This window comes from Bifidobacterium sp. RTP21102st3_E2_RTP21102_210122, from assembly GCF_040916945.1.
Lineage (GTDB): Bacteria > Actinomycetota > Actinomycetes > Actinomycetales > Bifidobacteriaceae > Bifidobacterium > Bifidobacterium longum.
In genome coordinates this window covers 1-57,671 of sequence record NZ_JBCPAN010000005.1, presented here as the reverse complement: position 1 = coordinate 57,671, position 57,671 = coordinate 1, and the positions used below count along the sequence as shown (strand labels likewise).

At 59.9% G+C, this 57,671-nt stretch carries 45 protein-coding genes and 1 tRNA gene (1 of these 46 running past the window's edge); 33 read left to right on the top strand and 13 right to left on the bottom strand.

Annotation, left to right across the window (positions count from 1 at the left end; translation table 11 throughout):
• The 11 genes from AB5287_RS07150 to AB5287_RS07100 all read left to right on the top strand — a co-directional run.
• On the top strand, positions 1 to 1,160 hold the 3' portion of the coding sequence (locus AB5287_RS07150; RefSeq protein WP_007052140.1) for a bifunctional shikimate kinase/3-dehydroquinate synthase. It extends 463 nt beyond the left edge of the window; 1,160 of the gene's 1,623 nt are visible here — the last part of the coding sequence; its start codon lies beyond the left edge, outside the window; its stop codon occupies positions 1,158 to 1,160.
• Between the two features lie 163 nt (positions 1,161 to 1,323).
• Positions 1,324 to 1,770 carry a type II 3-dehydroquinate dehydratase gene (gene aroQ / locus AB5287_RS07145; RefSeq protein WP_007052141.1) on the top strand — a complete coding sequence of 149 codons (447 nt, stop codon included), beginning with the start codon at positions 1,324 to 1,326 and terminating at the stop codon, positions 1,768 to 1,770.
• Positions 1,771 to 1,865: 95 nt separating this feature from the next.
• Entirely contained in the window at positions 1,866 to 3,422 is a 1,557-nt protein-coding gene (locus tag AB5287_RS07140) for a Sapep family Mn(2+)-dependent dipeptidase (protein WP_161972110.1), read from the top strand.
• 145 nt (positions 3,423 to 3,567) lie between these two features.
• Positions 3,568 to 5,229, top strand: a complete 1,662-nt coding sequence (locus AB5287_RS07135) for a CTP synthase (RefSeq protein WP_007052143.1) — start codon at positions 3,568 to 3,570, stop codon at positions 5,227 to 5,229.
• Between the two features lie 245 nt (positions 5,230 to 5,474).
• Positions 5,475 to 7,070, top strand: coding sequence for a L,D-transpeptidase (locus tag AB5287_RS07130; RefSeq protein ID WP_007052144.1), 1,596 nt, complete (start codon positions 5,475 to 5,477; stop codon positions 7,068 to 7,070).
• Between the two features lie 223 nt (positions 7,071 to 7,293).
• Positions 7,294 to 8,793 (top strand): Fe-S cluster assembly protein SufB, encoded by a 1,500-nt coding sequence (sufB, locus tag AB5287_RS07125; RefSeq protein ID WP_007055081.1) that lies wholly within the window; start codon positions 7,294 to 7,296, stop codon positions 8,791 to 8,793.
• A 5-nt stretch (positions 8,794 to 8,798) separates the two neighbouring features.
• Entirely contained in the window at positions 8,799 to 10,034 is a 1,236-nt protein-coding gene (gene sufD, locus AB5287_RS07120; protein ID WP_007052146.1) for a Fe-S cluster assembly protein SufD, read from the top strand.
• A gap of 25 nt (positions 10,035 to 10,059) precedes the next feature.
• Positions 10,060 to 10,839 (top strand): Fe-S cluster assembly ATPase SufC, encoded by a 780-nt coding sequence (gene sufC / locus AB5287_RS07115; protein ID WP_007053376.1) that lies wholly within the window; start codon positions 10,060 to 10,062, stop codon positions 10,837 to 10,839.
• Between the two features lie 138 nt (positions 10,840 to 10,977).
• A complete protein-coding gene (locus tag AB5287_RS07110; RefSeq protein ID WP_007052148.1) occupies positions 10,978 to 12,252 on the top strand; it encodes a cysteine desulfurase in 1,275 nt (424 codons plus the stop codon).
• Between the two features lie 11 nt (positions 12,253 to 12,263).
• Positions 12,264 to 12,818: a Fe-S cluster assembly sulfur transfer protein SufU gene (gene sufU / locus AB5287_RS07105; protein ID WP_007052149.1), complete on the top strand. Its 555-nt coding sequence runs from the start codon at positions 12,264 to 12,266 to the stop codon at positions 12,816 to 12,818.
• Between the two features lie 6 nt (positions 12,819 to 12,824).
• On the top strand, positions 12,825 to 13,418 hold the full coding sequence (locus AB5287_RS07100) for a metal-sulfur cluster assembly factor (protein WP_007052150.1): 594 nt from the start codon (positions 12,825 to 12,827) through the stop codon (positions 13,416 to 13,418).
• Between the two features lie 89 nt (positions 13,419 to 13,507).
• Here the strand turns inward: AB5287_RS07100 and glgC are convergent, their stop codons facing one another.
• The 3 genes from glgC to AB5287_RS07085 form a co-directional block, all read right to left on the bottom strand.
• Positions 13,508 to 14,752, bottom strand: coding sequence for a glucose-1-phosphate adenylyltransferase (gene glgC, locus AB5287_RS07095; protein ID WP_368220978.1), 1,245 nt, complete (start codon positions 14,750 to 14,752; stop codon positions 13,508 to 13,510).
• 200 nt (positions 14,753 to 14,952) lie between these two features.
• A complete protein-coding gene (locus tag AB5287_RS07090) occupies positions 14,953 to 15,831 on the bottom strand; it encodes an RNA methyltransferase (RefSeq protein WP_007055088.1) in 879 nt (292 codons plus the stop codon).
• 60 nt (positions 15,832 to 15,891) lie between these two features.
• Positions 15,892 to 15,979 (bottom strand) — tRNA-Leu (locus tag AB5287_RS07085).
• A gap of 95 nt (positions 15,980 to 16,074) precedes the next feature.
• Between AB5287_RS07085 and AB5287_RS07080 the strand changes: the two genes are divergently transcribed.
• From AB5287_RS07080 to era, 6 genes are all read left to right on the top strand, one after another.
• Positions 16,075 to 16,872: a 16S rRNA (uracil(1498)-N(3))-methyltransferase gene (locus tag AB5287_RS07080; protein WP_007052153.1), complete on the top strand. Its 798-nt coding sequence runs from the start codon at positions 16,075 to 16,077 to the stop codon at positions 16,870 to 16,872.
• 48 nt (positions 16,873 to 16,920) lie between these two features.
• Positions 16,921 to 17,259 (top strand): histidine triad nucleotide-binding protein, encoded by a 339-nt coding sequence (locus AB5287_RS07075; protein WP_007057286.1) that lies wholly within the window; start codon positions 16,921 to 16,923, stop codon positions 17,257 to 17,259.
• Between the two features lie 18 nt (positions 17,260 to 17,277).
• Complete coding sequence (locus AB5287_RS07070) at positions 17,278 to 18,453, top strand: PhoH family protein (RefSeq protein WP_007052155.1); 1,176 nt, start codon at positions 17,278 to 17,280, stop codon at positions 18,451 to 18,453.
• Positions 18,443 to 18,991: an rRNA maturation RNase YbeY gene (ybeY, locus tag AB5287_RS07065; protein ID WP_007052156.1), complete on the top strand. Its 549-nt coding sequence runs from the start codon at positions 18,443 to 18,445 to the stop codon at positions 18,989 to 18,991. The genes AB5287_RS07070 and ybeY overlap by 11 nt, the downstream gene beginning before the upstream one ends.
• A gap of 75 nt (positions 18,992 to 19,066) precedes the next feature.
• Positions 19,067 to 20,500, top strand: coding sequence for a hemolysin family protein (locus AB5287_RS07060; protein ID WP_368220977.1), 1,434 nt, complete (start codon positions 19,067 to 19,069; stop codon positions 20,498 to 20,500).
• 1 nt (position 20,501) lies between these two features.
• Entirely contained in the window at positions 20,502 to 21,566 is a 1,065-nt protein-coding gene (era, locus tag AB5287_RS07055; RefSeq protein ID WP_007053368.1) for a GTPase Era, read from the top strand.
• A gap of 52 nt (positions 21,567 to 21,618) precedes the next feature.
• Here the strand turns inward: era and AB5287_RS07050 are convergent, their stop codons facing one another.
• Positions 21,619 to 23,652, bottom strand: coding sequence for a long-chain fatty acid--CoA ligase (locus tag AB5287_RS07050; protein ID WP_007057284.1), 2,034 nt, complete (start codon positions 23,650 to 23,652; stop codon positions 21,619 to 21,621).
• 418 nt (positions 23,653 to 24,070) lie between these two features.
• On the opposite strand from AB5287_RS07050, the gene AB5287_RS07045 reads away from it, so the two are divergent.
• The 3 genes from AB5287_RS07045 to AB5287_RS07035 are packed head-to-tail and all read left to right on the top strand — an operon-like array spanning position 24,071 to position 26,979.
• Complete coding sequence (locus tag AB5287_RS07045) at positions 24,071 to 25,234, top strand: NAD(P) transhydrogenase subunit alpha (protein WP_007057281.1); 1,164 nt, start codon at positions 24,071 to 24,073, stop codon at positions 25,232 to 25,234.
• 15 nt (positions 25,235 to 25,249) lie between these two features.
• A complete protein-coding gene (locus tag AB5287_RS07040) occupies positions 25,250 to 25,555 on the top strand; it encodes an NAD(P) transhydrogenase subunit alpha (RefSeq protein WP_007053366.1) in 306 nt (101 codons plus the stop codon).
• The gene (locus AB5287_RS07035) at positions 25,555 to 26,979 is read left to right on the top strand and encodes an NAD(P)(+) transhydrogenase (Re/Si-specific) subunit beta (protein WP_007053365.1); all 1,425 of its coding nucleotides are present in this window, start codon (positions 25,555 to 25,557) and stop codon (positions 26,977 to 26,979) included. Before AB5287_RS07040 ends, AB5287_RS07035 begins: the two co-directional genes overlap by 1 nt.
• A 135-nt stretch (positions 26,980 to 27,114) precedes the next feature.
• Here AB5287_RS07035 and AB5287_RS07030 read toward each other — a convergent pair whose 3' ends face one another.
• On the bottom strand, positions 27,115 to 28,152 hold the full coding sequence (locus tag AB5287_RS07030) for an alpha/beta hydrolase (protein ID WP_007052162.1): 1,038 nt from the start codon (positions 28,150 to 28,152) through the stop codon (positions 27,115 to 27,117).
• Between the two features lie 427 nt (positions 28,153 to 28,579).
• Between AB5287_RS07030 and AB5287_RS07025 the strand changes: the two genes are divergently transcribed.
• The 4 genes from AB5287_RS07025 (at position 28,580) to AB5287_RS07010 (ending at position 32,686) form a co-directional block, all read left to right on the top strand.
• Positions 28,580 to 29,200 carry a 50S ribosomal protein L25/general stress protein Ctc gene (locus tag AB5287_RS07025; protein WP_007052163.1) on the top strand — a complete coding sequence of 207 codons (621 nt, stop codon included), beginning with the start codon at positions 28,580 to 28,582 and terminating at the stop codon, positions 29,198 to 29,200.
• A 223-nt stretch (positions 29,201 to 29,423) separates the two neighbouring features.
• Complete coding sequence (locus AB5287_RS07020) at positions 29,424 to 30,551, top strand: branched-chain amino acid aminotransferase (RefSeq protein WP_368220976.1); 1,128 nt, start codon at positions 29,424 to 29,426, stop codon at positions 30,549 to 30,551.
• A gap of 196 nt (positions 30,552 to 30,747) precedes the next feature.
• On the top strand, positions 30,748 to 31,647 hold the full coding sequence (locus AB5287_RS07015; protein WP_032737653.1) for a MazG nucleotide pyrophosphohydrolase domain-containing protein: 900 nt from the start codon (positions 30,748 to 30,750) through the stop codon (positions 31,645 to 31,647).
• A 247-nt stretch (positions 31,648 to 31,894) separates the two neighbouring features.
• On the top strand, positions 31,895 to 32,686 hold the full coding sequence (locus AB5287_RS07010; RefSeq protein WP_007053361.1) for a trimeric intracellular cation channel family protein: 792 nt from the start codon (positions 31,895 to 31,897) through the stop codon (positions 32,684 to 32,686).
• Positions 32,687 to 32,937: 251 nt separating this feature from the next.
• Here the strand turns inward: AB5287_RS07010 and rpsT are convergent, their stop codons facing one another.
• Positions 32,938 to 33,198 carry a 30S ribosomal protein S20 gene (gene rpsT / locus AB5287_RS07005; protein WP_007052167.1) on the bottom strand — a complete coding sequence of 87 codons (261 nt, stop codon included), beginning with the start codon at positions 33,196 to 33,198 and terminating at the stop codon, positions 32,938 to 32,940.
• 146 nt (positions 33,199 to 33,344) lie between these two features.
• Here rpsT and lepA point away from each other — a divergent pair, with 146 nt between their 5' ends.
• Together lepA and hemW are read left to right on the top strand one after the other, a co-directional pair.
• On the top strand, positions 33,345 to 35,225 hold the full coding sequence (lepA, locus tag AB5287_RS07000) for a translation elongation factor 4 (RefSeq protein WP_007055521.1): 1,881 nt from the start codon (positions 33,345 to 33,347) through the stop codon (positions 35,223 to 35,225).
• Positions 35,225 to 36,634, top strand: a complete 1,410-nt coding sequence (gene hemW / locus AB5287_RS06995) for a radical SAM family heme chaperone HemW (protein ID WP_075662186.1) — start codon at positions 35,225 to 35,227, stop codon at positions 36,632 to 36,634. Before lepA ends, hemW begins: the two co-directional genes overlap by 1 nt.
• 79 nt (positions 36,635 to 36,713) lie before the next feature.
• Here hemW and AB5287_RS06990 read toward each other — a convergent pair whose 3' ends face one another.
• Entirely contained in the window at positions 36,714 to 37,814 is a 1,101-nt protein-coding gene (locus tag AB5287_RS06990) for a LacI family DNA-binding transcriptional regulator (protein ID WP_015713551.1), read from the bottom strand.
• 186 nt (positions 37,815 to 38,000) lie between these two features.
• Here AB5287_RS06990 and AB5287_RS06985 point away from each other — a divergent pair, with 186 nt between their 5' ends.
• Positions 38,001 to 39,131, top strand: a complete 1,131-nt coding sequence (locus AB5287_RS06985) for a glycerate kinase (RefSeq protein WP_081291469.1) — start codon at positions 38,001 to 38,003, stop codon at positions 39,129 to 39,131.
• 375 nt (positions 39,132 to 39,506) lie between these two features.
• On the opposite strand, the gene AB5287_RS06980 is transcribed toward AB5287_RS06985, so the two are convergent.
• From AB5287_RS06980 to AB5287_RS06965, 4 genes are all read right to left on the bottom strand, one after another.
• Positions 39,507 to 40,871 (bottom strand): MATE family efflux transporter, encoded by a 1,365-nt coding sequence (locus AB5287_RS06980; RefSeq protein WP_007052173.1) that lies wholly within the window; start codon positions 40,869 to 40,871, stop codon positions 39,507 to 39,509.
• A 366-nt stretch (positions 40,872 to 41,237) separates the two neighbouring features.
• On the bottom strand, positions 41,238 to 41,366 hold the full coding sequence (locus tag AB5287_RS06975) for a hypothetical protein (RefSeq protein WP_007056674.1): 129 nt from the start codon (positions 41,364 to 41,366) through the stop codon (positions 41,238 to 41,240).
• A gap of 115 nt (positions 41,367 to 41,481) precedes the next feature.
• Positions 41,482 to 41,613, bottom strand: a complete 132-nt coding sequence (locus AB5287_RS06970) for a hypothetical protein (protein ID WP_015512252.1) — start codon at positions 41,611 to 41,613, stop codon at positions 41,482 to 41,484.
• A gap of 358 nt (positions 41,614 to 41,971) precedes the next feature.
• The gene (locus AB5287_RS06965) at positions 41,972 to 42,925 is read right to left on the bottom strand and encodes a hypothetical protein (protein WP_007053354.1); all 954 of its coding nucleotides are present in this window, start codon (positions 42,923 to 42,925) and stop codon (positions 41,972 to 41,974) included.
• A 588-nt stretch (positions 42,926 to 43,513) separates the two neighbouring features.
• Here AB5287_RS06965 and AB5287_RS06960 point away from each other — a divergent pair.
• Positions 43,514 to 44,560, top strand: a complete 1,047-nt coding sequence (locus AB5287_RS06960; RefSeq protein WP_007053353.1) for a LacI family DNA-binding transcriptional regulator — start codon at positions 43,514 to 43,516, stop codon at positions 44,558 to 44,560.
• A gap of 509 nt (positions 44,561 to 45,069) precedes the next feature.
• On the opposite strand, the gene AB5287_RS06955 is transcribed toward AB5287_RS06960, so the two are convergent.
• Positions 45,070 to 45,396, bottom strand: a complete 327-nt coding sequence (locus AB5287_RS06955; protein ID WP_065436836.1) for a hypothetical protein — start codon at positions 45,394 to 45,396, stop codon at positions 45,070 to 45,072.
• Between the two features lie 458 nt (positions 45,397 to 45,854).
• Between AB5287_RS06955 and AB5287_RS06950 the strand changes: the two genes are divergently transcribed.
• Positions 45,855 to 46,880, top strand: coding sequence for a dihydrodipicolinate reductase (locus AB5287_RS06950; protein WP_008783636.1), 1,026 nt, complete (start codon positions 45,855 to 45,857; stop codon positions 46,878 to 46,880).
• 52 nt (positions 46,881 to 46,932) lie between these two features.
• Here AB5287_RS06950 and AB5287_RS06945 read toward each other — a convergent pair whose 3' ends face one another.
• Entirely contained in the window at positions 46,933 to 47,217 is a 285-nt protein-coding gene (locus tag AB5287_RS06945; protein WP_007052181.1) for a substrate-binding domain-containing protein, read from the bottom strand.
• A gap of 343 nt (positions 47,218 to 47,560) precedes the next feature.
• Between AB5287_RS06945 and gltB the strand changes: the two genes are divergently transcribed.
• From gltB to AB5287_RS06925, 4 genes are all read left to right on the top strand, one after another.
• Positions 47,561 to 52,132, top strand: a complete 4,572-nt coding sequence (gltB, locus tag AB5287_RS06940) for a glutamate synthase large subunit (protein WP_368220975.1) — start codon at positions 47,561 to 47,563, stop codon at positions 52,130 to 52,132.
• Position 52,133: 1 nt separating this feature from the next.
• Complete coding sequence (locus tag AB5287_RS06935) at positions 52,134 to 53,669, top strand: glutamate synthase subunit beta (protein ID WP_131213800.1); 1,536 nt, start codon at positions 52,134 to 52,136, stop codon at positions 53,667 to 53,669.
• A 188-nt stretch (positions 53,670 to 53,857) separates the two neighbouring features.
• On the top strand, positions 53,858 to 55,498 hold the full coding sequence (locus tag AB5287_RS06930; protein ID WP_011068162.1) for an ABC transporter substrate-binding protein: 1,641 nt from the start codon (positions 53,858 to 53,860) through the stop codon (positions 55,496 to 55,498).
• Positions 55,499 to 55,657: 159 nt separating this feature from the next.
• Positions 55,658 to 57,553: a DUF5696 domain-containing protein gene (locus tag AB5287_RS06925; RefSeq protein WP_011068161.1), complete on the top strand. Its 1,896-nt coding sequence runs from the start codon at positions 55,658 to 55,660 to the stop codon at positions 57,551 to 57,553.
• Positions 57,554 to 57,671 lie beyond the last annotated feature (118 nt).

Below are 57,671 nucleotides of genomic sequence, written 5' to 3'. Positions count from 1 at the left end.
ATACCCGGGGGCTTACGCCTCAGGGCGCAGCGAAGAAAGTGATTGATATGGTATCTGAGCGAGCAGTGCATGTTACCGGAGCGGCAATTGAGCCGTATGATGTGGTCATTGGCGAAGGTGCCATGAACCATCTGGTCGACGTGCTGGGACCCAAACCCGCCAAAATCGCGCTTATCCACACTCAGCCGGTGCAGCGACACTCCGATCGTGCCCGCGCCCTGTTGCGTCAGGGCGGCTATGAGGTTTCCGACATCGTGATTCCGGATGCCGAACCCGGCAAGACCATTACCGTGGCCAACGGCATTTGGGAACGCCTTGGCAACGAAGGTTTCACCCGATCCGATGCCGTGGTGGGGCTTGGCGGCGGTGCCGCAACCGATTTGGCCGGTTTCGTGGCTGCCACGTGGATGCGCGGCGTGCGCTATGTAAACTGCCCGACCTCGCTGCTGGCCATGGTCGATGCCTCCACCGGTGGCAAAACCGGCATCAACACCCCGCAGGGCAAGAACCTCGTCGGCTCGTTCTACACGCCTGCCGGTGTGCTGGCCGACACCAAGACGCTGGCTACGCTGCCCAATGACATCTTCATCGAGGGTCTCGGCGAAGTCGCCAAATCCGGTTTCATCCGCGACCCCGAAATCCTGCATATCCTCGAAGACCACGCAGCTGAACTGCGCGCTTTCGACGGCTCTACATTCCTCGGCTCGCCGCTCGAAGACGTGGTTGCCGAGCTCATTGAGCGCACGGTAAAGGTCAAGGCCTACCACGTCTCCTCCGATTTGAAGGAGAAGGGTCTGCGTGAATTCCTCAACTACGGGCACACGATGGGCCATGCCATCGAAAAGCTCGAGCATTTCCGCTGGAGGCATGGCAATGCGGTGGCCGTCGGTATGGTGTATGCCGCCGAGCTGGCCCATCTGATCGGTTACATCGATCAGGATCTGGTTGACTATCACCGCTCGTTGCTTGCTTCGATGGGTCTGCCGACGTCGTGGAATGGCGGCTCGTTCGACGACGTGCTCGCATTGATGCATCGCGACAAGAAGGCCCGCGGCAATGAGCTGCGCTTCGTGGTCCTCGACGAGATTGGTCACGTCGTACACCTCGACAACCCGCCCGCCGAAGCCGTGGAAGAAGCATTCCGTCGTATCCAGCAGTAATTGAACGGCCGTAGGCCGTGCCGTTCGCCATCCCCTCAGAAAAAAGTACTTGGCTCCCCTCTAACGGAGGTACCCCGGAGTCGGATTTACCTTCTACCTCCCTCTGATGAGGGAGGTGCCCCGAAGGGGCGGAGGGAGAGAAGCACAAACAAAAGGAGTCCCAATGACCAAAGTCATCGTTGTCAATGGCCCTAACCTCGGACGTCTCGGCGTCCGCCAGCCCGACGTCTACGGTCGTCAGGACCTCGACACCCTGCGCAAGCTCTGCACCGAATGGGGCAAGGACCTCGGCCTCGAAGTCGAGGTGCGCCAGACCGACGACGAAGCCGAAATGGTGCACTGGATGCACCAAGCCGCCGACGAGAAAACCCCGGTGGTCATGAACCCCGCCGCCTTCACGCACTATTCGTATGCTCTCGCCGACGCCGCGCACATGGTCATTGACGAGAACCTGCCGCTTATGGAAGTCCATATTTCCAACCCGTCCGCCCGCGACGAGTTCCGCAAGCGTTCCGTAATCAGCCCTGTGGCCACCGGCACCATCACCGGCATGGGTTTCTACGGCTACAAGCTCGCGCTCGATGCTGTGGCGCACTTGCTGAGCGAATAGAACCAAGCCCTCCAGCCAATCCCGGGTAGCAGTCGACGTTGCGCCCGGGATTCCTGTTACCTGAGGAAACCATAAGCGTCCAAGTAAAGGAAGCCATGACTCTCACCGCCACGGAACGTGATCTCGTCGATGCCGCGTCACGCTGGTTTGACGCCCACCGCGCACAGTTCGTCGATGAGCTGTGTGAGCTGCTGCGCTACCCGTCGGTTTCCGACGAATCGGACCCGAATCCTCGTCCGGGCGCGCCTTATGGACCCGAAGTACGCCGTGTATTCGACCATATGCTGGCCAAGGCAGGACGAGACGGGCTGCCTACGCGCGACTACACCGGCCACGTCATGGAAGTCGTTTATCCACAGGAGAACGTGGAGACCGACCGTGACATCGCCTTCGTCGACCACCTCGACGTAGTCCCCGCCGACGACGGTTGGACGCACGATGCCTTCGATCCGCAGGTTATTGGCGATATTGTTATCGGTCGCGGCTCATTGGACAATAAAGGCGTCGCGCTGACCAGCTATTTCCTACTCCGTTTCTTCAAGGAACACGACCACCGTTTCCGCCACCGCGTACGTATACTGTTCGGCGGCTCCGAAGAGATCGCGCTCAACGACATCAAATGGTTCGTCGCCAACATCGGCGCGCCGTACCAGGCCATCGTCACCGATGGTCCCTTCCCGGTGAACAATATCCAAAAAGGGCTGCTCGATGTGGATGTCGAACTGCCGGTCGGGCCGCAATTGCGCGGTTGGCATGCCGGCACCGCCACTAACACGGTTCCCGGGGCCGCCGCAATCACCCTCACCGGCGTCGACGAATCTACCGTGCGGCAAGCATTCTGCCAGAGCGGCAACATCGCTCCAGATATCGCCGAGCGATTGCATATCAACGCAACAGCGCAAGGCGTCACGATTGAGGCCACCGGTGTCGCCGGTCATGCCTGCCAGCCGTCCGGTACCGTAAACGCTATAGCGGTGCTCACTACGGCGCTTGCCCGGTCCGGTCTGCTCGAAGGCCGTGACCTCACTGCAGCGCAGGCGCTTGCCCAATGGACAAAAGACTCATATGGCACCGGCTTGGGTATCGATTGCGAGAATGCGGAAAGCGGACCGACTACCGCCAATGGTGGTTTGATTATACCGGCGAATGAGTTCGCTGAAGCAGACAAGGTATTAGGCGCGGTATCAGGTGAGACTTCTGAAGATGCCATCGTATTGCACTTCGACATCCGTTATGCGGTAGGCCAGGCACACGAACAAATCATCGAGCGTATTCAAGCACAAGCCGAAGCGGCGGGCGGCCGCATTGTCGACATCCTTAACGATGACCCATACTACGTGCAGGCTGACGACCCGCGTGTCCAGTTGCTCACCGCAACCTACAACGACGTGCTCGGTTGCGAGGCTCGACCCGTGGCTGTCGGCGACGGCACCCACGCCCGCTTTATCCCGCGCGCACTCAACTTCGGTCCCGAATTCCATGCCGACCATGTGCCGGCGGTCGACGGCATCGACCTGGAGACCCCGCCATTCATCGCACCAGGTGCCGGCAACGCGCACGGTGCCGATGAATGGGCCTCGCTGAAAAACCTGAAAACAGCGTTTGTCCTATATGCGTTAGGCCTAGTGCGTCTCGACCAATACCTGCAATAGCTGGCGGATAAGACGTTTGACGTGATTATGACCTTGCGTATGCTTTTTGACGAGCCTACTATTCGTATTGTTCAAGTACGCCATGTCGGGGCCGACGCGTCTGGTGAACACGCCGGGTCATACACGGATGATAGAGTGAAATTCCATGGTTAGAAGAACACATGGTAATTCTCAAGAACACGTCACCAAGCATATTTTCGTCACTGGCGGCGTTGTCTCCTCTCTCGGCAAGGGCCTGACCGCATCTTCGCTCGGTCGTTTGCTGCGCAGCCGCGGTATCCATGTTCTGCAGCAAAAGCTCGATCCGTACATCAACGTCGACCCGGGCACCATGAACCCGTTCCAGCATGGTGAGGTCTACGTGACCGAAGACGGTGCCGAAACCGATCTCGACATCGGCCACTACGAGCGTTTCCTCGACGTCTTCCTGAGCCAGAAGGCCAACGTCACCACCGGTCAGATCTATCAGGAAGTGCTGCGCAAGGAGCGCGCCGGCGAATACCTCGGCCAGTGCGTGCAGGTTATCCCGCACATCACCAACGAAATCAAGTCTCGTATGCGCGCCCAGGCTTCCGATGACGTGGATGTGATCATCACCGAAATCGGTGGTACCGTCGGCGACATCGAGTCCCAGCCCTTCCTTGAGGCCGCCCGCGAAGTGCGCCGCGATCTCGGCCCGGACAACTGCATGTTCGTGCACGTTTCCCTGGTGCCGTACATTTCCGCCGCCCACGAGCTCAAGACCAAGCCCACCCAGCACTCCGTGATGATGCTGCGCCAGCTCGGCATTTCCCCGGACGCCCTTGTGCTGCGCTCCGACCGCCCGCTCAATCAGTCCATCAAGGACAAGATCTCCCTGATGTGCGATGTCGATGCCGAAGGCGTGGTCAACTGCGTGGATGCGCCGAGCATCTACGATGTGCCGAAGATCCTGTTCGAGGAGGGCCTCGACGCCTATGTGGTGCGTGAGCTCGGCCTGCCGTTCCATGACGTCGATTGGGACGAATGGGCCGACCTGCTGGAGCGTGTGCACCACCCCAAGCACGAGGTCAACATCGCCATCGTCGGCAAGTACATCGATCTGCCGGACGCCTACCTGTCTGTCACCGAGGCCATCAAGGCCGGCGGCTTTGCCAACTGGGCCAAGGTCAACGTCAAGTGGGTTGCGGCCGATCGTTGCGAAACCACCGAAGGTGCGGCCGCCGCTCTCGACAACGTCGACGGCATCGTGATCCCCGGCGGCTTCGGCATCCGCGGCATCGACGGCAAGATCGGCGCTCTGAAGTTCGCCCGTGAAACCAAGCTGCCTGCCCTCGGCCTGTGCCTGGGCCTGCAGTCCATGGTCATCGAATACTCCCGCCACGTGCTGGGCATTGAAGACGCGAACTCTTCCGAGTTCGAGCCCGATTGCGCCAACCCGGTGATCGCCACCATGGAAGAGCAGAAGGACATCGTGGCCGGCAAGGGCGACATGGGCCACACCATGCGTCTTGGCTCCTACCCGGCTGAGCTGGAGGAAGGCTCGCTGGTCGCCGAACTGTACGGCACCACGCATGTCACCGAGCGTCACCGCCACCGTTACGAAGTCAACGTGGCCTACAAGGATCGTCTGCGCGAAGGCGGCCTGCGCATCTCCGGCCAGAGCCCGGACGGCGAGCTCACCGAGTTCGTGGAACTGCCGCAGGACGTGCACCCGTTCTATGTGGCCACCCAGGCTCACCCGGAGTTCAAGTCTCGCCCGACCAAGCCGCACCCGCTGTTCGCCGGCCTGGTCAAGGCCGCGCTCGACCATCAGGCGGCGCGCTGACGCACTTTCGTGCCGTGCATAATATCGCGGCATGATGTGCTGGCTGCCGTCATCGGCGTAGTGCAAGACATACGGTAAAGACGTGGTGGCGAAATATCTAATGATGTTTCGCCACCACGTCTTTTTTGTTGTATGAGCAGCATGCAGCATGATGTATTGGAAGGCGACGGTAAAAAATTACCGTTTCTATGGTGTGTTGGTAGTATGCAGATAACGCTTAGTAGGCCATCGCAGAAAGACCGACCATGACCGAACACCTTGATGACTCGACCCAGCAGTTTGCGCCTCTGTTTGGTGCGAATAATGCCGTCAGCGGCACTGTGGCAGACAGTGTGGATGCTGCTGCATCAGATTCCATTCAGGGCGATGAGATGAGGAGGCGCCGCATCTGGCCGTGGGTGGTGATTGCTTGTCTGCTGGTTGCCTTGGGGGCTGCCTGTGGCGGCGGTGTTTGGTTCTTCCAAGATCACGTGCTGCCTGGTACAACGCTATGGGGAAATTCAGTTACCGGCAAAACCGAGCAGGAGATTGTCGACCTAATCAACGACCAGGTCGACAACACCGCGGTACGAGCGAAATACCAGGGGCAGTCGGCGACGTTCACGCTGAAAGATCTCGGCATCGAAGTTGATGGTGAAGCAATCGCATCCGATGTCATCAATGCCCAACGCGGTGACGCATGGTGGCAACAGTATGCGTTCTGGATTACGCATGATGTGGCCCCGCAAATCAATCCCGAGCTCGCTGATGGCAGTGTGGTAGATAAGGCGCTGAACATTGATGCACAAGAACCTGTTGACGCGCAAGTCGCATTGAACGATAACAACAGTGGCTTCAACGTTATTGCGGGAGAAAATGGCCAGGGAGCCAACGCCACCAGCATTGCGAAGCAAGCCATTTCCACAGTGGAGTCATTGGGCAGTGTCCAGCCACAGACCGTTCGGGTGGAACTCGACGTAACCGAACCGACGATTACCAATGCAATTGCCGATGAGGCGAAAACCACGCTGGAAACCCTAGTGAACAATGCCGTGGCCATCAAGGTGGCGGATAAAGACATCGCCACCGTGAATGCGTCCATGCTGGGTTCGGCCATGCGCATCGACGCCAACCAGCAGTCAAAGCTGAAAGACAATGAAGTACGTAATGGCTACGTGGTCTTTGATGCCGATAAGCTGCAGCAATACTATGACGAGCAAATCAAGCCGAATCTCAAATTGGAACGTGAAGACAAGAAGGTCGTCGTCAATAATGCTGGCGAGGTGCTGAGCACTGAAACAGAAGGCCATGATGGCATTGTGATTGCCGATGGCGCGGATACGGAGGTTGGTGCTCGCTTGGCTCAGGTGCTGGCCACGGGAACTGGCTCAGTGAATGTGGACGGCAAGGTAGATCCCAAACAGGAAGTCAAGGTCACTCATCGCGTGGCGATTGACCTGTCCGACCGTAAGCTCTATGCCTATGAGAATGACACGGTGGTCAAGACATTGAATGTCGTGGTCGCGGAGGGCAACGACAACGTCACCGGCGAATGCGTTGGCATGATGTGTACGCCGACAGGTGACTTCAACGTATGGCAAAAGTTGCCCAGTCAAGATATGAGCGGCACGCTGAATCTTGCCGATGGCACGGTGGAAACATGGGATGTCAAAGACGTGGGCTTCGTCAATTACTTCTCCTCCGGTTGCGCAATCCACCGTATTGCCGGCGGATATGTAGCGGATGCCGTAATGCCCTCCATTGCCAACGGATCTCATGGTTGCGTGGGTATCGGATGGGATGTGGCCGAATGGTTCTACAACTGGTGCAATATGGGCACGAGCGTGCATATCCAAGTGTGATATGCAACAGTGTGATATGTAACAAATACGGCATGCAGTGGTGCGACACATAATGCCGCATACGCGATGTTCGGTGTGCATGGGACAAGCTTGCCCGGCTCCAATATCGCTGTATCGCATTCGTGTAATCAAGCCCACAGCCAATATGCGTCAGGGCGGCTAGTGTTTGCACTTGGGTTCTGCTAGGTTTTCATAGGATTAAGTGTGATACAAGGAAGGCAGGATGGTGACCGAAAACACAGCACCAAACGCCGCCGCTGACGTGGAGATGAGCCAGTATGTGGCTGATCGTACCCGCGTCAACGAGGACAAGATCAAGAAGGATGACGAGATCATCAGCCAGTTCGGCGACTACAACTATGGTTGGCATGATTCTGATGCCGCCGGCGAAGCCGCAAAACGAGGCATTGATGAGAACGTCGTACGCGCGATCAGCGCCGACAAAGGCGAGCCGCAGTGGATGCTCGACATGCGTCTGCGTGGATTCAAGGCGTTCCTCGAAAAGCCCATGCCCGATTGGGGTGTGGATCTCTCCGGCTTCAACGCAGACGACTTCAAGTACTACGTCAAGCCAATCGACAAGCAGGCGAAAAGCTGGGACGAACTGCCTGACGACATCCGCAACACCTACGATCGTCTCGGCATCCCGGAGGCGGAGAAGAACCGCCTCGTCTCCGGCGTGGCCGCCCAGTACGAGTCGGAGGTCATCTACAACTCCATCCAGGAGGACCTGAAGAAGCAGGGCGTCATCTTCGTCGACACGGACACCGCTGTGCGCGAATACCCTGAACTCGTCAAGAAGTACTTCGGCACCGTCGTGCCTCCGGAAGACAACAAGTTCGGTGCCCTCAACACCGCGGCATGGTCCGGCGGCTCGTTCGTATACGTGCCGAAGGGCGTGCATGTGGACATCCCGTTGCAGGCGTACTTCCGCATCAACACCCCGGCCATGGGTCAGTTCGAGCGCACGCTCATCATCGCGGACGAAGGCTCCTACGTGCACTACGTGGAAGGCTGCACCGCCCCGATCTGGTCCGAGGACTCGCTGCACGCCGCCATCGTCGAGATCATCGTCGAAAAGCACGCCCGCGTGCGTTACACCACCGTGCAGAACTGGTCGAACAACGTCTACAACCTCGTCACCCAGCGTGCCTACGTGCGCGAGGGCGGCACGATGGAATGGGTCGACGGCAACATCGGTTCCAAGGCCACCATGAAGTACCCGGCCTGCATCCTCGCCGAACCGTACGCCAAGGCATCCACCATGTCCCTCGGCTTCGCCGGCAAGGGCCAGTACCAGGACACGGGCGCGAAGATGATTCACCTCGCCCCGCACACCAGCTCCACCATCGTCGCCAAGTCCATTTCCCGTGGTGGTGGCCGCTCCGCCTACCGCGGTCTGGTCAAAATCGTCAAGGGCGCGTACGGTTCGTCCAACTCGACCGTGTGCGATGCCCTGCTGGTCGACGACTTCTCCCGCTCCGATACCTACCCGCATGTCGACGTTCGCGAAGACGACGTTTCGATGGCCCACGAAGCCACCGTTTCCAAGATTTCCGAAGACCAGCTCTTCTACCTGATGAGCCGAGGTCTCACGGAGGAAGAGGCGCGAGGCATGATCGTGCGCGGCTTCGTCGAACCGATCAGCCGTGAGCTGCCGATGGAATACGCGCTTGAACTCAACAGACTTGTGGAACTTCAGATGGAAGGATCGGTGGGCTGATTCCGATGACCGACAACACAACACCCGTCAAGGAAATCAAGATTCCGGTCGCCGACCCCAACGACCCGTACGCGATTCCGGCCGCTATGCCGTCCTCCGTGGACCATGCCGTGCGCTCGTTCAACGCAGGCGACTACCCGGAGCCCAGCCGCAAGCAGGACGAATGGCGCTACACGCCTATCGAGCGCATCAACGAGTTCTTCACCGTGTTCAAGCCTTCCGGCGAAACGCAGATCGAAGTCTCCATGATTGACGGCTCGCCGTTGGCCGAAGGCGTGAAGCTCAGCCAGATCAAGCTCGGTGAGGGCCTGTCCGGCACTGTGTCCAAGCCCAACGACCGCGTCTCCGCAGTCGAATGGGAATCCGGCCGCACCGCAACCATTCTGGAACTGTCCGGTGAGATCGCCCAGCCCGTGCTCGTCAAGGTGCACGGCGCGGGGGAGGACCTCGACGCTTTCCATCTGGTGATCGCCGCCGCCGACAAGGCTCATGCGGACGTCGTCGTGGAACACGACGGTGACGCACGACTGGCCGAAGGCGTGGAAATCACCACCGGCAAGGACTCGCACGTCTCCACCACGTTCGTTCAGGAATGGGCCAAAACCGCCAAGCATGTGGCCAACCACCGCATCCACGTCGGCGAAGGCGCATCCCTGCGCCACTCCGTCGTGACCTTGGGCGGCGACATCGTCCGCATCCGCATGGATCAGGACTTCGGCGGCGAACAGGGCGACCTCAACATGCTCGGCATCTACTTCGTGGACCCCGGCGAGCACATCGAACACCGCACGATGGTGGTACACAACCACCCCGACTGCAAGTCCCGCGTGGTCTACAAGGGCGCGCTTGACGGCAAGGGCGCGCACTCCACTTGGGTGGGCAACGCGCTCATCCAGCCCACCGCCCCCGGCACCGACTCCTACGAGCTCAACCGCAACCTGGTCCTGACCCCGGGCGCCATCGCCGATTCCGAGCCGAACCTCGAAATCGAAAACGGCAACATCATCGGTGCCGGTCACGCCTCTTCGGTGGGCCGCTTCGACGACGAGGAACTGTTCTACCTCGAATCCCGCGGCATCCCCGAAACCGACGCCCGCAAGCTCGTGGTGCGCGGCTTCTTCGGCGAACTCGTCGAGGAGATCGGCATTCCCGCCATCTCCGAACATCTGATGACCGTGATTGACCGCCGACTGGCCCGTGGTGAAAACGACGCCATGGCACAGGTCCTCGAAGACAAGTAAGAACAGCATTTTTAGGAGCACAACAATGTCAACACTCGAAATCAAGGACCTGCACGTCCACGTCGAAACCAAGGAAGGCATCAAGCCGATCCTGAAGGGTGCCACCCTGACCGTCCACTCCGGCGAAACCCACGCCATCATGGGCCCCAACGGTTCCGGCAAGTCCACTCTCGCCTACACGTTGGCCGGCCACCCCAAGTACGTGGTCGACTCCGGCGAGGCCCTCCTCGACGGCAAGGACATCCTCAAGATGACTCCGGACGAGCGCGCCAAGGCCGGCCTGTTCCTGGCCATGCAGTACCCGGTCGAAATACCGGGCGTGTCCATGACCAACTTCTTGCGCACCGCCAAGACCGAAATCGACGGCGAGGCTCCCGGTATTCGCCAGTGGGCCAAGGACCTGTCCGCAGCCATGAAGCGCCTCAAGATGGACCCGAAGTTCGCCTCCCGTTCCGTGAACGAAGGCTTCTCCGGCGGTGAAAAGAAGCGCGCCGAAGTGCTGCAGCTCGAACTGCTGAAACCGAAGTTTGCCGTCCTTGACGAAACCGACTCCGGCTTGGACGTGGACGCCCTGCGCATCGTGTCCGAAGGCGTGAACCGCGCCAAGGAAGCCAACCAGTTCGGCATCCTCATGGTCACGCACTACACCCGTATCTTGAAGTACATCAAGCCGGACATCGTGCACGTGTTCGCCGACGGCCACTTCGTCAAGACCGGCGGCCCTGAGCTGGCCGACGAACTCGAAGAGAACGGCTACGACCAGTACCTGCCCGAAGGCGCCGACTCCGAGTCCGCACTGGCCTGAGTCCGTGACCGTGGGAGTCTGACATGCCCTATTCTCGACACGCTCCGGGCCGCTTAGGCCAGGTCTTTACGGTCGCGAACAGGCCATGTCAGACTCCCACTCGTTTCGTACAATTGTTACGTAAGTAGGGGGAACATAATGGTTGATTTTAAGGCGATTCGGGCGCAGTTCCCGATTCTGGATCAGGAGATTCACGGGCACCCGCTCGTGTACCTGGATTCTGCGGCCACCTCGCAGAAGCCGAATGCGGTGATCGACGCCGAGGCGAACTTCTACCGTACAATTAACGCCGGCGTGCACCGTGGTGCGCACGAGCTGGCCGCCCGTAGCACCATGGCCTTTGAGGAGGCCCGAGCCAAGGTGGCCAAGCTGGTCGGCGCGAATGCGGCCGAAGGTGAAGAGGAGGTCGTCGTCACCGGTGGTGCCACGGCCGGACTGAACCTGCTCGCCACCGCATTCGGCAATGCATCGCTGGGGCGTGGGGGAGAAGCCGCCAAGCGTTTTGCCCTGAAGCCGGGCGATGAGATCGTCGTCTCGCGTGCGGAACATCATTCGGTGCTGCTGCCGTTCCAGGAGCTGTCCTACCGTACCGGCGCCACCTTCAAGTGGATCGACCTGACCGAGGACGGCCGTGTGCGTACGGACAACCTCGACGAAGTCATCACCGAGCGTACCAAGGTCGTGGCCGTCACCCACGTGGGCAACGCCACGGGTGCCATCACCAACATCGCCCCGATCATCAAGCGTGCGCATGAAGTAGGTTCGATCTTCATCTTGGACGCTTGCCAGTCCGTACCGCACCTCAAGGTCGATTTCCACGCGCTTGATGTGGACTTCGCCGCCTGGAGCGCGCACAAGATGTACGGTCCTACCGGCGTCGGTTTCCTGTACGGTAAGCGCGACCTGCTCGAAGCCCTGCCGCCGGCCAACTTCGGCGGCTCCATGGTCGAGCTCGCCTACATGGACCACGAGGCCCAATACATGGCCCCTCCGGCCCGCTTCGAGGCCGGCACCCAGCCGGTCGCCCAAGTGGTGGCCGCAGGCGTCGCCGCCGAATGGATGATGAACATCGGGCTCGAGAACATCGAAGCCCATGAGAAGACCATCGCCGCCGAACTGCTCAAGCTCGGCGACGTCGATGGCATTCGCATCCTCGGGCCGCGCGAAAACGTGGACCGCATCGGCACCGTGGCGTTCGACGTGGCCGGCGTGCATCCGCACGATGTGGGCCAGTTCATCGACGCCCAGGGCATCGCGATTCGCGTGGGACACCACTGCGCCCAGCCGGTACACCGCCACTTCGGCCTATACGCATCCAACCGTGCCTCCTCCGGTGTCTACAATTCGGTCGAAGATGCCCAAGCGTTGGTCGAAGCGGCCAAGGGCATCCGTAAGTTCTTTGGAGTGGAGTAAAACAGAACACCATGAACGAATTCGGTATGAGCGGGGATGACCTCGAACAGATGTACCAAGAGGTCATCCTCGAGGCGTCGAAACATCCGCATGGCAAGGAATCCTTTGCGCCCAACGCAGCGGTCGAACAGTCCGCGGACGCAGCGGCCAATGTCACCGTACAAGCCAGCCACGAATACTGCACGCCCGGTGAATCGCACCAGTTCAACCCGACCTGCGGCGACGAGGCGACCATCCATGTCGAAGTCTCCGATGACGAACCGCACACCATCAAGCGATTGGTGTGGGACGGCCACGGCTGCTCCATTTCGCAGGCCAGCCTGTCGGTGATGGTCGATCTGGTGGACGGCAAAACCGTTGACGAGGCCATGGATCTGGAACAGACATTCCACAAGCTGATGGAATCGCGCGGTGCCGGTCTGGACGACGAGAACCTGGAAGAAAAGCTCGGCGACGCCGTGGTATTCCAAGGCGTGTCGAAATACCCTATGCGCATCAAATGCGCTCTGCTAGGCTGGGAAGGGCTGAAGGACTCCATCGCCAAAGCCCTCGCTGCAAAGAACTGAGGAAATATGTCCAACGATAATTTGGTTCCCGAACCACAGCCGTCCGTTTTCGATGCTGTCAACGGCGTCCTGCAGGACGAGGAGGCCGCTCGCCGCGTGATGGCCAACCCGGCCTTGGCCAAGGGCTTCCCGAACGGACGCCCGATCGAGCACTCTGCTGCGTCCGGCGATGACACCTGTGCGTGTGGCGGTCACCACGGCAAATGCGGTTGCCAGGATGACGAACAGTCCGATGGCAGCGAGATTCCGATCAAGGCGATTGACGATATCGGCCGCGCCACTGCCGAAGACGTGCGCGAGGCACTGCATCAGGTGATTGATCCGGAGCTTGGCATCGACGTGATCGATTTGGGTCTGGTCTACGGCATTGAGATCGATGAGCTAGGCCGCGCCATTATTACGATGACGCTGACCACGCCGGCCTGCCCGCTGACCGACCTTATCGAGGACGAATGCGCATCCACGCTGGCCGGTCTGGTCGAGGAGTTCCGCATCGACTGGACGTGGGATCCGCGCTGGACCATGGAGCGCATCACGCCCGAAGGCCGCGACCAGCTCGCCGCCCTAGGCTTCAGCTTCGACAATATGCCAAAGTACTGATAGCGCTTAGTAAGCTCCCTCATCAGAGGGAGCTCTATACGAGAAAAGCCCCGCATGATGCGGGGCTTTTCCATGTCTGGACTGGTCAATCAGTCATCGACGATGGTGTTCTTCGGGACAACCGTGATGCCACCCGGCGTGACGGTGAAGCCACGGGCCAGATCGTGCTCGGTATCGATGCCGACAGTGGAGTTCTCGGTGAGCACCACGTTCTTGTCAAGAATCGCCTTGTACACGCGGGCGCGGCGGTTGATGACTACACCGTCGAACAGCACGGAATCGACAATCTGTGCCCACGAGTGGATACGCACATTGGGGGAGAGCACGGAGTGGTGCACTTCACCGCCGGAGACGATCACACCGGGGGAGACGATCGAATCGGTGGCGTGGCCCAGACGGTCGCGGCCGGCGTGCACGAACTTGGCCGGCGGCAGGTTGCCGGACATCGTGTAAATCGGCCAATCCTGGTTGTACAGGTTGAACTCGGGCACATAGGCGATCAGATCCATGTGCGCATCGTAGAACTGCTTAATCGTACCGACGTCGCGCCAGTAAGCGTGATCAGTGGCCGTGGAGCCCGGAATCTCGTTCGAGTTGAAGTCGTAGACGCCGGCTTCGTTGCGGGAAGCGAAGTACGGGGCGATGTCGCCGCCCATGTCGTGCTTGGTGTCGGCAGCCTTCTCATCGAGAGCCAGAGCCTCGAACAGGGCCTTGGTGTTGGCGACGTAGTTACCCATGGAGGCCAGAATCTGGTTCGGATTGTCCGGCAGACCGGTGGTGGTGGGCGGCTTCTCCTGGAAGTTCTTGATCATGTTCGGGTGATCGGGATCGACCTCAATCACACCGAACTGGTTCGATTCCTCGATGGGCTGGCGGATACCGGCCACGGTGAACTCGGCGCCGGACTCGATGTGCTGCTGTACCATCTGTTCGAAGTCCATGCGGTAGACGTGATCGGCACCCACGATCACCACGATGTCCGGCTGGACATCCTCGATGATGTTGATGGTCTGGTAGATGGCGTCGGCGGAGCCGAGATACCAGTGCTTGCCGAGACGCTGCTGCGCGGGCACAGGGGAGACGTACGAGCCAAGCAGCGGGGAGAAACGCCAGACCTGGGAGATGTGGCGGTCAAGCGAGTGAGACTTGTACTGGGTGAGCACCACGACCTGACGGTACCCGGAGTTCACCAGGTTGCTCAACGGGAAATCGATCAGACGATACACACCACCGAAGGGAACGGCGGGCTTCGCGCGATCACGGGTTAACGGCATCAGGCGGGTCCCCTCACCACCTGCAAGCACAATCGACAGAATCTTGGGATTCTTGGTCATCGTAACTGTCCTCTCTGTTACTGAGCGTCTTTCGACACCGCACTGCCGGGCCGGATGCTTCCTTGCATTCGGTTTACATAGTTAATAATTGCAGAAAAAAACGAACATGCAAGGCTTTCGCCCCCGCGTGCCGTGAACTTGCGATGAACAGTTTCGTAGATTTGTTAAGGATCCGGCCTTTTCGGAGCGCGTGCGATTCCTTAGCGTGTCGCGTAGAACGCCACTGCGCTGGATGCCGCCACGTTCAGGCTATCCACGCCGTGGCTCATCGGAATCTTCACGGTCAAATCGGCGCGGGCAATCGTATGGTGGGACAGGCCGTCGCCCTCGGTACCGAAGATCAGCGCGAGCTTGTCGATATGCGTCGGATCTTCGGCAGGCGCGTGCAGACGGCGTGTCAGTTCGTCCAACGAAATCGAACGATCCTCCAATGCCATGGCCACGGTGGTGAAGCCCAGCGACTTCAACTCGTCGATGCCCTGGAACGGCCAGTAATGCTTGTTTTCGGTGCCGTCGTCGTTGAACCCGGTGATACGGGTCCACGGAATCTGGAATACGGTGCCCATCGACACGCGGGCGGCGCGTCGGTACAGCGGATCACCGCAGGAGGGTGTGACCAGCACGGCATCCACATCGAGCGCGGCCGCCGAACGCATCAGTGCGCCCACATTGGTGTGGTCCACGATGTTTTCCATTACTGCCACGCGGCGGGCGCTCTTGCAGACCTCGGCTACGGAGGGCAACGGCCAGCGTCGCATCGCGCATAGGGCGCCGCGATGCAAACGGTAGCCGGTCAGACGCTTGAGCTGCTCAGGTGAGGCCACGTAGACGGGAATATCCGCGCCCCAGCGCCCGTCGATGAAGTCGAAGGTGTCTTTCATGCCCTCCAGCCAAGGTTCCTCGACCAGCAGTGACAGCGGTTCGCGGTCAGCGGCCAGCGCGCGGTCGATAACCTTGGGGGACTCGGCGATGAACACGCCCTTGGCTGGTTCCAAGCGATTACGCAACTGCATTTCGGTGAGGCTCACATACGCTTCGACGCGCGGGTCGTCGACGGTGTCCAGCGTGATGAACTGCATTGGTGGCCTTTCGTGTGTGCAGATAACGAAAAACCCCTTGCAATGCAAGGGGTTTATCTGTGCCCGAGACGGGACTTGAACCCGTACGCCTGTATAAAATAGGCACTAGCACCTCAAGCTAGCGCGTCTACCATTCCGCCACCCGGGCAGGTGTCGTTTGGACAACGAGTAGATAGCTTAGCATGAAATTACAGGGATGCAATTCGCGCGTGTGCCCGGCGTGTCGCGTGTAGCCTTGAAGTCATGACTGATGCCCTTTTTCTTTTCGACCCGCAGGTCGACGACGTCCCGGTGAACAGCGACGAACTCCACGCCGGCTGGAAGCTAACCCTGCCCGCTCACATCAAGCGCCATGCCGTGCAGGCCATGCGACTCAAGGCAGGGGACAGCCTGCAACTTTCCGACGGCAACGGCTTGAGAATCCAGGCAGTGATGGCCGATCCTGAAGCCGGACTGGCTGAAGTCGTGGAAGTGGGGCGCGAACCCGAGCCGCTCACCCGTTTGGCGCTGATTCAGGCATTGGCGAAAACCGGCCATGATGAGCAGGCCATCGATATGGCTACTCAGATTGGCGTCGACCAAGTGGTGCCATGGCAGGCGGACCGATCCATTGCCAAGTGGAAGGTCGGCCGTACAGACAAGAAGTGGAATTCGGTACTGGATGCCGCCACCGAGCAGTCGCGGCGCGCCTTTAAGCCGCAACTGGAGGCGTGCGCGTCCAGCAAGGAGGTCGTGGCCATCTGCCGCAGGGCCTGCGTGCATGGCGATGTGGTGATTGTGCTGCATCAGGATGCTACCGATACGTGGTCCGGCGTGGAGGAGAAGGTTGCGCAGTTGGTGGAACGCACGCTCCAGGACGGCCGGCCGCGGACTGTCAGTGTGGTGGTCGGGCCTGAGGGCGGCATCAGTGAGCAGGAGGTAGCTGATTTCGTCAAGGCCGGAGCGGTGAGCTGCGTACTGGGGCGCAATATTCTGAGAGCCGCGACGGCCGGTCCTGTAGCGTTGTCGCTGTTGTCTCGGGTGTTGGGACGTTACGAGTAACGCCCACGCGCTAAGCTGGTGCGTAGCAACATCAAACCAAGGAGCATGATGAGCGAATCCGACGATTGCCTGTTCTGCAAGATCATCGCAGGGCAGATTCCCAGCAGCAAGGTCTACGAGGACGAGACGACCTACGCATTCAACGACATCAATCCCAAGGCCAAGGTCCACGTGCTCGTGGTGCCCAAGAAGCACTACGCCAACGTCGCCGAACTTGCCGCCGGTGACCCGACCGAGCTGGCCCACATCGTCTCCATTGCGCAGAACATCGCCGACAAGGAATTTCACGGCGCCTACCGACTGGTGTTCAACACCGGTCTCGACGCCGGCCAGACCGTCTTCCACGTGCACGCGCACGTGATGACCGGCGAAAAGCTCGACGAGTAGTAGGGGAATATCCGCTTCGTGGCAACGACTACACGTACCATCACCATCCCGCCCCAACTTGACCCCGTCGCCGTGCTCGGCCCGGTTGACGAGGTCATTCGCGAGGTAGAGCGCGCCTTTCCGGACCTGACGATTATCGTGCGCGGCAACCGCGTGGCGATCGTCTCCCGCTCCAAGCAGACCGAAGCCCAGGCCGCACAGGCCGAGGATTTGGTCAATACCATCATCCAAGCCGCCTACACCGCGCCTATGGACGCCGACACCGTGCGTCGCATGCTCGACCAGAACGTGCTCAAGAACCACGTGCGCCTCGAACATCCCGGTCACGGCCCGGTGCGTGACAAACTGGCGCAATCGACCTCAAACGAACGCGCCCATGCACGTTCTGCCGGCTCCCACGACCCGACGTACCGCAAGCCCACGGTTCCCGGCGTCATCACCTTTGCTGCCGGCGTGCCGGTCCGTGCGAAAACCGCCGGACAAGTGGCCTACGTGAACGCCATCGAATCGCACACCATCACCTTCGGCATTGGCCCCGCAGGCACCGGCAAGACGTATCTGGCCGTGGCCAAGGCTGTGCGTGCCTTCCAGGACAAGCAGATTCGCCGCATCATCCTCACGCGCCCGGCCGTGGAGGCCGGCGAAAGCCTCGGCTTTCTGCCCGGCACGCTGAATGACAAGGTTGACCCGTATCTGCGCCCGCTGTACGACGCGCTTGGCGACATGCTCGGCGCCGACCAGCTCAAGCGGTACATGGACGACGGCTCCATCGAAGTGGCGCCGCTCGCCTACATGCGCGGCCGTACGCTGAACGACGCGTTCGTGATCCTCGACGAGGCTCAGAACACCACCGAACAGCAGATGAAGATGTTCCTGACCCGTCTGGGCTTCAACACCACGATGGTCATCACCGGCGATATCTCGCAGGTGGACCTGACCGTGCCTCGCTCGGGACTGGCCACCATCGAACGCATCCTGGGCGGCATCAACGACATCGCATTCGTGCATCTCAAAACCGAGGACGTGGTACGTCACCAGCTGGTCGGACAGATCGTGGCCGCCTACGACCGTCACTCCGCCATCGCCGGCGACCACCGCGACATCGAACGCAAGGGCCGCCGCAACCATACCGACTTCGATGCCCGCCAGCAAGCGGATTCAACCAACCAAAGCGAGACAGACGATGAGCGTTGACGTCACCAATGAAACCCAGTGGGTCATCGACCCCAAGGTCTTCTCCGATTTGGGTATTTGGGTACTCGACCAGATGCGCGTGAGCACCCAGTCCGACCTGACCATCATGTTCGTGGATCCCGATCCCATAGCCGAACTGCACATGCGTTGGATGAACCTCGAAGGCCCGACCGACGTGATGAGCTTCCCGATGGACGAGCTGCGCCCCGGCGACGGCAAAACCGTGATGGAAGGAGTGCTCGGCGACATCGTCATCTGCCCGTGGGTCGCTGCCCAACAGGCTGCCGCAGCCGGGCACAGCACCATGCAGGAGATGCTATTGCTCACCATCCACGGCATCCTGCACCTGCTCGGCTACGACCACGTGACCCCCGAGCAGGAGCGCCAGATGTTCGGCCTGCAGCGACAGCTGCTGCTCACCTTCTTCGCCCTACGCCACGATGCCAACGTGCAGGCCACGCTGCCCGCCGGCACACCCGACGCGCTGGCCCTGTACGACGCCGCGCACGGTGCTGGCCGCGACCTCGATTCCAAATAAGCTCCCAAATCAATCACACCAAATCCGGATTATTCGATACCGTTCAAGGACATTCAAGGACACCGAAAAATCATTATGGAGTATTCCAGTACCACGCCGATCGCCATCACCGTCATTCTTGTACTCGTGGCGGCCCTGTTCGTCTGGCTCTCGCTGACCATGGCCGCCGCTGAAGGCGCCGTGGCCCGCGTAACGCGAGCCAGCCTTAACAATCTCATCCTCGAGGTGCAGACCGACTCCGAAGCAAGCCAGTTCCTCAAGATGAAGAAGATCGACAAGATTCATCGCGTGCAACGGCTCATCGCCGACCGTTACGCCACCGCCGGCAGCTGTGCGTTCTTCCGCATCGCCTGCAATGTGCTCGACGGCGTACTGGTGTCTTCCATCGCATCCCTGTGGGGTGCGGAACTGTGGATTGAACTGCTCTCCGGATTCCTGTTCGCGATTATCGTAGCCGTGGTCTCCGTACTGGTCCGCCCGCGCACCGCCGGCATGGCCAAGCCGGTCGGCATCATGATTTCCAACTCGCGCATCGTGTCGTTGGCCACCAAGCTCACGCCGTTCGCACGCATCGGTGGCGACAAGTCCGGTTCCAAGGGACCGGGCCGCCGCTCCAAGGACTCCGATCTGTCCGACGACGAGGAGCTTGAGAAGATTCAGCTCGAGCAGGGCAAGGCCGCCATCGACCGACTGGTGGAGTCCAACGACTTCGATCCGGAAGTCTCCGAAATGTTGCGCAACGTGCTCACCCTGTCTGATACGTTGACTCGCGAGATCATGGTGCCGCGCACCGATATGATCTGCATGGAGCGCGACTCCACACTGTCTTCCGCGCTGAAACTGTTCTCCCGCTCCGGCTTCTCCCGCGTGCCGGTGATCGGTGAGGATGTGGATGACCTGATCGGCGTGGCCTATTTGAAGGATGCCGTGCGTGCCACCGCCTTCAACCCGGCGGCCATGGAGCGCGCGGTCGAATCCATCGTCCGGCAGCCGCTGCTTGTTCCCGAATCCAAGCCGGTGGACGACCTGTTCCATGAGATGCAGCGTTCCCGCCAGCATGTGGCCGTGGTGGTCGATGAGTACGGCGGCATCGCCGGCATGGTGACTATCGAGGATGCCATCGAACAGATCGTCGGCGAGCTGGAAGACGAGCACGACCGCACCCAGCGTACTGAGCCGGAGAAAATCGGAGACAACAGGTGGAAGATGCCCGCCCGTACGCCGATTGCCGATCTGGAGGAGATCTTCGAGATCGACATTGATGAGGACGATGTCGATACCGTGTACGGCCTGCTGACCAAGATTCTGGGCCGAGTGCCGATTGTCGGTGCCTCGGCTGTGACGCGCGGTCTGCGACTGACCGCCGTGGACTCCGCCGGACGCCGCAAGAAGGTGTCCACCATCGTCGTAGAACCGGCGCACGTCGAGGGCGGCGAGGAAAATAACAAGACCCATGAGGAAACTGACGGCGAGCCCGTCGAAGGCGATGATACCGCCAGCAAGGAGTGATATGACCGATCAGAACAACAGCACGAACGACGTCGATGACATTGACGTTACCGATGCTTCCGATGTTGCCGGCGTTGCCGAAGTCGACGCGACCGGTGAAACGGCGAACGTGACCAAGCAGGACGTGCCGTATCGCTCCGGATTCGTGGCCGTGGTCGGCCGCCCGAACGTCGGCAAATCCACGTTGATCAACGCGTTGATCGGCAAGCAGATCGCCATCGCATCCTCTCGCCCGGAAACCACCCGTAAGGCGATCCGCGGCATCCTGACCGCCGACCACGCGCAGCTCGTGCTCGTGGACACGCCCGGTATTCACCGTCCGCGTACGTTGCTCGGCCAGCGTCTGAACGACGTGGTCGACGAATCTCTGGCCGATGTGGACGTGGTGGCCTTCCTGCTGCCCGCCGATCAGGAAATCGGCCCCGGCGACAAGCGTATTCTCTCCCGACTGCGTACCGACTTCGCCACCAAGCGTGAGGACGGTACGTTCAAGTGGCGCATCCCGCTGATTGCCATCGTCACCAAGATCGACGAGCTTGGCCGTCAGCAACTCATCAACAAGCTCATCGAAATCAACGATTTCGCCGATTTCTCGGACATCGTGCCGGTGAGCGCTCTGAAGCACGACAATCTGGCTGAAGTGAAGAACGTGCTCATTGAGCACACGCCCGAGGGTCCGCAGATGTACCCGGACGATCAGATCAGCGAGGAGCGTCCGGAAGACACCATCGCCGAACTCGTGCGCGGTGCGTTCCTTGAGACCCTGGACGACGAGCTGCCGCATTCGCTGGCCGTGGTGGTTGATTCCATCGACTATCCGGAAGACAACGAGACCGGTCAGGGCTATGACGGCAAGGCGCAGGTCAACGTGTCCATTTACGTGGAGCGTGACTCCCAGAAGCCGATCATCATCGGCAAGGGCGCCTCGAACCTCACCTACGTCAAGAAGAAGCTGCGCACCCCGGTCAACCGCATCGTCGGCCAAAAAGCCAAGCTCGACCTCCACGTCAAGGTAGCCAAAGGCTGGCAGTCCGACCCCAAGCAGCTGGAGCGCCTGGGCTTCTAAGGCGTATAGACGAAAAAAGCTCCCTCGTCAGAGGGAGCTTTTGCTATACGGTTTACTTCCGCTTCGTGTACATCTGGGTGTTGAGGAGGGTGGAGTAGCGCTTGATGACCTTGGGACGAATCACCTTCATGGAAGCGGTCATCAGGCCGTTTTCCTGAGTGAACTCCTCGGGCAGGATGATGAACTTGCGCACGGACTCGGCGCGGGAGACGCCCTCGTTGGCCTGATCGACCCACTTCTGCACTTCGGCGCGCACGGCGGCGTTCTTGGCGGCATCCTCCAGCGGCATGTTCTCGTCCAGACCCTTGGCGGCCAGCCACGGGCGCAGCGACTCCTCGTCCAGCGTCACCAATGCGGAGATGAACGGACGCTTATCACCCAGCACCAGCGCCTGGGAGACGAACTCGCAACGCTGAATGACTTCCTCGATCGGGCCGGGGGAGACGTTCTTACCACCTGCAGTGATAATCAGATCCTTCTTACGACCGGTGATGTACAGGAAGCCATCGTTGTCGATACGGCCCAAGTCGCCGGTGACATACCAGCCATCTTCGGTGAACGACAGCTCAGTGGCCTCGTCGTTCTTGTGATAGCGCGGGAACACGGCACGACCCTTGACCTGAATTTCGCCGTCCTCGGCGATGCGCAGGGAGAATCCGGGGAATGCGATGCCCACGGAACCAGCGTGGAACGGCGTACCCAGCGGGTTGAACGCGCACGGTGCGGTGGTCTCGGTCAGACCATAGCCCTCGTATACAGGCACACCCGCGCCACGGAAGAAGGCCAGCAGTTCCGGGTCAAGCGGGGCACCGCCGGCCACAATCCACTTGGCGCGACCGCCGAGCACTTCGCGCAGCGAAGAGTAGACAATCGGATCGAAGGCAGCGCGGCGAGTGCGGGTCAGTGCACCCGCCTTGCCATTGGCGGAGACTTCCTTCATATAGTTCTGCGCAGCCACCACGGCGGAGGCGAACACCACGCCCTTGGGGCCGTGGCCGGCCTTCTGGGACGCGGCGTTGTACACCTTCTCCAGCACGCGCGGCACCACGATCATGAGAGTGGGCTTGGCCACCTGCAGATCGCTGATCAGCGTCTTGATGCCGGTGGCGATGTAGATGCGGACGTTCGAGGAGACGACGATGTAGTTGATGGCGCGGGCGAAGGAATGGGCCTGCGGCAGGAACAGCAGGATGGTGTTCCTCTTGTCGTGCAGCAGATCGGGCATGTAGGCCGGCAGATTCAGCGCGGTCTGGCAGTAGTGCTCGTGGGTCATCTCCACGCCTTTCGGCGCGGCCGTGGAACCGGAGGTGTACACGATGGAGCACAGGTCGGTCTTCTTGACCGAATCGATGCGCTCGTCCAGCTCCTCGTCCGAGACCGTGGTGCCGTAGGCCTTGATCTCGTCCAAGCCACCGGTCTCGATGGTGATGATGTGCTCCAGGGACGGGCACTCTTCGACGGCCCCATCCGCCTTCTTACGCATGTCCGTGTCCTGCACGATCAGCAGTCGGGCATCGGAGTTGTTGACGATATTGCGAATCTGCTCGGCGGAATCGGTGTCGTAGATGGTGGCGAGCACGCCGCCGCACGCCATGATCGCCGCGTCGGTCAGGTCCCAGTCGTAGGAAGTTCGGCACATGAATGCCACGGCATCGCCCTTCTTCAGGCCGTAATGAATCAGGCCCTTGGCCACGGCACGCACGTCAGCCAGGAACTCGTTGGCGGTGACGGTCACCCAATCGTTGCCGGACTTGTAGGTGTACAGCGGCTCATCGCCCATACGCTCGGCGCGGTCCGCATACAGGTCGTAGATGGACGTACCTTCGTCCAGCGGCGGATTGCCTTCGGTGGAGGTGGTGAGCAGGCCGGTGGCGGGGTCGATGTCGGTGACGGTCAGGTGGCCGTCGTCCCAATCGTCGCTGTGAGGCAAAGCGATATTGGTCTCGACCGGCACGTCGGCGTTGGACAGGTAATCGGGCTCGTCCGGGGTGTCGTCGTGGACCGGGTGGACGAAGTCGGATCCCAACCTGAGCGCCTTACGGGTGAGATTGATAGTGTGCTGCGTGAAGGAATTGATAACCGACAAGTCTTGCTCCTGTAAACCTTTCAGTGTCGTCCAGCCATGAGGCGAACGCTTCTCAAAGTTCAAATTGTAATCGCCCAAACCGAACTCGTCACCTTACGCAACCGTAGGATTCTGGCGGGTTAGGGGAGTGCGTGGCAAAATATTGCACAGGTCCCGATATTGTTGAGTAACCGTGAGCTACGAAACGGTGATTGTCGATAATTACTGAGCGGTTGGTTGCTAATCGATGCCGGGTGATTGTTGGACGACTTCCGAGCAATTCATCCGCAATGCACATGGACACATTCGTATTTCTCGCTAATTTCGGGTTCGTTTCTGTTTCGATTGGCGGAATCTCAAGTCATGGCCTTTACCTTCCGACTATACTTTCTATGCGGATAACCATGTCCATTTTGAAGTAGAACAAGAAAGGGCTCTCATGGCGCAAAACCCAGAAGCCACCGTGGTGTTCGGCGTTTTGAATGAAACGTCCGAAACGGAATCCCGCGTCGCGTTGACGCCGGATATCGTCACCCGGCTGAAGAGGAGCGGAGTCTCCTCGATTATTGAGGCCGGTGCCGGCATTGCCGCCGAATACACCGATGAGGATTACGAAAAGGCCGGTGCGAAGGTGACCAGCCGTGACGAGGTGCTCGCCGAAGCCGACGCGCTCGGTTTTGTGGACCGACCGTCCGCCGAGACCGTGGCCAAGCTCAAGGCCGGCCAGTGGGTCATTGGCATGCTCGGTTCCTTCACCGATGCCGATTACGTGGCCGCGCTCGAGAAGGCCGGTCTGGTGGGCATCGCCATCGAAAAGCTGCCCCGTAAGCTTTCCAGCGCCCAGTCCATGGATGAGATGACCTCTCAGAACTCCGTGATGGGCTACAAGGCAGCCATCACCGCCGCCGATGCTTACGGTTCCTTCCTGCCGATGATGACCACCGCCGCCGGCACGATTCGCCCGGCTAAGGCGCTGGTGCTCGGTGCCGGCATCGCCGGCCTGCAGGCCATCGGTACGCTGAAGCGTCTTGGCGCGGTCGTCACCGCGTACGACGTGCGTCCCGCCTCCCAGGGCGAGGTCGAGTCCCTCGGCGCGAAGTTCCTTGATCTGGGACTTGACTTCTCCAAGGGCCAGGGCGAGGGCGGTTATGCCCGCGCGCTGAGCGCCGAAGAGCAGGCTCAGCAGCAGGCTGCCGTCGACGAAAAGGCCGCCGGCTTTGACATCATCATCACCACCGCCAAGGTCCCGGGCCGTAAGCCCCCGGTGCTGCTCACCGCAGCCGGCGTCAAGGGTCTCAAGCGTGGTGCCGTGATCGTGGACTGCGCAGCATCCGACCTCGGCGGCAACGTCGAAGGCTCCGCCGTTGGTGAGCAGGTCACCGAGGGCGGTGTCAAGCTGATCGGCGCTCCCTACCTGGCCTCCGGCGTCGCCACCACCGCATCCAACCTGCTTTCGCGCAATGTGGCCGACATCCTCGTGCACTTCGTGCGTGACGGCAAGCTCGGCCAGGATCTCACCGAAGAACTCGACGACGCGCTGGTGGTTGCCGGCCGCGCCGCCGCCCCGGCAGCTGCTGCCGATGCCGAGAAGTCCGAGAAGTAAGGAAGAAGGAATACCATGCCTACTCTCGTCGTTTCCATTACCCTGTTCGTCCTCGCGCTGCTCATCGGCATCGAGGTCATCGGCAAGGTGCCCGCCACCCTGCACACGCCGCTTATGTCCGGCGCGAACTCCATCCACGGCATCGTCATCGTCGGCGTTGTGATCGTGGCAGCCGAAGCCAATAGCCCGCTGGCCTACGTGTTCATCTTCCTGGCCGCTGTGCTGGGCACCATGAACGTCGTTGGTGGCTACGTGGTCACCGACCGCATGCTTGAGATGTTCAAGTCCAGCAAGAACGAGAAGAAGGGGGAGTCGAAGTAATGACCTCCGCAACCGTTGGCGCCATCGACATCGTCGCTTGGTTCGTCTACCTGTTCTCTGCCGTCCTGTTTGTGGTCGGTCTGCATTTCATGAATTCGCCGAAGACCGCCCGCAAGGGTAACCAGATCTCCGCGTTCGGCATGGTCGTGGCCGTGCTCATGGCGTTCATCGTGCTCTTCGCCAAGGGCTTCGTGAACATTGTCGCCGTGGTGGTGCTGGTCGTCGGCATCCTGATCGGTGCCGTGGCCGGTGTCGTCTCCGCCAAGAAGGTGAAGATGACCGATATGCCGCAGCTGGTCTCCGTGTTCAATACCGTGGGTGGTGGCGCCGCCGCACTCGTGGCCCTGAACGACATCCTGACCAAGGAAGGCACCCCGGACATCGTGGTGCTCATCACCGCTGGTCTCGGTATTCTCATCGGTTCTGTGACCTTCACCGGCTCGCTCATCGCTGCCGGCAAGCTGCAGGGTATCAAGTGGGTCAAGAAGCTGAACCTGCCGGGCAAGGGCGTATGGAACATTCTGTTCGCCGTGCTGTCCGTCGCCTCGCTGGTCATGCTGTGCGTCCAGCCCGAACAGCGTCTGCTGTGGTCGATTCTGACCACCGTGTTCGCCCTGTGCTACGGCTTGGTCTTCGTGATTCCGATCGGCGGCGCCGATATGCCCGTCGTCATCTCTGTGCTCAACGCATGCACCGGTACGGCTGTGGCTATGTCCGGTCTGGCGATTGACAATGTCGCCCTGATCGTGGCCGGCGCACTCGTCGGTTCCGCAGGTGTGACCCTGTCCATCCTCATGGCTCAGGCCATGAACCGCCCGCTGCTCTCCGTCTTGGCCGGTGGCTTCGGCGGTGGTGCTGACGCCGCCGCTGCTGGCGATGGTCCGGAAGGAACCATGAAGGAGACCACGCCGGACGATCTGGCCGTTCAGCTCGTCTACGCGCAGAAGGTCATCTTCGTGCCCGGCTTCGGTCTGGCTCAGGCTCAGGCCCAGCGCGAGCTCGCCGACCTCGGCGAACTGCTCAAGGGCCACGGCGTGGAAGTCTCCTACGCCATCCACCCGGTCGCAGGCCGTATGCCTGGCCACATGAACGTGCTGCTGGCCGAGGCCAACGTGCCCTACGAGGAGCTCGTGGATCTCGATGAGATCAACCCGCAGTTCCCGCAGGCCAACGTGGCTCTGGTCGTCGGCGCCAACGATGTGACCAACCCGGCTGCTCGCCGTCCCGGCACCCCGGTCTCCGGCATGCCGATTCTCGACGTCGACAAGTCCCAGAACGTCGTGGTCATGAAGCGCGGCCGCGGTATGGGCTACGCCGGCATCCAGAACGAGCTCTACTTCGAAGACAACACCCAGATGCTGTTCGGTGACGCGAAGAAGAGTCTGCAGTCCGTCATCGCCGCCGTCAAGGAATTGCTCGCGTAACCATTCTTGGCTCCCTTCTGTGAGGGGAGCTGTCGAACGGAGTGAGACTGAGGGGAGTAGCCCATACACGGGTGCTCCCCTCAGTCAGCTTCGCTGGCGGCTCCCCTCACAGAGGGGAGCCGAGCTCTATATCTACTACAGCCCAAACACCCGCTTAACAAAGCTGTTAACGCGACGCCAATAGCGGTCCGGATCGGTGCTGGCGCTCATCGTGTGGTCGGCGCCGGGAATCAGCAGCTTCTCGCGGTCGATGCTGGCGCAGGCGTTGTAATTGATGTCCAGATACTTCGGATTGACAAAAGTATCCGCTCCACCATGAATGAACATCATCGGAATAGTCGCGTGCCGTAATGCCTTCACACAGGAGGCGTCCTCAAACCGGTATCCGGCCTTGCGTTTAGACACATGACTGGCCACTTTGACCAGCAGCGCGGCCAACGAGTGCGGCAAACGGAACATCTCCTCGGCATTATCCGTAAACTGCGAAACCACGGAACTGTATCCGCAATCGGAAATCGCGGCGATGACATTGCGGGGGAGTCGCGCATCGCCGGCCGCCATCATCACCGTGGCGGCGCCCATCGAATTGCCATGCAACAGAATGCGTGCATCCGGATCAGCTGCGGTGATCAGCGAAACCCAGCCCAACAGATCGTCGCTTTCCAGCAATCCCATACCCACGTAACGCCCTTCGCTCAACTCATGGGCGCGCTGCGCGGGTAGCAGGACCGTAAAACCGAGTTGCGCATAGCGATGCGCCCATTTGGCCATTTCCGCGGGCTCTCCGGCATAGCCATGGCAGCAGATCGCGTATAGATGCGGCTGTGGGTCGGAACAATCCGGGTCCAACAGCCAGCCGTGGAGTTTCAATCCATCATGGCTGCGCAGCGTGACCGATTGCTTGGCCTCCTCGAACCACCGGGCGGCCTCAAGCTGCTCGGACATGTCGAATTCGATGCCTTTCGGCGTCTCCTCGTGCGGCATGTTGAACATCGAACGTTTGGCTTTGGTGTCCAGCGCGAACGTGAACATGACGTTGGCGGCCGCGGCTGTGACGCCGGCTCCTGTGGCGGCTATCGCGGCAAGTGCCGCAGCCATACCCCTGACAACGCGAGTGTGTGTGGCGATGACGTCATGGCCATCCTCATTGATGACGTCGTCCGAACGAGTCATATCAACCTCCCGATACGGTACTCACCATCGTACGTTATTTTCGAAATCATCCCCAACTTCGTGAAAGACCGTACACTGAGTGTCGCTGAGCGTACGATTTTCACGAAATGGCGGACGATTTCGCGGAAACCGTACGTTGAGAACGGGTAAGCGTACGTTCTTCACAAAGTTAGGGATTATTTCGCGGAAACCGTACGTTGACGTGGCTGGGACGGCCGGGATGCAGTGTCATTGAAGCATCACCACGCAAAGTCCGGAGTTGGCGTATACTTGACAATTGTTGCTTTGGCGAGGGAAGTGTGCGTGCTGACACATGACACAGCTTCCGTTATCGACTCGGCGTATTTCACTCCTTGTAGGGTGTCTCTCGGCGCGTCGTGGCGTCTGAGCGAGACAGTACGAAACGAAACTACAAGGAGTATCCATTATGGCTACCACCATTAAGCTTGAGGGCGAGGCCCGTTCCGAGTTCGGCAAGGGCGTTGCTCGTCGTCTGCGCGTTGCCAACAAGATTCCGGCCACCATCTACGCCGGCGGCGAAGAGCCCGCCTTCGTGACCTTGCCGATGCGCGAGACCACCCTGGCCCTGCGTCACACCAACGCCCTGTTCACCATCGCCTTCGACGGCAACACCAAGATGGCCGTCGTCAAGGACGTGCAGAAGAACCCGGTCAAGCGCATCATCGAGCACGTTGACTTCCTTGAGGTCAAGGCTGGCGAGAAGATCGACGTCGAGGTGCCGGTCTTCGTTGAAGGCACCCCGAAGGGCGCTGCTGTGGCATTCGTCGACATTCAGGAGCTCAAGGTTCGCGCTGACGTCGCCAACCTGCCTGAGAAGATCGTTGTGAGCGTCGAGGGCCTAACCGATGGCACCAAGGTGTTCGCTAAGGACGTTGTTCTGCCTGAAGGCGTTGAGCTCGACGTTGAGGACCCGGAAGAGTCCGTCGTCACCGTTGAGGTGCCGGAAGATGCTTCTGAGTCCACCGCCGCTCCGGAAGCTGCTGCTCCGGCTGCCGACGCTGCTGCTCCGGCTGCCGACGCCAAGTGAGTCGATCTCTTCGATAGCGAACAATTCAGAACATAACTGAAACGTGGAAGCCCGCAGCCGTTGAGAACGGTGCGGGCTTCTTCGTTTTTCACCATGTGAACTCTGCCACACGAGTAACACATGGGTGTGCAAAAGTATGCAACAGAGCTCGCGCCACAAGCGCACAGCACACACCCCATATGGTGGCTTTCGGGCCGCCAAAGTCAAGAAGAAGTAGCTAGTAATGACTGAAAACACGCACCACGATCCGGCAGCGCTCGACAAGCTCGCCGAACCGTTCACCGTACTGCCGAACGACAACCCCGCATCCGATGAGAAGCGTCAGTCCCTCATCGACAAGCCGGCTTTCGGCCAGGTGTTCTCCGACAACATGACCCACATGACCTGGACCAAGGGCGAAGGCTGGTCCGACCGCCGCGTCGAACCGTACGCGCCGCTCAAGATGGATCCGGGTGCTTCCGTGCTGCACTACGCACAGGAGTGCTTCGAGGGCCTCAAGGCTTACCGTCATGCCGACGGCTCCACCTGGCTGTTCCGCCCGGATGCGAACGCCGAGCGTTTCCAGAACTCCGCCAAGCGTCTGTACCTGCCTGAGCTGCCGATTGACGACTTCCTCGGTTCCGTGGCCGCGCTGGTCAAGCGCGACGCCAACTGGGTGCCGTCACGCCGTGAGTACACGCTGTACATGCGTCCGTTCATGTTCGCCTCCGAGCCGTTCCTCGGCGTGCGCGCTCCGCAGGAAGTCGACTACTGCGTGATCGCCTCTCCGTCCGGCCCGTACTTCCCGGGCGGCGTCAAGCCGGTGAGCATCTGGGTTGAAGACAAGTGGTTCCGCACCGGCCCCGGCGGCACTGGTTTCGCCAAGTGCGGTGGCAACTACGCTGCCTCCCTGCTCGGCGAGTACAAAGGTATCGAGAACGGCTGCGAGCAGGTCTGCTTTGTGGACGCCGCCACCAAGACCTACCTTGAAGAGCTTGGCGGCATGAACATGATGGCCGTGCACAAGGATGGCCACGTGGAGACCCCGTCCCTGACCGGCAACATTTTGCCGGGCGTGACCCGTCGCTCCCTGATTCAGCTGCTTCAGGACAAGGGCCACGATGTGGTCGAGACCATGATCGCCCTCGACCAGCTGCTCGAGGACATTAAGTCCGGCGAGGTCACCGAGGTGTTCGCTTGCGGTACCGCCGCCATCATCACCCCGATCGGTCGCTTCAAGTCCGAGAAGTTCGATGTCACCGTCGCCGACGGTGGCTCCGGCAAGCTCACCTGCGAACTGCGCGACGAGCTGCTCGGCATCCAGCTCGGCGAAGTCGAGGACCCGCACAACTGGATGTGGAAGGTGTGCTGAACTAGCACCTTTTGTTTCTGACTAAGACCCCTTGGAACAGCAACAATTCCAAGGGGTCTTGGCGTATTGGAAATGTTCTTGGCTAGAGAGATACAGATGGATTTAGCAACATTCCGCAACAAATAATATGATCTAGGTCTTCTGCACGTTGCGGGGGGTGGTTATGGTTCATCCAGATGAGAACAGGAGCAAACCTATGAGCAAGATGAGTGACATGACGGAATACCATGCTTCAGCCTACCGTTTGCCGTCAGGCTTCGAACACTGCTCGAAATTGAAGCCGGTGGCTGAGGCAGCGACGGCGCTGGACCGGGTCAAGGCCGTGGTGGATGTGCTGTATTCGCCGGGCGGCTGCCCGTGGGACGGCAAGCAGACGAACAAGTCGCTGCTCAAGAATCTGCTCGAGGAAACCTACGAATACGTCGACGCGGTGGAGACTCACGACCGTGACAACATGCGCGAGGAACTGGGTGATGTGTTGCTGCAATCCGTGTTTCAGGCGCGGGTCTGCGAATCGGATACTGAGGACCCGTTCGGTATTGATGAGGTCGCCGATCGGTTGGTGAACAAGCTCATCACTCGGCATCCGCATGTGTTTGCGGCTGATGATGCCGGCAATTCCTCTGATTCTTCTGATGCTTTTGATGCTGACAGTAACAACGGGGGAGAAGCTGCCCAACCCGAATCCCCGGAAGCTGTGCTGGCTCTATGGGAAAAGATGAAACAGCAGGAAAAGCATCGTAAATCCGTGCTTGAGGGCATTTCCCGCGTTCAAGGTGCGTTGCCTCGCGCGGCCAAAGTCGTTTCTCGTATCTCCAAATCGCCGAATGCTGATAGATTGTTCGCGGCGTTTGATGAGTCGGCTGCGGCTGATGCTCAGCGAGATGATGTACATCCTCAAGCGGCGAACCAATCCGAATCAAGCGGCGACAATTCCGCTGAACGGGAGAAGGCCGATGCCTACGCCGATGAAATCCTCGCCGTCGTGCGCAAGGCCCGCGTTGACGGCATCGATATCGAGTCCGCACTGCGCAATCGCTTGCGTGATGTCGAAGAAAAAGTCGCCTTGATTGAATCAGAAATCAACAACGATTAAGTCCATACATGTTTTTTGATCACGGATCGTAAAACTTAGAGGTGCTGAGTTGCCAACGACTACCGGCAAGCTGGCGTCATTGCCATCCTATTCACGTCTTAGTGGCCCCTTCCTCCCCGGCCATACTACTCAGGCAAGGCCTGTTGTAGGCTCGGGTACGACGGGCTGTAGCGCCGAATAAGGATGAACGGGAACAGAACGAAGACGGACTGAGACGAACCGAAGCGGTACCAGAGGGGAGTGGCTCATGCAGGTGGCGTTGGAGAACAACATCGTTTTTGTGGTCATCGAGTATTTAGCAATCCTGTGTTGGGGATTATCGGGCGGACTTGCCGCCATTCGCAAGGGCTACGACATCTTCACCATCATGCTGTGCGGATGGCTTACCGCACTCGGCGGCGGTCTTGTGCGCGACGTGATGCTCGGTGCCCTGCCGCCGGTCGGCATCACCGACAAAGGCTATGTGCTCACCACGCTGTTTTCCGGCATTATCGTGGTGGTGGCCCATCCGGAGATCACCAAACTCAAATGGACGATGACTGTCATCGATGCTCTGGGCCTCGGACTATTCGCAGTCAGCGGCACCGCAAAAGCTCTGGCCTACGGTTCCTCAGGCATGACAGCCGTATTCCTTGGCATGTTCACAGCACTGGCCGGCGGCCTCATTCGTGACATCTTCATTGGCGACGTGCCAATGATTATTCGAGACAAACACCTCTATGCTGTGCCTTCGTTCATCGGCTGCATCCTGACCGTGCTGGTATGGCGCGGCGTAAGCTACGGCTGGTTCGACATGCGCTCGGAAATGCTGCTCGACGTGCTGATCGTCATCATCGTGGTGGCGCTGCGACTGCTCTCGGTAGGCTTCAACGTCACTCTGCCCGGAGCCGTCGAACGTCATCGCGTCTACCTGCCCAGCGAAAGCCGATATCTCAAGCGCCCGGTCATCCATCCGCACGCCGATACCGTCGATCCCGGCGATACCACCAAGGACGAAGAAGACAAGCCTCAGGATGGTTCAAGGCCGCCTCAGGGCTAACTGTCTTCAAAGAGGTACATCTGGCCTTCTGCAGAATGCTAACTGCTTTCAAAGAGGTACCTGAAGCACGAAACGCTGAGTATAAGTGTTGCAATGATGGCGTTTATAGTTGGTTTTTCCCGTATTCGGTACCTCTCTGAACGGAGATGTCATTTCGCAAGACCGCCAATGTACCTCTTTGAACGGAGATACAAAAAGTCCCGCAAGCCAGATGACTTGCGGGACTTTCTAAAACCTTAAGAGGCTTATGCTCACAGAGCGTTGATCGCAACAGCGAGGCCGGACTTGCGGTTGGCGGCCTGGTTCTTGTGGATCACGCCAGCGCCAGCAGCCTTGTCGAGCTTCTGGGCGGCAACCTTGTAGGCGGCCTCGGCGGCAGCCTTGTCACCGGCGGCGATGGCTTCGCGGGTGGCGCGGATGGCGGTCTTCAGGCCGGACTTCACAGCCACGTTGCGAAGGTGCGCCTTCTCATTGGTGAGCACGCGCTTCTTCTGCGACTTAATGTTTGCCACGTTTACTCCAAACGATGTGTGTTATAAGGACATACAAAAGTTAGAGGATAGCATGAGCCCCGGAAAAACCCGCGCAATGCCACGCCGAATACAGTCCCTCGGCTACACTAGGTGAAGTTTGAGTATATGCCAAGAGGAGGAATGCGTTGGTCGTCCAACACAATCAGCCGGGTTCCACGGATCAGTCGGTGATTCGCAACTTCTGTATCATCGCACACATCGACCACGGCAAGTCGACCGTGGCCGACCGCATCCTGCAGTTGAGCGGCATTGTGCCAGAGCGAGAGATGCGCGATCGCTTCCTCGACCGTATGGATATCGAGCAGGAGCGTGGCATCACCATCAAATCCCAGGCCGTGCGCGTGCCGTGGACCTTTGACGGCACCGAATACACGCTCGGTATGATCGACACCCCCGGCCACGTGGACTTCACCTATGAGGTGTCCCGCGCACTGGCCGCCTGCGAAGGCGCGGTGCTGCTCGTCGACGCCACCCAGGGCATCGAGGCGCAGACCCTGTCCAATCTGTATATGGCCATCGACCATGATCTGGCCATCATCCCCGTGCTCAACAAAATCGACCTGCCGTCCGCCGAGCCGGACAAGCACGCCGAGGAGATCGCAGGTCTGATCGGCTGCGAGCCGAGCGACGTGCTGCGCGTCTCCGGCAAAACCGGCGAAGGCGTGGCCGACCTGCTCGACCAGATCGTCATGGACGTGCCCGCCCCGCACGGCGACCCCGAGGCCCCCGCCCGCGCGCTGATCTTCGATTCCGTCTACGACTCCTACCGCGGCATCGTCACCTACATCCGTATGGAGGACGGCGAACTGCATGACCGCGAAAAGGTCCACATGATGGGCATTGGCATGACCCACGATCCCATTGAAATCGGCGTGATCAGCCCCGATATGACCCGCACCAAGGCGCTCGGTGCCGGCGAGGTCGGCTACATCATCACCGGTGCGAAAGATGTGAGTCAGTCCAAGGTGGGCGACACCCTGACTTCGGCCGTCCGCCCGGCCGCCGAGCCGTTGCCCGGCTATCGCGACCCGAAGCCGATGGTCTACGCCGGTTTGTTCCCGATCGACAACGCCCAGTTCCCCGAACTGCGTGATGCACTCGACAAGCTCAAGCTCAACGACGCCGCCCTGATCTACACGCCGGAAACCTCCGTGGCCCTAGGCTTCGGCTTCCGCTGCGGCTTCCTGGGTCTGCTGCACATGGAAATCGTCAACGAGCGACTCTCCCGCGAGTTCGGCCTCGACCTGATCCAGACCGCCCCGAACGTCACCTACGACGTGACCGCCGAGGACGGCAGCCAGCATCATGTGACCAACCCGAGCGAATTCCCGGACGGCAAAATCAAGAAGATTGTCGAGCCGATGGTTGCCGCCGACATCATCACGCCCAAGGAATTCATCGGTGCGGTGATGGATCTGTGCCAGGACCACCGTGGCATTATGGGCACGATGGAGTACATCTCCACCGATCGTGTCGAGATGCACTACCGCATTCCGCTGGCGGAAATCGTGTTCGACTTCTTCGACCAGCTCAAGTCCCGCACCAAGGGCTACGCTTCCCTTGATTACCATGAGGATGGCGAGCAGTCCGCCGATTTGGTCAAGGTGGACATCCTTATTCAGGGCGAGAAGGTCGATGCGTTCAGTGCCATCGTTCACCGCGATAAGGCGTATTCGTACGGTGTGATGATGACCAAGAAACTGCGTAGTCTGATTCCTCGCCAACAGTTTGAGATTCCGATTCAGGCTGCGATTGGTTCGCGCATCATCGCACGTGAGAACATTCGTGCGTTACGCAAGGACGTGCTCGCCAAGTGCTACGGCGGCGACATCACCCGTAAGCGCAAGTTGCTCGAAAAGCAGAAGGCTGGCAAGAAGCGCATGAAGATGCTCGGCCATGTGGAGGTGCCGCAGGAGGCGTTCATCGCAGCCCTGTCCACCGGCGAGGACTCCAACGACCGCGACACCAAAGACAAGATTCGTGCCGCTCAGAAGACCGAGGGCTAGTGTTCGAGGTCTACATCCACGTCCCGTTCTGCTTGCGGCGCTGCGGTTACTGCGACTTCAACACCTACACGGCTACGGATCTTGGTGCGGGGGCCTCGCGCGGCAACTATGCCAATATGGTCATTCGGGAAATGAAATTGACCAAGCAGTGGCAGCTCGATCACGGCATCGCGGAGCCACCGGTCTCCACCGTGTTCTTCGGCGGCGGCACCCCCACAATTCTCGCCGCCCGCGATCTGGTCGCCATGCTCGATGCCATCCGCAAGATCTGGGGCATCGCGCCCGACGCCGAAATCACCACCGAAGCCAACCCGGACACGGTCAACGAGTATTACATCAATGAGCTCGCTGCCGGCGGCTTCACCCGTGTTTCCTTCGGTATGCAGTCCGCCGTACCACATGTGCTCAAAACCCTCGACCGCACGCATACGCCGGCCAACGTGGCCGCAGGCGTTAATGCCGCCAATAAGGCCGGCCTGCGCTCCAGCGTGGATCTGATTTACGGTGCACCGGGGGAGAGCCTGGACGATTGGCGCACCTCGGTCACGACCGCCATCGATCTTGGCGTAAACCACATCTCCGCCTACGCATTGACCGTGGAACCCACCACGAAAATGGGCCGTCAAATCGCGGCCGGCACTCTGCCCAAGCCCAATGACGATGACGAGGCAGCTAAATACGAGATCGCTGACGACCTGTTCGCCGCCGCCGGCCTCGAATGGTATGAGGTCTCCAACTGGGCTCGCCCCGGATACGAAAGCCAGCACAACCTCGGCTACTGGCGCAACGTCGATTGGGCCGGTCTAGGGCCAGGTGCCCACTCCCACTACAACGCGGTGACCGAGGCTGACCACCCCCAGTCAGCTTCGCTGACAGCCCCCGCTGGCGGGGGCAAGTCCGAAGCCATTGCCTCTGCCTCAGCTGATGGACAGGCCAACGCCGAACTAGGTATGATCAACGCGCATGGGAACAACTCCCAAGAAATTCATGCCCCCGCTGGCGGGGGTTGTCCGGCGGATGCCGGACTGGGGGTGGTTTCTGTCTCACACGGTCTGCGCAGCTGGGACATCGCGCACCCGCGTTTGTGGGGCACGGCCATCAACGAGAACCGTGTGCCGTGGGCCGATAGCGAGACGATCACTCCCGAGGAAAACCTCGAAGAGCTCATCATGCTCGGGCTGCGCCTGCACGAGGGCCTTGACCTCGACCGCATCAACCGCGCCATCAACGATGCGGGTATGAGCAGCACGCCCCAGACTCTCCGTAATGTTTCCCTTGACCAACTCGCCCCAATGGTCAGCGAAGGCCTGATTACCGTATCCGATAATCATCGAGTGGTGCCCACTCGTCGTGGCCGGTTGCTCAATGACTCGGTAATCGAACAGTTCTTCGATTTCGTCGGTGTATGAGTCGGTGGTATGGTGCGCGGCAGTCGCCATTACCTGTTCGCTAGTTGTGGTTACACCGTCAGAGGGAGCTATTTTTGTTTTACCGGCGGGGGAGGGAACCGCGTAGGACTACGTCCGGGGCGCTTTGCACGTAGATCAGGCGGTTGGCAGTGCCGCCGGTGGCCTCCCCGTCATCGCGGTTGGACAGGATGCTGTCCACGGCGGCCTGGCCCATTTCGGCCAGCGGCAGATGCACGGTGGTCAGTGGCGGAAACACGTCGGCGGAGTAGGGGATGTCGCCGAAACCGGTGACGCCGATTTCCCGACCCGGCTCGATGCCGTTGGCGCGCAACGCGGTCATCGCACCGATGGCCATCACGTCGTTGAGCGCGATGATTGAATCGATGCCTTTGCCGTCGTACAGTGCGCCTTCGCCCGGCTTCAGCAGTCCGGATCGGGCCATTTGCATGACGGCCGCATAGCCGTCGGTACGGCTGAACTTACCATTCGCCACGGCTTTCGGATCCACGGTGATGCCTGCCTCGTCCAACACTTCCATCACGCCGGCCAGTCGTTCTTTGGAGGAGCGATGTGCGTCATCGCCCTTGAGAATCGCAGGGCGCGTATACCCGGAATCGACGATCAGCTTTGCGATGGCGCGCGCGCCGACATCGTTCGCCACGTCCACGGCCGGGAAGGGCAGGTTGCGGTTGAGCACGAACACGGCACGTCCGCCGGATGCTTCGTACTGGGTGAGTTCCGTCTGCAACGCCTGGCGTTCCGGCGCGTCGGTGTATTCACTTTCGGAGATGATGATGCCGCGCGGCCTGGTGGATACGGACTTACGCACCGCCTCCAACTCTTCGTGCGGGGTGGCTGCCACGCCGATGGTCACGGAAATGCCGCGTTCGGCCGCCGCCTTGACCACGCCTTGCGATACGGATGCGAAGTAGGGATCGGAGATATCGGAGACCAGCAGCACGATGTTCGGTGCGGTGCCTTTGGCCACTGCCTGAGCATAGGCGTTGGGACGATAGTTGAGCTTGGTGGCTGCTTCCATCACCTTGACATACGATTGGTTGCGTACCTTGCGGGTGCTGCCGTTGAGCACGCGGGATGCGGTGGCGATGGAGACTTGGGCTTCTTTGGCGACATCCATCAATGTCGCTGGCGATTGCGCCTTATCGTTCTGTACAGCCACGATCGAATCGATCCTTTTCTTCCCTGAAACGGAAAACGTGTCTAAACGTTTACCGAAACGATATCGCATTTTTGCTTGCAATAGTAGCATTGTGGATTGGAAAGCCTGAATTCTGAACAAAAAAATAATCAAGCGAATTACGGAAAACGTTTACCGTTTCGTCGTGTCGTGCGGTATGCTCGAAGCATGACGCGATACTTATGCGCCCCTGACTCCTTCAAAGAGAGCCTGACCGCCATGGAGGCGGCCCGGGCGATGGCTCAGGGGATTGAGAATGCCGACCACGATGCCGAGGTCCGTTGCCTTCCCATGGCCGACGGCGGTGAAGGCACCGCACGCGCGCTTGTCGACGCCACCGGCGGATCGATGCGCGCCGTGCCGGTCCACGACCCGCTCGGCCGGCCTGTCGAAGGCCACTTCGGTCTGCTCGCCGACGGCACGACCGCCGTGGTCGAGACAGCCGAAGCCAGCGGACTGGCACTGCTTGAAGCCAAAGAACGCAACCCGTTGATCGCCTCCTCCTACGGCACCGGCGAACTCATGCTCGCCGCCGTCCGTTCCGGAGCCAAGCGCATCATCGTCGGGCTCGGCGGCAGCGCCACCAACGACGCCGGTGCCGGACTTCTGCAGGCCCTCGGCGTTCGTCTTCTGGACAAGAACGGTAACGACTTGGCACACGGGGGAGCGGCCCTCGCCAATCTGACCACCATCGATATCAGCACGATGGACCCGGCTCTCAAGAACGTCGCCATCACCGCCGCCTGCGACGTGACCAACCCGCTGACCGGCCCCACCGGCGCCAGCGCCGTGTTCGGCCCGCAGAAAGGTGCGTCCAAAGATGATGTCGCCACATTGGACGCCGCCCTCGCGCATTTTGCGCAGGTAATCGACAGCCAGCTCGGCGTTGCCGTGAACGACGTGCCGGGTGCCGGCGCGGCCGGTGGCATCGGTGCAGCGCTGAAGGGCTTCCTAAACGCCGAATTCCGCCCGGGCATCGCCATCGTCATCGAACAATCCGGACTCGATGCGGCCGCGCAATGGGCTGACGTGGTGTTCACCGGCGAAGGCTCCATCGACTTCCAGACCAAGTTCGGCAAGACGCCGGCCGGCGTGGCCGAAACCGCCAAGCGCCACGGCAAGCCGGTCATCGCAGTAGCCGGGCATATTGGCACCGGCATCGATGAGCTGCATGAGGTCGGCATCGACGCGGTATTCGGCATCGCGCCCGGAGCCGCCAGCCTTAGTGAGCTGTTGGCCGATGCGGCCGCCAACGTGACCCGCACCACCGAACAAATCGTACGAACCCTACAACTGTGAGCAGGCTCCCGCTGGCGGGGGCTGGCGGGCTTCGCCCGACTGGGGGGCAGCGCTGAGAACCACCCTCAGTCTCGCTATGCGAGACAGCTCCCGCAGCGGGAGCGAGTACCGGAAAGGAAGACGTGCGCGCCACACTGGAAACCGTGAGCTGCGGCGAACTGACCGCCGTGTATCGCAAAGATAGCGACACCGGCATCGTGGAACTGGTATCATGGATCGTCGACGCGAGCTCGGTCTTGTGACATGATTGGTGGTGATGGAATCAACGATGAGTCCAACAAAACGGCACCGCCTCCCATTGCGCAATATCGCGCGCAATATTACGCAGCGTATTGGCTCTCCGAATGCGTGTCTGCTAAACCTCGTGTTGCTCTATCAGCGAGCTTTCCGACTGCGCAGCTCAGGCAACATCACGACGAACAGGATGACCGCCACAATCGCGGTCAGCAGATCGGCGATGGCCTGCGCGGCGATTACACCCTGATAGCCGGCCAGCCGGGAGCCGACGAACAGGGTAATCGCCAGCATCACACCCTGCCTGCTGATCGACAGCACAAAGGCGCCGACCGCCTTGCCTGCGGACTGGAAGGTGCAGGTCGTGACCATCACGACGGCTACGCACACCAGGCTCAGCAGCTGAACCCGCAGCATGCCGGCGCCCAGCGTGATGATGGTGGCGTCCTCGATGAAGAATCCCATCAGTAGACGGTCGGACAGGCTGAGCACCACGGTCATCACCAGGGCGAACAGGGACAGGAACAGGTAGGAAAAACGCAGAATGCCGCGCAGTCGAGGCATATTGCGGGCGCCGTAGTTGTAGCCGATCAGCGGCTGCGCGCCGAACGCGAATCCCACGAAAACCAGCACCGCGATCATGATGACTTTCAGCGCGATGCCCATCGCGGCTACCGCGTCGGTACCGTAGGGGAGCAGGAACAGGTTGATCATGACGATGCCGACGCTCTGCGTGAGGTTCGTGATCGCCGAGGGGATGCCGATGGCGAGGATGCTCCCGACCTCCCGGGCCGTGACCGCCAGACGCCGGCGCGCGCGGTCGATGACGGTCCGCGGGTCGATGGACAGGTTGCTGCTGTGACGCAGCGTGAACCAGACGAAATAGGCGTCGGTGCAGATGTTGGCGATCACGGTGGCACCGGCCGAACCCGCAGCACCCCAGCCGAATCCGTGGATGAACAGGGGATTGAGCACGATGTTGACCGCCGTGCCGGCCACCGAACCGATCATGGACTGCACGGCGTGGCCTTCGGTGCGCAGCAGGTTGGACGGCGTCATCGACACGATGATGAACGGCGAGCCGACGATGATCAGCGTGTAGAAGTCGGAGGCATACTGCCAAGTGTCGTCAGTGGCGCCGAGCAGCGCGAGCATCGGGTCGCGGAACGCCAGGCCCAGCACCAGAATCAGCAGGCCGGTGGCGATGGCGGCATAGAAGCAGAACGCGCTGAGTCGCTTGCCGTCGGCGAACCGGTGTTGGCCGAACAAGCGCGAGATGACCGAACTGCCGCCGAGGCCGAAGATGTCGCCGAGGGCGATCATCACGGTGAACACTGGCGCGGTGAGGGAGACGCCCGCCACCATATCGGTGTTTCCCGTATGCGCGATGAAATAGGTGTCGACCATGTTGTACACCAAGGTGACCAGCATGCTGAGCACCACGGGCATCGCCAGCGAGAAATACGCCTCCGGAATCGGCGCCTTTTCGAAGAGTTCGTTATCCATTTCCGTCCCTTGGTGTTTCGTTCTTCAGTCACTGTGCAGGATGCCGTTCGGCGTGCATCACAGGCATTGTAGAGGCAACAGTGTGGACAACGGGCGGGGGAGTATCTCATGATGCGGTGAGGGCGTTGATGATGACGCATCGTGTATTGGCGGCCGTGTGCATCGTATGTGAACCTGTGCTGGCGCGGCGTACGCACGATGGGAAAAGAAAGAATATATGGACCCCGTTGTCCCGGTTATTGTTCAGTTTTACTGTGTTGAATTATTGCGTTATTCAATTATTGTGGTGTGCCGGCCGATTGCGGCCTGAGGGGGATTGCCTTCGTATGTGTCATGCAATCTCATGAACGGGATTGTTCGCTAGATTCAGCGAGCGTCCTTGTTGGCGGCGTTGATGATGTCGGCGAACATCTTGGAGTCGGCGTAGCCGGCGCGGGCGATGGCATCCATACCGGAGAGGGCGAGACCGCGAATCATGGAATCCTTGAGAGACATAATCATTACCTTTCGTTTGCGCATCGCCGTGAGCGGCTTTGCGATTGTTGTTTAAGCTTTGTTGTTATGGGGTCCGTGGCTAATCTGATTGGATTGCCGGACCGGAGCCGATGGCTCAGCGAGCGTTCTTGTTGGCTTCGTTGATCAGGTCGACGAGCGTGCTGCTGTTGGCGCGACCGCACTGGCTCATGGAGCTCAGGCCGTACACAGCCAGACCGCGAATCATGGAATCCTTGAGAGACATCATGTTTCCTTTCGTTGGTCAAAACCTTGGGGCTTTGAGTTTTGTTTATCGGCTTCTTTCTGAAACCGGTTTCAGAATAACGCAGTCCGATGACAAACGCAAGGGGACTATTCCGCTCTCGGCGTTTCTGGCGGAATATCGCCGTTCTTTAGATACCATTCGGTAGTTAAGAGGTTGTCTAGTCGACCTTCTGACGGCCTTGTTCTGAGCGTACGGTTTTCACGAGGTATGGCCTCATGTCGCGGAAATCGTACGCTGAGTCGTCGTAAGCGTACGGTTTTCACGAAATGGGGCCTCATCTCGTGAAGAACGTACGCTGAGTCGTCGTAAGCGTACGGTTTTCACGAAATGGGGCCTATCTTCACCGGATTTTGGGCACACCGGCCTTGAGCAGCTTGGTCTCAAGATTGATGGGGCGTAGCAGATCCTCATAGAACACATGGACGATTTCGGTGACGCCCTGTTCCCGGAGATGCCGATCACGTCTGCGGTCGTACTCCATTTTCGCCTGGAGGCTTGCGCGATTCTTGTTGCTGATGTCGGCGTATTTGGCCATGCCGTCGTATTCTGCCACGATGATGCGGCCGTCTGCGAGCTTCCAACAGAAATCGACGCGATATGACATTGCGGGATTGTCGGGATTCATGAACTGCACCTGCAGCAGGGGGATGCCGAAAGACAATTCGGTGATCTGGCCACGCATCAATGATTCGCCGCCGTTTTCGCTCAGGGGATCCGCGTACTTCAGCAGCTTGGTCACGGAGACCTCGTCGCAGACGCTTTGAATCATCAGCGACTGCACCTCTTCGATGGTCGTCAGGGACTTTCTCAGAGCCGAATCGTATATGGGCAGCGCCTGTGGGAATGGGAATGCCGCGCAGTCGAGCAGCGTTCGCGCCGGAGTCGTCAAGAGAATGCCGTTATGCTTCCGCGTCGGAATCCGATTGATATAGATGCGGTTGAGACGCGCCTCGTCTCCGCCGCCGATGCCGGACTTCGAGGCGATGTGCACTGTGCCGTCGTGCAGGGAATAGTTGTGCTGCAGTCCGTATACGCACGCCGCACTCAACCCCGCAAATACCCACTGAGGGTGGATTGCGGACAACGCACGTATGACCTGCAATGACTGTTGCTCTCTGGTCATGGTGTTCCAAAGTGTTCGGTCGGCGTACAGGTTCTTATACGGTGACACCAGCTCCCCGGCATGCAGGCGACGTTTCAGGGCGCGCCGTTGCGCATCACTGGTGCCATAGCAGCAGCGACGCTCCTGCTTCGCCTGCTGCAGCAGTGCAGAAACTTCCTTGTGTTCTTTCATATCTCGACGCTAAGGGTGATTTTGATCGTTGCACAAGCTCAACCGGCAAATGTGGATACTATGTCACGCGAATTGTTGCTGTGGATAACTTGAATCGACGTCGACGGCTTTGCCGACGGTCTTGTCGGAGGCGATATTAGCCTAGGACACCTTGCTGCGCCGCCTTCCATACCGAAAACAGTCATCAGTGACACCGGGGGCATCTTCAGCGTACGTTCTTCACGAAATCAGCTGCCATTTCGTGAAAACCGTACGCTCAGAATGACTCAGTGTACGTTCTTCACGAGATGAGGCCCCATTTCGTGAAAACCGTACGTTGACGACGATTCAGTGTACGTTCTTCACGAAATAAGGGATGATTTCGCGGAAACCGTACACTCACCGCAACTCAGCGTACGGTTTTCACGAAGTTATCGATTTGGGTATAGGTTCCCCGTCATGAACTACAATGAATCGCGGCGAAAAAAGGAGAACCGAAGTCGGAGCGCGGCTGAACGGATATGGGTGTGACTGGATGACTGCCATGGTGATGCCGGTTCTCCTTGACGTACGCAATAACAACAACTGACAACAACAGGGGAGACAAGGATGGCGAGAAGTGCGGGCCGCACCCGGCCGGTGATCAAGGACGTGGCCAAACTGGCCGGAGTCTCGGCACCGACCGTCTCCCGGTATCTCAACGGCACCGTCAATGTCACCGAAGACAAGCGTGAACGCATCGCCAAGGCCATCAAGGAGCTGGGCTACGAGCCGAGCATTGTGGCGCGCGCTCTGTCGAACCGGGAGATGGACTCCGTGGTGGTGTTCGCGGCCAATCCTTCCGCCTTCTCCACGTCCGAAACGAACCATGGGGTGGAGGCCGCCGCCCGTAAACGTCGGTTCCTGCTCAATATTGTTTCTTTGGACGAGTCCGACATGGACTCCGTCAAGGCTCGCGTGCGCATGGGTTTGTCGATCAGGCCGGCGGGCGTGATCGTCTACGAGTACGACCGGGCCGGCATCGCCGCACTGGAATACATTCCCAAAGATATGCCGATGGTCGTGGTGGGTGGCAGCTTCGGCGACGGCGAATACCAGGTCATCAACGCCGAAAGGGATGGCGGCCGTTGGATGACCATGCATCTGCTGGATCTCGGCCATCGCACCGTGTTCCATGTGGGGCGTCCGGAAGGTCCGACCGATAACACCCGCACCAATGGGTGGCGTGACGCGCTCAAGGAGCGCGGCGTCACGGCACCTGACCCAATCATCGTGCCCGACGATGATTTGGAGGAGTCGGTCAAGGCTGGGCGCACCTTGGGCCGTCGTGGTGATGTGACTGCGATTTTCGCCGGCAACGACGAGACCGCCATCGCTGTGATCCGGGGTCTAAGGGAGGTTGGTCGCCGCGTGCCTGCTGACGTGAGCGTCGTAGGCTTTGACGACCGCAACTTCGGTGCCATGTGGAATCCGGCGCTGACCAGTTACACCCAGAACTTCCTGGACATGGGGGAGCGATCCTTCCGAATGCTGTTCGAACAGATCCAGGCCAAGCGCGCCGGCGATGACGCGCCGCCCTCGCAGGTCGAGGTGGTGCAAGGCAAGCCGTGTCTGCGAGCCTCCGAACGCGCGTACGGCGACGGCGAAATCGCGTAGTCGATGGGGACGTGCGTATCAATCGATAGTGACTGTAGCGCATCCATATCGTGATGAGGAGTCTCTCATGCCGAACTGTAAGCGCTTACCTTAAGTAGTTTGTAATATGGTTTACGTCATACTAATAGATGTTCTAAATCATAGTGTTTTGCAAGGGCTTTTGCGGAAAATGGCTATTTATCAACAGTTTTCAAAAAGTTCGCATGACGGGCGACTGTGAGCACGCTTTATGGTAACCGCTTTCCGCAGCATTATCGTTAGAGTATGACTTTTGAACAATCGGCAACTCTGAAGACTCAGCCCCAGACCTCGGGCACTATCTCAGCGGCAGACGCCGCGATGCAATAGGCCCGCGACGAACGCATCCCCGGCAAACTCATCTGTGCGATCATGGCCGTGGTCATTGTTATCGTGTTCGTCGCCATGCTCCACGCCCTACGTAACCGGAAGTAGGTTGTAGGCGGGATTGGTCTGACTGGTATCCGCCACAGCCGGGTTCGGTAGAGCGGCTACCAATCGGCCAGTGTCTCTATGGCATCGAGTCCTGTTCTGCGATGTTGTTCGTCAAGGTTGTTCCAGTAAGGTGATTCATCGGTGAGCATGTCGTACGGGAGCTTGATACGTCTGCGATCCGTGTGGCTATGTAGTCGCCGAGTTTCGGCGTCAGGGTCGCTGATGAGGGATGCGGGCATTGCGGCATCGTACAGATGTCTATCTCCATATCCGGCATGGTCTGCTTGGTATGCGGCGCTCTTAAGAATCAACGCGCCAAGCAGATCCGCGTCGGTAGCGGGACGCACGTCGAGACCGCCCATGATGGCGTGCAACTGCACCATGAGACCGCCGGTGAGCAGTCATGATTTGGTAATGCGCTCGGCCACCATGTATACGATATTCCACGGATGAGCGCCGCTGGGGATTGCAATGCGGGAAATCATTGCTCATTTCCTTGTTGTATGCCGTGATGAGTTCTGTAAGGGTTTCGAGCCCCTGCGCGTCGTTCTCTCGGGTCGTTGGATTCGGCCAGATCAGCGGCGCATACGCCGATGGGCATGGGCCCCTGCCCGGCGGGCAGAAAATCAGCGAGATGCCGTGATTCGGCGGGAGACCTCGTGATGGCCCCAGCCCTTCTGTTCGGTAGTGGTACCGCTACACCGACTCTCCCCGACACTCCAGTGCCGCCGATATCAGTGAATGCCCAGCCTGATGTCGGTAGAGTAAAGGCTATTGGCTTGGTCTCGACGGCGAGACTTCTCCAATGGCCAATATGCACTGTTGCAAAGGAGCATGCGGTATGCAACCAATCAAAGCCATTCAATACGGCTGCGGCAAAATGGCGAAGTACACGATTCGCTATATGCACGAGAAAGGCATTCAAATCGTCGGTGCCATCGACGTGAACCCGGAAGTCGTGGGCATGGATGCCGGTGTGTTTGCAGGCATCGGCCCCATCAATGTGCCGATTCGCGCCGATGCCGAGGCTGTACTCAACGAGTGCGACGCGGATATCGCGGTAGTCACGCTATTCAGCTTCGAGAACGAAATCGCCACCATGTGCGAGCAGTGCTTGGCCCGCGGCATCAGCGTGATCACCACCTGCGAGGAATGCATCTACCCGTGGACCACCGATCCGGCCACCACGAACCGTCTCGACATCATCGCCAAGGAAGCCGGTGCCACCATGGTCGGCTCCGGCATGCAGGACATCTACTGGGTGAACATGGTCTCCACCGTCGCCGCCGGATGCCACAGCATCAAGAAGATCACCGGTGCGGTGAGCTACAACGTCGAGGAATACGGCCTGGCTTTGGCCAAAGCGCACGGTTGCGGTCTGACCGCCGAGGAGTTCGAGGCCGAGCTTGCGCATCCCGAAACCGTGGTGCCCTCGTATGTATGGAATTCCAATGAAGCGCTGGCCCAGAAGCTTGGGCTTACCATCGCATCGCAGACCCAGGCCAGTGTGCCGTATTTCAGCGATGTCGACGTGTATTCCGAAACGATGGGCGAGATGATTCCGGTCGGCAAATGCATCGGCATGTCCGCCGTGGTAACCACCGAAACTAATCAGGGCATCACGTTGGAAACTGCCTGTATCGGCAAGGTGTACGGGCCGGATGATGGCGATATGTGCGATTGGAAGATCGAGGGTGAACCGGACGTGGAGTTCCACGTGGTCAAGCCGGCGACCGTCGAACATACGTGCGCCACAATCGTCAACCGCATTCCGGACGTGCTCAACGCGCCAGCCGGATATGTGACGGTCGATCAGCTCGATGAGATTTCGTATCTTACGTATCCCGCCGCGCTGTACGTGGCATAGCCTTCATATTTTCGAGGATGAAGGCCGGCACTCATAAGGGTGCCGGCCGGTATCAGGCGGACAGAGTCGACGTGCGTGGCATCACCTGGAACTGGATATGGTCATGGGTGATGTCATCGGGCCGTTCATGCCGTAGGTTCGACTCGTTCAGCGTCACCATGCGATCGATAACCGTACGAGCCATTGCGGGGACGTCCATCGCCACAGTGCTGATGGGTGGGTTGGTGCAGGCGGAGAAGGGGATACCGTCGAATCCCATGAGCCGTACGTCGTCGGGCGCGTGGATGCCATGTTCGGTGAGTTCGCGGAGCGCGCCGATCGCTATGGTGTCAGACATGCACAGTTCTCATGTTCCCGCTGGCGGGAGCTGTCATGCGAAGCATGACTGAGGGTGGTCCACAGCCGCCAATCCGTAACATCACCCAACGCAGCATTTCACGATACGGACGTTTCCGTATCGTATTTTCGTGTGGTCAAATAGACATTTCGAGCGAAAAAGTTCGAAATACCCCCATAACTGGCCATAAAAAAATTGCTTGAGAATCACTATTGACTTTTATGGCGACTCGGTATATGGACACATGAAACGTAAATGACATGGAGCGACGGTACTGTGTCAACAGCAATGAACGAAGAGGCATGATTTTCTTACGTGCCCACAACCAATTGAGGTGATTTCGGTGACATTCAAAGCCCCGCTCGATCTCACGGTCCACGCTCCGGACGGTATGTATGATCCCGCCAACGAGCATGACGCCTGTGGTGTGGGTATGGTCACCACTTTGAACAAGCGTCCTGAGCGCAAGATCGTCACCGACGCCATTGAGGTGCTGGTCAACCTTGATCACCGTGGTGCCGTGGGTGCCGAGGAGAACACAGGTGACGGCGCCGGCATTCTGATGAGCATGCCGGATGAGTTCATGCGTGCCACCGTGCCCGCCGAACTGCCGGAAGCCGGTCACTATGCGGCAGGCATCGCCTTCCTTGACCGCGACATCGAAACCTCCGGTCAGCAGGAACAGGCCATTGCCAAGATCGTGCGCGAGGAGGGACTCGAAGTCCTCGCATGGCGCGTGGTGCCCACCAACCCGGACGGCCTTGGCCTGCAGGCCCTTGCCGCCATGCCAGGATTCAAGACTCTCGTGGTCGCCTCTCCGGACGGTGCTCTGGCCGGCGTGGACTTGGATCGCAAGACCTTCCGCATCCGCAAGCGCGTCGAGCATGAGGTGGGCGTCTACTTCGCATCCCTGTCCGCCCGTACCATCACGTACAAGGGCATGCTCACCACCATGCAGCTCACCCACTTCTTCGAGGATCTGAACGACGAGCGCATGAAGGCCACCATCGCCATCGTCCACTCCCGCTTCTCCACCAACACCTTCCCGAGCTGGCCGCTGGCCCAGCCGTTCCGTCTGCTGGCCCACAATGGCGAGATCAACACCATCCAGGGCAACCGCAACTGGCTCTCCGCCCGTGAAGGCCGCCTGAGCAGCGAACTGCTCGGTGAATTCGAGCCGCTGCTGCCGATCACCACCCCGGGCTACTCCGATTCCGGCACCTTCGACGAGTGCCTCGAACTGCTGCACCTCGCCGGCCGCTCCCTGCCGCACGCCATCTGCATGATGCTGCCGCCGGCTTGGGAGAAGAACCCGGATCTCGATCCGGACGTGCGCGCCTTCTACGAGTACAACAACACGCTTATCGAGCCGTGGGATGGCCCGGCCGACATCGTCTTCACCGACGGCACCCAGGTCGGCGCCCTGCTCGACCGCAACGGCTTCCGTCCCGGCCGCTGGCAGCTCACCGATGACGGCTACATCGTTCTGGCCTCCGAGGCCGGCGTTCTGCCGGAGATCGCGCAGGAACACATCGTGTCCAAGGGTCGTCTTGAGCCCGGCGAGATGTTCTTGGTCGACACCGCCGAAGGCCGCATCATTCCCGATGAAGAGGTCAAGAGGAACCTCGCTGCCCAGCACCCGTACCGCAAGTGGGTGGAAGGCAACTCCGTTGAAATGAGCGACCTGCCCCGCCGCGAGCACGTCAGCCACTCCGGCCAGTCCGTCCAGCGCCGTCAGCGCGCCTTCGGCTACACCGAAGAGGATCTGAAGCTCCTGCTCACGCCGATGGCCAACACCGGCAAGGAACCGCTCGGTTCCATGGGTAACGATGCGCCTATGCCTGCGCTTTCCAGCCGCAGCCGCATGCTGTTCGACTACTTCACCCAGAAGTTCGCACAGGTCACCAACCCGCCGCTGGACTGGGAGCGTGAGGAGATCGTCACCTCGCTCGAATCCGCCATCGGCCCCGAGCCGAACCTGCTGGCCGATTCCGAGCTGCACGCCAAGAAGATCCTCATCCCGCTGCCCGTGGTCAACTCTGATGAGATGGCCCAGCTCAAGCGCCTTGACAAGGCCCGCATCCTCGGCGGCTACTACCGCCCGTACGTGGTCAAGGGCCTCTACCAGGTCGCCGGCGGCGGCAAGGCCCTCGAAGAGCGACTTGACGAGATCTTCGCCGAAATCGACGAGGCCATCGCCAACGGCAAGAACTTCATCGTGCTCTCCGACCGTGAGTCCAACCATACGTGGGGTCCGATCCCGTCCCTGCTGCTGACTTCCGCCGTGCAGCACCACCTGCTGCGCCGCCACACCCGTACGCAGATCTCCGTGGCCGTCGAGGCCGGTGACGTGCGCGAGATTCACCATGTCGCGCTGCTGATCGCTTACGGTGCCGCCTGCGTGAACCCGTACCTGGCATTCGAATCCGTGGAAGATCTGGCCCGCAACGGCTACCTCAAGGTCGACGCGGACACCGCCGTGAAGAACCTCACCAAGGCCCTCTCCACCGGCGTGCTCAAGATCATGTCCAAGATGGGCGTCTCCACCATCATGAGCTACCGTGGCGCGCAGCTGTTCGAGGCTGTGGGCCTGAGCCAAGAAGTCATCGACGAATACTTCACCGGCACCACCTCCCGTGTGGGCGGCGTGAGCCTTGAAGAAATCGCCGAAGAAGTGGCCATCCGCCACCGCGTGGCCTACCCGAACCAGTGGAGCGCGTCCCCGCACCGCAACCTGCGCACCGGCGGCGACTACAAGTGGCGTCGCACCGGCGAGGACCACCTCAACGATCCCGAGGCCATCTTCCTGCTTCAGCAGTCCACCCAGCGTGGCGACTACCAGATGTTCAAGAAGTATTCGCACCACATCAACGACACGTCGAACCGACTCATGACCCTGCGTGGCCTGATGAAGTTCAACACCAACCGCAAGCCCATCGACATCGCCGAAGTCGAGCCGGCCTCCGAGATCGTCAAGCGCTTCTCCACCGGTGCCATGAGCTACGGCTCCATCTCGCAGGAAGCACACGAGACGCTCGCCATCGCCATGAACTCGATTGGCGCACGCTCCAACTCCGGTGAGGGCGGCGAATCCGACGACCGTATCAATGATCCGCAGCGCTACAGCCGCATCAAGCAGATCGCGTCCGCCCGCTTCGGCGTGACCTCCGATTACCTCGTGCACGCCACCGATTTGCAGATCAAGCTCGCCCAGGGCGCCAAGCCTGGTGAGGGTGGCCACCTGCCCGGAGCCAAGGTCCCGCCGTGGATCGCCAAGGTCCGTCACGCCACCCCGGGCGTGGAGCTTATCTCCCCGCCGCCGCACCACGACATCTACTCCATCGAGGATCTGAAGCAGCTGATCAACGATGCGAAGATGGCCAACCCGAAGGCACGTATCCACGTCAAGCTCGTTTCCGAGTTCGGCGTCGGCACCATCGCGGCCGGTGTGGCCAAGTGCCATGCCGACGTGGTGCTTATCTCCGGCTATGACGGCGGTACGGGTGCAGCCCCGCTCAACGCCATCAAGCACGCCGGCACCCCGTGGGAGATCGGCCTGTCCGAAACCCAGCAGACGCTGATCCTGAACGGCCTGCGCTCCCGCATCGTCGTACAGTGCGACGGCGAGCTCAAGACCGGTCGTGACGTGGTCATCGCCGCCCTGCTTGGTGCCGAGGAATTCGGCTTCGCTACTGCGGCCCTGATCGTGGAAGGCTGCGTCATGATGCGCGCCTGCCAGAAGAACACCTGCCCGCAGGGCATTGCCACCCAGGATCCTGAGCTGCGCGCCCGCTTTAAGGGCAAGCCCGAGTACGTGGTCAACTTCTTCATGTTCATCGCTGAGGAGGTGCGCGAGATCCTCGCCCAGCTCGGCTTCAGGACTCTTGAGGAGGCCATCGGCCACGTTGAGTGTTTGGATCAGGACGAGGCCATCAAGCGCTGGAAGTCCGGCGGCATCGACCTGACCAACGTGCTCAAGCAGGCCGGCCCGGTACCCGGCACGATCCTGCACCAGACCATCGAGCAGAACCACGAGCTGGAGAAGGCGCTGGACAACAAGCTCATCGAACTTGCCCAGCCGGCCCTCGAACACAAGGAACCCGTGCGCATCGAAATGCCGATTCGCAACGTCAACCGTACGGTCGGCACCATGGTCGGCTACGAGATCACCCGCCGTTACGGCGAGGAAGGTCTGCCGGACGACACCATCGACATGACCCTGCACGGTTCCGGAGGCCAGTCCATCGGTGCGTTCATCCCGCGCGGCGAGACCATGCGCATCTACGGTGAAGTCAACGACTACGCCGGCAAGGGCCTGTCCGGCGGTCGCATGATCGTGCGCCCGGAAGACACCGTCACCTTCGACAAGCACAGCAACGTCATCGCCGGCAATGTCACCGGTTTCGGCGCCACTTCCGGCCAGATGTTCGTAGCCGGTCGCGCCGGCGAACGTTTCGGCGTTCGTAACGGCGGTGCCACGTTCGTGGTCGAAGGCGTGGGCGACCACGGCTGCGAGTACATGACCGGCGGCACTGTTGTGGTGCTCGGCCCCACCGGACGCAACTTCGGTGCAGGCTTCTCCGGCGGTAACACTTATGTGCTTGACCTTGATATGAAGAAGGTCAACCCGGGTGCCATCAAGTCCGGTGCACTGCTCTTCAAGTCGCTTGATGCCGAAACCTCCAAGCTGGTGTACGCACTGGTCAAGCAGCATGCCGAAGAGACCGGTTCCCAGTTCGCCGCGGCCCTGCTGGAGGACTGGAACGAAACCGTCAAGCGGTTCACGCACGTAGTGCCGAAGCAGTTCGTGGCCATGACGAAGGCCATGGAAGAAGCCAAGGCGAACAATGTAGATTTCAATACGCCCGGCGCCTGGGAAAAGGTGTACGAGCAGGTTATGGAAGGAGCGCGCTGACATGGGCGACCCGAGAGGATTCCTGAAGGTCCGTACCCGCCGAGAGCTGGCTGAACGCCCCGTTGAGGAGCGTATCAAGGACTGGTTCGACGTTCACGCCGAAACCGGCCTGCAACCGTGGACCCAAACGCAGGCGGCCCGCTGCATGGATTGTGGCACCCCGTTCTGCATGACCGGATGCCCGCTGGGCAACCTGATTCCCGAGTGGAACGACTTGGTCCGTCAGGGCAAGTGGGAAGACGCCTACAACCGTCTGTCCATGACCAACAACTTCCCCGAAGTCACCGGCCGCATCTGCCCGGCCCTGTGCGAGCAGGCCTGCGTGCTCGGCATCCACCAGCCGCCGACCATGATCAAGCTTGACGAGCAGACCATCATTGACCAGGCCTGGGATTTGGACTACGTCAAGCCGCTGCCGCCGCAGCGTCTGACCGACCAGACGGTCGCCGTCGTCGGCTCTGGCCCTGCCGGCCTTGCCGCCGCACAGCAGCTCACCCGCGCCGGCCACACCGTCGTCGTCTACGAGAAGGACGATGCCATCGGTGGTCTGATGCGTTACGGCATCCCGAACTTCAAGCTCGAGAAGGGTCTGCTTGACCGCCGTGTCAAGCAGATGGAGGCCGAAGGCACCCGCTTCCGCACCAACGTGGAAATCGGCAAGGACATCACGTGGGATGACCTGCGTGACCGTTACGACGCCGTCGTGGTGGCCATCGGCTCCCGCGTGCCGCGCGATATGAAGATTCCGGGCCGTGAGCTCGACGGCATCCACTTCGCCCTCGACTTCCTGCCCGACGCCACGCGCCGTATCTTCGGCGTCAAGCCGGTGCACGACATCACCGCCAAGGACAAGCACGTCATCGTCATCGGCGGTGGCGACACCGGTTCCGACTGCCTCGGCACCTCCATCCGCCAAGGCGCGAAAGACGTCACCGTGCTGCAGATTATGCCGAAAGAGCCGTCTTCACGCCCGGACAACAGCCCGTGGCCGACTTTCGCCCGCACCTACCAGAAGACTTCCTCCATGGAAGAGGGTGGCGAGTACATCTACTCGACCGACTCGGTGAACTTCGAAGGCACCGAAGAGGAGAAGGCCAAGGTCACCATCGACAACTCGACCACCGCCGAAGGCTTCGTGGCCGATGAACACGGTCACGTCACCGGCCTGAAGGTTGTCTCTGTGGCCCCCGGCGAGAACGGCCCCTTTACCCGACAGCCCGGTACCGAGCGCGTGCTGCCGGCCGATCTGGTCCTCATCTCCGTGGGCTTCCTGCACCCGGACACCGAGACCATCCTCGACCAGCTGCCCGTCGAACTCGACAAGCGTGGCAACATCGCCCGCAACGACAAGTTCGCCACCTCCCAGGATGGCGTGTTCGTGTGCGGCGATGCCGGCCGTGGCCAGAGCCTCGTGGTCTGGGCCATCGCCGAAGGCCGCTCCTGCGCCGCAGCCGTGGACGAGTACCTCTCCAAGGAAAAGAGCGAGCTGCCGGCCCCGATCAAGGCCAGCCAGCGTCCGATGATGCTGCCTCGCTGAATACTTTCCAAACAGAAACATGAAAATCCCTTCTTCGTGAGGGGATTTTTGCGTTTCTGGGATTAATTACTGCCTTGAGTCTTAAGTAATGTCTATATTTCGAGAATATTGCATACGTGGTTAACATGAAGCTCCTATGGTGTCTTTCGTCGCCAAAAAGACGACGCCAGAATATTTGGGAGAGATTCATGAACACACGTCATGTCACTTCACTGGTCGCGGCCGGTGCGGCAATCGTCATGCTGCTCAGCGGCTGCGGATCGACCGGTACCTCCAATTCCAGCAATGCTTCAGATTCCAATATCATTTCCGTGTACGGCAGTGAGCCGGCACACCCACTATTCCCCGGCAACACCACTGAGGCCGGTGGCGGCAAGGTTGTAGACCAGCTGTTCGCAGGTCTGGTGACCTACGATGCGAAGGGCGGCATCCACAACGAGGTAGCAGACAGCATCACCTCCAGCGACAACGCCACGCATTACGTCATCAAGCTCAAGAGCGGATGGAAGTTCACCGACGGCACTCCGGTGACCGCGCACTCCTTCGTAAACGCATGGAATTACACCGCCAACAGTGCCAACAAGCAGGCCAGCGCCAGCTTCTTCAGCACAATCGAAGGCTATGATGATCTGCAAAAGCCGGACGTGGACCCCAAGGCCACGCTGAGCGGCCTGACCGTCGTTGACGACAACACCATCGATGTCAAGCTCAGCCAGCCCGACTCGGCATTCCCGGTCAAGGCCGGCAGCCACGCCTACATGCCGTTGCCCGAATCCGCGTTCAAGGACCCGAAGAAGTTCGGTCAGCACCCAGTGAGCAACGGCCCATACAAGTTCGTGTCCTGGCAGCACAACCACAGCATCGAAATGGTGAAGAACCCTGACTACAAGGGCAATCGTGTCGCCAAGAACGATGGCCTGAACTTCAAGATCTATACCTCGCCTGATTCGGCATACGCCGACCTACGCGGTGGCAACCTGGACTTCACGAACATGATTCCTGACACCGCACTTACCTCCTTCCAATCCGACAAGTCGCTGAAGGCATACAACGAGCCCGGTGGCAATACGCTCACCTTCACCATTCCTGAATGGCTGGAACACTTCGGCCAGAACGAGGAAGGCAACCTGCGTCGTCAGGCCATTTCCATGTCCATCGACCGCAAGACCGTCGCCGAGAAGATCTTCCACGGCACCGCCACGCCCGCCGTCGACTTCCTTGCAGCCCCAATCAGCGCCTACTCCAAGGAACTCAAGGGAAATGAAGTACTGAAGTACAACCCGTCCAAGGCCAAGGAACTGTGGGCCAAGGCCAACGCCATCTCCCCGTGGAGCGGTGAGTTCGGCATTGCATACAATGCTGATGGCACTGCGAAGAACTGGGTTGAGGCAATCTGCAACTACATCAAGAACACGCTGGATATCGATGCCAAGAGCATCCCGATGTCCACTTCCGACGAGTTCCTGTCCAATGTGGATTCAGGCAAGATGACCTCCGCATACCGTAGCGGTTGGGGCCCTGATTATCCATCCGCGGACAACTATCTGGTACAGCTGTACGATTCCAGTTCGGCCGACGGCAAGGGCGGCAACAGCGGCAACTACAAGAACCCCGAGTTCGATGCCATGATGGACAAGGCTCTTTCCGCCCCGTCCACCGAGGAAGCCGACAAGTATTATCAGCAAGGTGAGGAGATTCTGCTGCAGGACCTTCCGGCTATCCCGTTGTGGAACCAGAATGCCACCGCAGCCAGCACCTCCGCAATCTCCGGCGTCGCATTCGACTACGGCGGCGGCCCAGTGTTCACCGCACTGACCAAGAAGCAGTAAGCAGTAAGTAATAAACAGACAGCGCTAGCCCCCCGCTGGCGGGGGCTGTCGGCAAAGCCGACTGGGGGTGGTCTCAAACAGCAGACCACCCCTAATCTTGTTATATGAGCGAGCTCCCGTAAGCGGGAGCAATCGAGAACATACAGGAGCACATTAACTATGGAATTCACCGTATCCGGCACTACCGTGCGATTCGATGAACGAACAATGCAGTTCGCTTTTACGCGCGACGGTGCCGAATGGAATACCTGCGCTGATTTCAAGCCGACCCTGCAATGCGCGCAAGGCACCTTCGCGTTCGCGGATGCCACTTCCATCACCCATGAGCAGCGTGAAACCGGCACGGGAACCGGCATTCGCAGCATCTTCACCGGCTTTGGGCACAGCGCATACTCCTTTGAAACCTATGTATGGGTGGAGCGTGCCTCAGGCGATGTGCTCTTCGAATGGATTCCGCTCAATGAGCAAGGCCTGAACATCACCAATGTGACGTGGCCCGCAGCCATGGACTTCGATTGCGCCGACGATCATGACACGACGCTCATCACCCATGAGCAAGGTGTGATGATCCCCAACACATGGCCTACCGCCGTGAGCACCAAAGACATCGCCTTCGACGGCCGCTTCGAAACGGCTGGCGGTTACATGCCGTGGTTCGCGCAGCTCCGCGCAGACGGACACGGGTATATCGCCATCTGCGAAACTCCATGGAATGCCGGTTACGGCATCGACCATCCCAGCGATGGCCCGTACACCCATATCAATACTTGGTTTGAGCCAAGCCTCGGCACAATGAATTATCGCCGCGTGGTACGCTACCAGTTCCTCGACCACGCCGATCACACGGCGGTGTGCAAGGCCTATCGTTCGTACGTCAACGAACGAGGTCGCCTGCGTACGCTCGCCGAAAAGGCGGCGCGCAATCCCTCCGTGCGTGACCTGATTGGTCGCTCGTGGGTGCACATCGGCATCAAAACCAAAGTGCAGCCCGACTCGTACTACTACGATAAGGATCACCCCGAGAAAAACGATTCATTGGTCACCTTTGCGCAGCGCGAAAAGCAAATGCGAACACTGCACGGCATGGGTGCAGGCCGACTGTACATGCACTTGGATGGTTGGGCACAGCCCGGATACGACAACGCACACCCCGACTATCTGCCGGCCTGTCAGGAGGCAGGCGGCTGGGAAGGCATGAAGTCGCTGGTCGACGCCTGCCATGAGCAAGGCGATATTTTCGGCACGCATGACCAGTACCGCGATTACTACTTCACCGCGCAAACCTTTGATGCCAACAATGCGATTCGGCTGGCAGACGGTACGATGCCCGAACACGCACGCTGGGCGGGCGGCCGCCAGACCTACCTGTGCGCCGAGCTCGCACCGGACTACGTGCGCCGCAATTTCACCCAGATTGCCGCGCATGGCATCAAACTCGACTGTGCATACTTGGATGTCTTCACCTGCAACGAAGGCGACGAATGCTCGAACCCCGAACACCGCATGACCCGCCGCGAATGCTTTGACCGCCGCGCCGAGTGCTTCGAATATCTGCTCTCGCACGGCATCCTCTCCTCGTCCGAAGAGGTATCGGACTGGGCAGTGCCAAGCCTGATATTCTGCCATTACGCGCCATACGACTTCCAGATGCGCTCACCCAACGAGCCGCGCCAAGGTGTACCGGTGCCGCTGTATAACCTCGTCTACCATGATTGCGTTATCGAGCCGTGGATGATGGAGCGTGTGGTGGACGGCGACGATTACATGCTGTACGCCTTGCTCAACGGCGGAGCTCCATACCTGATTCGCGATGCCGCATACATCGGCGTTGACGGCGACATGGACGACGAACAGCGCGCTCGCACGGAAAACGACATCGAACGCTGCCATACGGTCGCTGCATTCCATGAGCGGGTCGGCATGCAGGAACTGGTTCGTCACGAGTTCGTGGATGATGATCCGCTGGTGCAGCGTTCGGTATTCGCGGACGGCACTGCGGTCACTTGCGACTTCCATACGCAAACCTATCGCATCACCGACTGCCCGCATCACTGACTGAAAATACAATGACACACAGTGGGTTCCGATGGACTGGTCCTGAGTTCTAAATAGAAGTGCAACACCTTGTCTAGGGTTGGAAGTGTTCAGTTTCTAACTTAAGAAGGTGTTGCAC

Coding starts and splice junctions, on each gene's coding strand:
- AB5287_RS07060 (WP_368220977.1), top strand. CDS start 19,067: ATGGAGTATTCCAGTACCACGCCGATCGCCATCACCGTCATTCTTGTA.
- era (WP_007053368.1), top strand. CDS start 20,502: ATGACCGATCAGAACAACAGCACGAACGACGTCGATGACATTGACGTT.
- AB5287_RS07040 (WP_007053366.1), top strand. CDS start 25,250: ATGCCTACTCTCGTCGTTTCCATTACCCTGTTCGTCCTCGCGCTGCTC.
- sufD (WP_007052146.1), top strand. CDS start 8,799: ATGACCGACAACACAACACCCGTCAAGGAAATCAAGATTCCGGTCGCC.
- AB5287_RS07135 (WP_007052143.1), top strand. CDS start 3,568: ATGGTTAGAAGAACACATGGTAATTCTCAAGAACACGTCACCAAGCAT.
- AB5287_RS06930 (WP_011068162.1), top strand. CDS start 53,858: ATGAACACACGTCATGTCACTTCACTGGTCGCGGCCGGTGCGGCAATC.
- sufC (WP_007053376.1), top strand. CDS start 10,060: ATGTCAACACTCGAAATCAAGGACCTGCACGTCCACGTCGAAACCAAG.
- AB5287_RS06960 (WP_007053353.1), top strand. CDS start 43,514: ATGGCGAGAAGTGCGGGCCGCACCCGGCCGGTGATCAAGGACGTGGCC.
- AB5287_RS06970 (WP_015512252.1), bottom strand. CDS start 41,613: ATGATGTCTCTCAAGGATTCCATGATTCGCGGTCTGGCTGTGTACGGC.
- AB5287_RS06955 (WP_065436836.1), bottom strand. CDS start 45,396: ATGGTGCAGTTGCACGCCATCATGGGCGGTCTCGACGTGCGTCCCGCT.
- AB5287_RS06925 (WP_011068161.1), top strand. CDS start 55,658: ATGGAATTCACCGTATCCGGCACTACCGTGCGATTCGATGAACGAACA.
- AB5287_RS07030 (WP_007052162.1), bottom strand. CDS start 28,152: ATGACTCGTTCGGACGACGTCATCAATGAGGATGGCCATGACGTCATC.
- AB5287_RS07080 (WP_007052153.1), top strand. CDS start 16,075: ATGACTGATGCCCTTTTTCTTTTCGACCCGCAGGTCGACGACGTCCCG.
- AB5287_RS06935 (WP_131213800.1), top strand. CDS start 52,134: ATGGGCGACCCGAGAGGATTCCTGAAGGTCCGTACCCGCCGAGAGCTG.
- sufB (WP_007055081.1), top strand. CDS start 7,294: ATGGTGACCGAAAACACAGCACCAAACGCCGCCGCTGACGTGGAGATG.
- AB5287_RS06985 (WP_081291469.1), top strand. CDS start 38,001: ATGACGCGATACTTATGCGCCCCTGACTCCTTCAAAGAGAGCCTGACC.
- AB5287_RS06965 (WP_007053354.1), bottom strand. CDS start 42,925: ATGAAAGAACACAAGGAAGTTTCTGCACTGCTGCAGCAGGCGAAGCAG.
- glgC (WP_368220978.1), bottom strand. CDS start 14,752: ATGACCAAGAATCCCAAGATTCTGTCGATTGTGCTTGCAGGTGGTGAG.
- AB5287_RS06945 (WP_007052181.1), bottom strand. CDS start 47,217: ATGTCTGACACCATAGCGATCGGCGCGCTCCGCGAACTCACCGAACAT.
- AB5287_RS07045 (WP_007057281.1), top strand. CDS start 24,071: ATGGCGCAAAACCCAGAAGCCACCGTGGTGTTCGGCGTTTTGAATGAA.
- AB5287_RS07100 (WP_007052150.1), top strand. CDS start 12,825: ATGTCCAACGATAATTTGGTTCCCGAACCACAGCCGTCCGTTTTCGAT.
- sufU (WP_007052149.1), top strand. CDS start 12,264: ATGAACGAATTCGGTATGAGCGGGGATGACCTCGAACAGATGTACCAA.
- AB5287_RS07110 (WP_007052148.1), top strand. CDS start 10,978: ATGGTTGATTTTAAGGCGATTCGGGCGCAGTTCCCGATTCTGGATCAG.
- AB5287_RS06950 (WP_008783636.1), top strand. CDS start 45,855: ATGCAACCAATCAAAGCCATTCAATACGGCTGCGGCAAAATGGCGAAG.
- aroQ (WP_007052141.1), top strand. CDS start 1,324: ATGACCAAAGTCATCGTTGTCAATGGCCCTAACCTCGGACGTCTCGGC.
- AB5287_RS07035 (WP_007053365.1), top strand. CDS start 25,555: ATGACCTCCGCAACCGTTGGCGCCATCGACATCGTCGCTTGGTTCGTC.
- AB5287_RS07010 (WP_007053361.1), top strand. CDS start 31,895: ATGCAGGTGGCGTTGGAGAACAACATCGTTTTTGTGGTCATCGAGTAT.
- AB5287_RS07090 (WP_007055088.1), bottom strand. CDS start 15,831: ATGCAGTTCATCACGCTGGACACCGTCGACGACCCGCGCGTCGAAGCG.
- AB5287_RS07015 (WP_032737653.1), top strand. CDS start 30,748: ATGAGCAAGATGAGTGACATGACGGAATACCATGCTTCAGCCTACCGT.
- AB5287_RS07025 (WP_007052163.1), top strand. CDS start 28,580: ATGGCTACCACCATTAAGCTTGAGGGCGAGGCCCGTTCCGAGTTCGGC.
- AB5287_RS06975 (WP_007056674.1), bottom strand. CDS start 41,366: ATGTCTCTCAAGGATTCCATGATTCGCGGTCTCGCCCTCTCCGGTATG.
- AB5287_RS07020 (WP_368220976.1), top strand. CDS start 29,424: ATGACTGAAAACACGCACCACGATCCGGCAGCGCTCGACAAGCTCGCC.
- AB5287_RS06980 (WP_007052173.1), bottom strand. CDS start 40,871: ATGGATAACGAACTCTTCGAAAAGGCGCCGATTCCGGAGGCGTATTTC.
- ybeY (WP_007052156.1), top strand. CDS start 18,443: ATGAGCGTTGACGTCACCAATGAAACCCAGTGGGTCATCGACCCCAAG.
- AB5287_RS07130 (WP_007052144.1), top strand. CDS start 5,475: ATGACCGAACACCTTGATGACTCGACCCAGCAGTTTGCGCCTCTGTTT.
- AB5287_RS07075 (WP_007057286.1), top strand. CDS start 16,921: ATGAGCGAATCCGACGATTGCCTGTTCTGCAAGATCATCGCAGGGCAG.
- AB5287_RS07140 (WP_161972110.1), top strand. CDS start 1,866: ATGACTCTCACCGCCACGGAACGTGATCTCGTCGATGCCGCGTCACGC.